The organism is Pseudomonas fluorescens (assembly GCF_002837185.1).
Classification (GTDB): Bacteria; Pseudomonadota; Gammaproteobacteria; order Pseudomonadales; family Pseudomonadaceae; genus Aquipseudomonas; species Aquipseudomonas fluorescens_AM.
On the sequence record NZ_KZ478017.1, the window covers coordinates 1 to 56,422 of the forward strand.

At 62.4% G+C, this 56,422-nt stretch carries 51 protein-coding genes (1 of these 51 cut by a window edge); 22 read left to right on the forward strand and 29 right to left on the reverse strand.

The window, feature by feature from the left end; genetic code table 11:
• Positions 1–392 precede the first annotated feature (392 nt).
• A complete protein-coding gene (locus CIB54_RS22450) occupies positions 393–5,291 on the forward strand; it encodes an alpha-2-macroglobulin family protein (RefSeq protein ID WP_101221003.1) in 4,899 nt (1,632 codons plus the stop codon).
• Between the two features lie 76 nt (positions 5,292–5,367).
• On the opposite strand, the gene CIB54_RS22455 is transcribed toward CIB54_RS22450, so the two are convergent.
• A complete protein-coding gene (locus tag CIB54_RS22455) occupies positions 5,368–5,661 on the reverse strand; it encodes a hypothetical protein (protein WP_065951435.1) in 294 nt (97 codons plus the stop codon).
• 90 nt (positions 5,662–5,751) lie between these two features.
• Here CIB54_RS22455 and pbpC point away from each other — a divergent pair, with 90 nt between their 5' ends.
• The 5 genes from pbpC (at position 5,752) to CIB54_RS22480 (ending at position 10,522) form a co-directional block, all read left to right on the forward strand.
• Complete coding sequence (gene pbpC, locus CIB54_RS22460) at positions 5,752–8,082, forward strand: peptidoglycan glycosyltransferase PbpC (RefSeq protein WP_065951434.1); 2,331 nt, start codon at positions 5,752–5,754, stop codon at positions 8,080–8,082.
• 160 nt (positions 8,083–8,242) lie between these two features.
• Positions 8,243–8,551, forward strand: coding sequence for a MazG-like family protein (locus CIB54_RS22465; RefSeq protein WP_065951433.1), 309 nt, complete (start codon positions 8,243–8,245; stop codon positions 8,549–8,551).
• Complete coding sequence (locus CIB54_RS22470) at positions 8,544–9,293, forward strand: methyltransferase (RefSeq protein ID WP_065951432.1); 750 nt, start codon at positions 8,544–8,546, stop codon at positions 9,291–9,293. Before CIB54_RS22465 ends, CIB54_RS22470 begins: the two co-directional genes overlap by 8 nt.
• 24 nt (positions 9,294–9,317) lie before the next feature.
• Positions 9,318–9,920, forward strand: a complete 603-nt coding sequence (locus tag CIB54_RS22475) for a DUF4136 domain-containing protein (protein ID WP_065951431.1) — start codon at positions 9,318–9,320, stop codon at positions 9,918–9,920.
• Positions 9,921–9,964: 44 nt separating this feature from the next.
• Positions 9,965–10,522, forward strand: a complete 558-nt coding sequence (locus CIB54_RS22480; RefSeq protein ID WP_065951430.1) for a DUF4136 domain-containing protein — start codon at positions 9,965–9,967, stop codon at positions 10,520–10,522.
• Positions 10,523–10,867: 345 nt separating this feature from the next.
• Here CIB54_RS22480 and CIB54_RS22485 read toward each other — a convergent pair whose 3' ends face one another.
• Positions 10,868–11,785, reverse strand: coding sequence for a LysR substrate-binding domain-containing protein (locus tag CIB54_RS22485; RefSeq protein ID WP_101221029.1), 918 nt, complete (start codon positions 11,783–11,785; stop codon positions 10,868–10,870).
• 194 nt (positions 11,786–11,979) lie between these two features.
• On the opposite strand from CIB54_RS22485, the gene CIB54_RS22490 reads away from it, so the two are divergent.
• The 3 genes from CIB54_RS22490 to CIB54_RS22500 all read left to right on the forward strand — a co-directional run bounded on the left by CIB54_RS22490 (position 11,980) and on the right by CIB54_RS22500 (position 15,867).
• Positions 11,980–12,903 carry a DMT family transporter gene (locus tag CIB54_RS22490; RefSeq protein WP_198557214.1) on the forward strand — a complete coding sequence of 308 codons (924 nt, stop codon included), beginning with the start codon at positions 11,980–11,982 and terminating at the stop codon, positions 12,901–12,903.
• Positions 12,900–13,703: an NAD(P)H-dependent oxidoreductase gene (locus CIB54_RS22495; protein WP_065951428.1), complete on the forward strand. Its 804-nt coding sequence runs from the start codon at positions 12,900–12,902 to the stop codon at positions 13,701–13,703. Before CIB54_RS22490 ends, CIB54_RS22495 begins: the two co-directional genes overlap by 4 nt.
• Before the next feature lie 178 nt (positions 13,704–13,881).
• Entirely contained in the window at positions 13,882–15,867 is a 1,986-nt protein-coding gene (locus CIB54_RS22500) for a pilus assembly protein TadG-related protein (protein ID WP_065951427.1), read from the forward strand.
• Here the strand turns inward: CIB54_RS22500 and CIB54_RS22505 are convergent.
• Positions 15,864–18,596: an ATP-binding protein gene (locus CIB54_RS22505; RefSeq protein WP_101221005.1), complete on the reverse strand. Its 2,733-nt coding sequence runs from the start codon at positions 18,594–18,596 to the stop codon at positions 15,864–15,866. The genes CIB54_RS22500 and CIB54_RS22505 overlap by 4 nt on opposite strands.
• A complete protein-coding gene (locus tag CIB54_RS22510; protein WP_065951425.1) occupies positions 18,593–19,033 on the reverse strand; it encodes a TadE/TadG family type IV pilus assembly protein in 441 nt (146 codons plus the stop codon). The genes CIB54_RS22505 and CIB54_RS22510 overlap by 4 nt, the downstream gene beginning before the upstream one ends.
• A gap of 72 nt (positions 19,034–19,105) precedes the next feature.
• On the opposite strand from CIB54_RS22510, the gene CIB54_RS22515 reads away from it, so the two are divergent.
• On the forward strand, positions 19,106–19,579 hold the full coding sequence (locus CIB54_RS22515; protein WP_101221006.1) for a prepilin peptidase: 474 nt from the start codon (positions 19,106–19,108) through the stop codon (positions 19,577–19,579).
• 125 nt (positions 19,580–19,704) lie between these two features.
• On the forward strand, positions 19,705–20,487 hold the full coding sequence (locus CIB54_RS22520) for a response regulator transcription factor (RefSeq protein ID WP_065951424.1): 783 nt from the start codon (positions 19,705–19,707) through the stop codon (positions 20,485–20,487).
• Positions 20,488–20,611: 124 nt separating this feature from the next.
• Here CIB54_RS22520 and CIB54_RS22525 read toward each other — a convergent pair whose 3' ends face one another.
• From CIB54_RS22525 to cpaB, 8 genes are read right to left on the reverse strand one after another with little or no spacing between them, the layout of a single operon-like run.
• Complete coding sequence (locus tag CIB54_RS22525) at positions 20,612–20,881, reverse strand: DUF3613 domain-containing protein (RefSeq protein WP_065951423.1); 270 nt, start codon at positions 20,879–20,881, stop codon at positions 20,612–20,614.
• A gap of 2 nt (positions 20,882–20,883) precedes the next feature.
• Positions 20,884–21,603, reverse strand: coding sequence for a tetratricopeptide repeat protein (locus CIB54_RS22530; protein ID WP_101221007.1), 720 nt, complete (start codon positions 21,601–21,603; stop codon positions 20,884–20,886).
• A 10-nt stretch (positions 21,604–21,613) separates the two neighbouring features.
• Positions 21,614–22,507 carry a type II secretion system F family protein gene (locus CIB54_RS22535; RefSeq protein ID WP_101221008.1) on the reverse strand — a complete coding sequence of 298 codons (894 nt, stop codon included), beginning with the start codon at positions 22,505–22,507 and terminating at the stop codon, positions 21,614–21,616.
• 1 nt (position 22,508) lies between these two features.
• The gene (locus tag CIB54_RS22540; protein ID WP_065951421.1) at positions 22,509–23,390 is read right to left on the reverse strand and encodes a type II secretion system F family protein; all 882 of its coding nucleotides are present in this window, start codon (positions 23,388–23,390) and stop codon (positions 22,509–22,511) included.
• Positions 23,391–23,409: 19 nt separating this feature from the next.
• Positions 23,410–24,672: a TadA family conjugal transfer-associated ATPase gene (locus tag CIB54_RS22545; protein WP_101221009.1), complete on the reverse strand. Its 1,263-nt coding sequence runs from the start codon at positions 24,670–24,672 to the stop codon at positions 23,410–23,412.
• A complete protein-coding gene (locus tag CIB54_RS22550; protein ID WP_101221010.1) occupies positions 24,669–25,865 on the reverse strand; it encodes a CpaE/TadZ family protein in 1,197 nt (398 codons plus the stop codon). Before CIB54_RS22550 ends, CIB54_RS22545 begins: the two co-directional genes overlap by 4 nt.
• A complete protein-coding gene (locus tag CIB54_RS22555) occupies positions 25,862–27,082 on the reverse strand; it encodes a type II and III secretion system protein family protein (protein WP_101221011.1) in 1,221 nt (406 codons plus the stop codon). Before CIB54_RS22555 ends, CIB54_RS22550 begins: the two co-directional genes overlap by 4 nt.
• Before the next feature lie 15 nt (positions 27,083–27,097).
• On the reverse strand, positions 27,098–28,027 hold the full coding sequence (gene cpaB, locus CIB54_RS22560; RefSeq protein ID WP_101221012.1) for a Flp pilus assembly protein CpaB: 930 nt from the start codon (positions 28,025–28,027) through the stop codon (positions 27,098–27,100).
• 329 nt (positions 28,028–28,356) lie between these two features.
• Here cpaB and CIB54_RS22565 point away from each other — a divergent pair, with 329 nt between their 5' ends.
• The gene (locus CIB54_RS22565) at positions 28,357–28,548 is read left to right on the forward strand and encodes a Flp family type IVb pilin (protein WP_101221013.1); all 192 of its coding nucleotides are present in this window, start codon (positions 28,357–28,359) and stop codon (positions 28,546–28,548) included.
• A 31-nt stretch (positions 28,549–28,579) separates the two neighbouring features.
• Entirely contained in the window at positions 28,580–28,993 is a 414-nt protein-coding gene (locus CIB54_RS22570) for a response regulator (RefSeq protein ID WP_101221030.1), read from the forward strand.
• Between the two features lie 61 nt (positions 28,994–29,054).
• Here the strand turns inward: CIB54_RS22570 and CIB54_RS22575 are convergent, their stop codons facing one another.
• From CIB54_RS22575 to CIB54_RS22590, 4 genes are all read right to left on the reverse strand, one after another.
• Positions 29,055–30,737 carry a ShlB/FhaC/HecB family hemolysin secretion/activation protein gene (locus CIB54_RS22575; protein WP_101221014.1) on the reverse strand — a complete coding sequence of 561 codons (1,683 nt, stop codon included), beginning with the start codon at positions 30,735–30,737 and terminating at the stop codon, positions 29,055–29,057.
• A 121-nt stretch (positions 30,738–30,858) separates the two neighbouring features.
• On the reverse strand, positions 30,859–32,520 hold the full coding sequence (locus CIB54_RS22580) for a collagen-like triple helix repeat-containing protein (RefSeq protein WP_101221015.1): 1,662 nt from the start codon (positions 32,518–32,520) through the stop codon (positions 30,859–30,861).
• Positions 32,521–32,822: 302 nt separating this feature from the next.
• Positions 32,823–33,671 (reverse strand): MaoC/PaaZ C-terminal domain-containing protein, encoded by an 849-nt coding sequence (locus CIB54_RS22585; RefSeq protein ID WP_101221016.1) that lies wholly within the window; start codon positions 33,669–33,671, stop codon positions 32,823–32,825.
• A 2-nt stretch (positions 33,672–33,673) separates the two neighbouring features.
• Positions 33,674–35,026 carry a 3-oxoacyl-ACP reductase gene (locus CIB54_RS22590; protein WP_065951411.1) on the reverse strand — a complete coding sequence of 451 codons (1,353 nt, stop codon included), beginning with the start codon at positions 35,024–35,026 and terminating at the stop codon, positions 33,674–33,676.
• Positions 35,027–35,131: 105 nt separating this feature from the next.
• Here CIB54_RS22590 and CIB54_RS22595 point away from each other — a divergent pair, with 105 nt between their 5' ends.
• Together CIB54_RS22595 and CIB54_RS22600 are read left to right on the forward strand one after the other, a co-directional pair.
• Positions 35,132–36,409, forward strand: coding sequence for an acetyl-CoA C-acetyltransferase (locus CIB54_RS22595; protein WP_101221017.1), 1,278 nt, complete (start codon positions 35,132–35,134; stop codon positions 36,407–36,409).
• 134 nt (positions 36,410–36,543) lie between these two features.
• Positions 36,544–37,440, forward strand: a complete 897-nt coding sequence (locus CIB54_RS22600) for a PA4780 family RIO1-like protein kinase (protein WP_065894635.1) — start codon at positions 36,544–36,546, stop codon at positions 37,438–37,440.
• A gap of 544 nt (positions 37,441–37,984) precedes the next feature.
• On the opposite strand, the gene cueR is transcribed toward CIB54_RS22600, so the two are convergent.
• From cueR to CIB54_RS22615, 3 genes are all read right to left on the reverse strand, one after another.
• A complete protein-coding gene (gene cueR, locus CIB54_RS22605; protein ID WP_065951409.1) occupies positions 37,985–38,386 on the reverse strand; it encodes a Cu(I)-responsive transcriptional regulator in 402 nt (133 codons plus the stop codon).
• Complete coding sequence (locus CIB54_RS22610) at positions 38,383–40,575, reverse strand: heavy metal translocating P-type ATPase (RefSeq protein ID WP_101221018.1); 2,193 nt, start codon at positions 40,573–40,575, stop codon at positions 38,383–38,385. The genes cueR and CIB54_RS22610 overlap by 4 nt, the downstream gene beginning before the upstream one ends.
• Before the next feature lie 79 nt (positions 40,576–40,654).
• Entirely contained in the window at positions 40,655–41,023 is a 369-nt protein-coding gene (locus CIB54_RS22615) for a hypothetical protein (RefSeq protein ID WP_065951407.1), read from the reverse strand.
• A 146-nt stretch (positions 41,024–41,169) separates the two neighbouring features.
• Here CIB54_RS22615 and CIB54_RS22620 point away from each other — a divergent pair, with 146 nt between their 5' ends.
• Complete coding sequence (locus tag CIB54_RS22620) at positions 41,170–41,361, forward strand: heavy-metal-associated domain-containing protein (RefSeq protein ID WP_101221019.1); 192 nt, start codon at positions 41,170–41,172, stop codon at positions 41,359–41,361.
• 85 nt (positions 41,362–41,446) lie between these two features.
• Entirely contained in the window at positions 41,447–42,658 is a 1,212-nt protein-coding gene (locus CIB54_RS22625) for a multidrug effflux MFS transporter (RefSeq protein ID WP_101221020.1), read from the forward strand.
• A 7-nt stretch (positions 42,659–42,665) separates the two neighbouring features.
• Here the strand turns inward: CIB54_RS22625 and CIB54_RS27490 are convergent, their stop codons facing one another.
• From CIB54_RS27490 to CIB54_RS22635, 3 genes are all read right to left on the reverse strand, one after another.
• Positions 42,666–42,839 carry a hypothetical protein gene (locus CIB54_RS27490; protein ID WP_164485079.1) on the reverse strand — a complete coding sequence of 58 codons (174 nt, stop codon included), beginning with the start codon at positions 42,837–42,839 and terminating at the stop codon, positions 42,666–42,668.
• Between the two features lie 145 nt (positions 42,840–42,984).
• Positions 42,985–43,998 (reverse strand): zinc-binding alcohol dehydrogenase family protein, encoded by a 1,014-nt coding sequence (locus CIB54_RS22630; RefSeq protein ID WP_101221021.1) that lies wholly within the window; start codon positions 43,996–43,998, stop codon positions 42,985–42,987.
• 67 nt (positions 43,999–44,065) lie between these two features.
• Entirely contained in the window at positions 44,066–44,359 is a 294-nt protein-coding gene (locus CIB54_RS22635) for a putative quinol monooxygenase (protein ID WP_065886502.1), read from the reverse strand.
• A 117-nt stretch (positions 44,360–44,476) separates the two neighbouring features.
• Here CIB54_RS22635 and CIB54_RS22640 point away from each other — a divergent pair, with 117 nt between their 5' ends.
• The 3 genes from CIB54_RS22640 (at position 44,477) to CIB54_RS22650 (ending at position 47,696) form a co-directional block, all read left to right on the forward strand.
• The gene (locus CIB54_RS22640; protein ID WP_101221022.1) at positions 44,477–45,403 is read left to right on the forward strand and encodes a LysR family transcriptional regulator; all 927 of its coding nucleotides are present in this window, start codon (positions 44,477–44,479) and stop codon (positions 45,401–45,403) included.
• Positions 45,404–45,540: 137 nt separating this feature from the next.
• Entirely contained in the window at positions 45,541–46,242 is a 702-nt protein-coding gene (locus CIB54_RS22645; protein ID WP_101221023.1) for an ArsR/SmtB family transcription factor, read from the forward strand.
• Positions 46,243–46,325: 83 nt separating this feature from the next.
• Positions 46,326–47,696 (forward strand): MFS transporter, encoded by a 1,371-nt coding sequence (locus CIB54_RS22650; RefSeq protein ID WP_065951401.1) that lies wholly within the window; start codon positions 46,326–46,328, stop codon positions 47,694–47,696.
• Positions 47,697–47,833: 137 nt separating this feature from the next.
• Here CIB54_RS22650 and CIB54_RS22655 read toward each other — a convergent pair whose 3' ends face one another.
• Positions 47,834–48,787: an adenosine deaminase gene (locus CIB54_RS22655; protein ID WP_043051475.1), complete on the reverse strand. Its 954-nt coding sequence runs from the start codon at positions 48,785–48,787 to the stop codon at positions 47,834–47,836.
• Positions 48,788–48,980: 193 nt separating this feature from the next.
• On the opposite strand from CIB54_RS22655, the gene CIB54_RS22660 reads away from it, so the two are divergent.
• On the forward strand, positions 48,981–50,072 hold the full coding sequence (locus CIB54_RS22660; RefSeq protein ID WP_065951400.1) for a calcium:cation antiporter: 1,092 nt from the start codon (positions 48,981–48,983) through the stop codon (positions 50,070–50,072).
• A 135-nt stretch (positions 50,073–50,207) separates the two neighbouring features.
• Here CIB54_RS22660 and CIB54_RS22665 read toward each other — a convergent pair whose 3' ends face one another.
• The 6 genes from CIB54_RS22665 to CIB54_RS22690 form a co-directional block, all read right to left on the reverse strand.
• Positions 50,208–51,566: an 8-oxoguanine deaminase gene (locus CIB54_RS22665; RefSeq protein WP_101221024.1), complete on the reverse strand. Its 1,359-nt coding sequence runs from the start codon at positions 51,564–51,566 to the stop codon at positions 50,208–50,210.
• Positions 51,567–51,804: 238 nt separating this feature from the next.
• On the reverse strand, positions 51,805–52,491 hold the full coding sequence (locus CIB54_RS22670) for an SDR family oxidoreductase (protein WP_065951398.1): 687 nt from the start codon (positions 52,489–52,491) through the stop codon (positions 51,805–51,807).
• 57 nt (positions 52,492–52,548) lie between these two features.
• Positions 52,549–53,130, reverse strand: coding sequence for an IMPACT family protein (locus CIB54_RS22675; protein ID WP_065951397.1), 582 nt, complete (start codon positions 53,128–53,130; stop codon positions 52,549–52,551).
• Positions 53,131–53,142: 12 nt separating this feature from the next.
• Positions 53,143–53,802, reverse strand: a complete 660-nt coding sequence (locus CIB54_RS22680) for a TetR/AcrR family transcriptional regulator (protein WP_065951396.1) — start codon at positions 53,800–53,802, stop codon at positions 53,143–53,145.
• Positions 53,803–53,889: 87 nt separating this feature from the next.
• Positions 53,890–55,284, reverse strand: coding sequence for a uracil-xanthine permease family protein (locus CIB54_RS22685; RefSeq protein ID WP_101221025.1), 1,395 nt, complete (start codon positions 55,282–55,284; stop codon positions 53,890–53,892).
• 86 nt (positions 55,285–55,370) lie between these two features.
• The gene (locus tag CIB54_RS22690; RefSeq protein ID WP_101221026.1) at positions 55,371–56,291 is read right to left on the reverse strand and encodes a LysR family transcriptional regulator; all 921 of its coding nucleotides are present in this window, start codon (positions 56,289–56,291) and stop codon (positions 55,371–55,373) included.
• A gap of 126 nt (positions 56,292–56,417) precedes the next feature.
• Between CIB54_RS22690 and CIB54_RS22695 the strand changes: the two genes are divergently transcribed.
• On the forward strand, positions 56,418–56,422 hold the start of the coding sequence (locus CIB54_RS22695; RefSeq protein ID WP_101221027.1) for an omega-aminotransferase AptA. Its footprint extends 1,345 nt past the window's final position; 5 of the gene's 1,350 nt are visible here — the first part of the coding sequence; its start codon is at positions 56,418–56,420; the stop codon falls past the right edge of the window.

Sequence of the window (56,422 nt, forward strand, 5' to 3'; positions counted from 1 at the left end):
ATGGGCCATCCATGGCCCAGTGCGGCTAACCCGGCGTCCTGCCGGGTTACCCACGGATTCAAGCCTGCGTTCGGCCAGCGTGGTTTAACGGGGCGCCTGAGATCAAGATCAAAAGCAGATCAAGATCAAGAGCGGCTCGCTTCGCATCGTGGTTACGGTGGTGCTACAGAGTTGGGTAGATACGTCAGGCAACTGATTTGTTGCTGATGTACCGCTATCGGGGGCAAGCCCCCTCCCACATTTTGGTCTCCAGCGGCTGTGGGATTTAGCTGGAGCTTGAGTCCCTCCAAGAACCAATCCACCCTCCGTCGGTCAATGTGATCGGCGCCACAGCGGGTTGGTCGGCGCTGATATATAGTTCACCCTCGGTTTCCTCTGACTATGAGTGCCCCATGCTTAACAAAGGATTGTTCCTGGCCTGTGCGCTGGCCCTGCTGAGCGCCTGCGATTCTTCCGATAAACCGTCCGCGCCATCTGCCCCGGCGGCGAGCGTGGCGCCCAAGCCGGCCAAGGCGGCGGTGGATGTGGCGGCGTTGAAGCAGCGTTACGCCGGGCGTGAGTTAAGCGTGGTGGATGTGTCCGAGGTGCAGTTGGATGGGGCCAGCACCTTGTCGGTGAGTTTTTCCATTCCCCTGGACCCGGAGCAGAAGTTCGCCGACAAAGTCCATTTGGTCGACAGCAAGTCGGGCAAGGTCGACGGCGCCTGGGAGCTCTCGGATAACCTGATGGAGTTGCGCCTGCGCCACCTGGAGCCGCAGCGCAAGTTGGTGCTGACGGTGGACGCCGGGGTCAAGGCAGTCAACGCCAACACGCTCGCCGCCGAATACACCGCTCGCCTGGAAACCCGCGACCTGCAAGCCACCGTGGGTTTTGCCAGCCGCGGCACGCTGTTGCCGACGCGCCTGGCCGAGGGCCTGCCGGTGATCGCGCTGAACGTCGACAAGATCGACGTCGAGTTCTTCCGCATCAAGGCCGAGTCCCTGCCGGCATTCCTGGCGCAGTGGGGGCGCAATACCAGTCTGCAGAGTTACGAATCCCGCGAATTGCTGCCCATGGCCGATCTGGTCTACGGTGGGCGTTTCGACCTGAACCCGGCGCGCAACACCCGGGAAACCCTGTTGCTGCCGATCGCCGGCCTCAAGCAACTGCAGCAGCCCGGCGTATATTTGGCGGTGATGCGTGCTTCGGGTACCTACAACTATTCGCAACCGGCCACCCTGTTTACCTTGAGTGATATCGGCCTGTCGGTGCACCGCTACGCCAATCGCCTGGATGTGTTTACCCAGGCGCTGGAGGGCGGCAAGGCGTTGAATGGCGTCGAACTGGAAATCCTCGATGCCGAAGGCCGTGTGCTCGGCCAGGGCAAGACCGAAGACGGTGGCCACGCCGAGTTGCCGCTGCCGAAAAAAGCCCAGGTGTTGCTCGCCAAGCAGGGTGAACAAACCAGTTTGTTGCGCCTGGACAGTGCCGCGCTGGATCTGGCCGAGTTCGATATCGGTGGCCAGCCGTCCCATCCGTTGCAATTCTTTGTATTCGGCCCGCGTGACCTGTATCGCCCCGGTGAAACCGTGCTGCTCAACGCCCTGTTGCGCGACAAGGATGGCAACGCCGTCAAGCCGCAGCCGGTCAGTGTCGAAGTACGGCGCCCCGATGAACAGGTCAGCCGCAAATTCGTGTGGGAGGCCGACGCCTCCGGTCTCTATCAATACCCGCTGCAACTGGCCGGCGAAGCACCGACCGGGCGCTGGCAGCTGGTATTCGACCTGGGCGACGGCAAGCCGCAGCTGTATGAATTCCTCGTCGAAGACTTCCTGCCCGAGCGCCTGGCGCTGGAGCTCAAGGGCAGTGACACGCCACTGAGCCCGGCGGATGACGCGGTTATCCAGGTCAATGGCCGTTATCTGTACGGCGCGCCGGCTTCGGGCAATCGGGTCAGCGGGCAGGTCTATGTGCGCCCGCTGCGCGAGGCGGTAAAAAGCTTGCCGGGCTACCAGTTCGGCTCGGTCACCGAAGAAGAGCTGAGCCAGGATTTCGAACTGGACGAGAGCACGCTGGACGCCAAGGGCCAGGAAGCGCTGACCCTGGAAAGCAAATGGGCCGAGGCCAAGTCGCCGCTGCAACTGATCGTGCAAGCCAGCCTGCAAGAGTCGGGTGGGCGGCCGATCACCCGGCGCCTGGTACAGCCGATCTGGCCGGCCGAGCAATTGCCGGGCCTGCGCGGGCTGTTTGATGGCACTGAAACCAACGGCGACGGCCCGGCGGAATTCGAAGTCCTGGTGGCCAACCAGGACGGTCAGAAACTTGCCGCGCAGAACCTCAAGGTGCGTCTGGTGCGTGAGCGCCGCGACTACTACTGGAACTACTCGGACAATGATGGCTGGAGCTATCACTACAACGAGAAATTCCTCTACCTCGACGAACAAACCCTCGACATCAAGGCCGGCGACACCGCCAAGGTCAGCTTCCAGGTGGAGTGGGGCCCTTACCGCGTCGAGGTCGAAGACCCGCAGACCGGTTTGATCAGCAGCCTGCGCTTCTGGGCCGGCTACCAGGCCCAGGACAACACCGAAGGCGGCGCCGTGCGCCCCGATCAGGTCAAGCTGGCCTTGGATAAACCCGCCTATGCCGATGGCGACACCGCCAACGTCACCGTCACGCCGCCGGCGGCCGGTAAAGGCTACCTGCTGGTGGAGTCCGCCGAGGGCCCGCTGTGGTGGCAGGAAATCGACGTGCCGGCCGAGGGCAAAAGCTTTGCCGTGAAGCTTGACCCGAAATGGTCGCGGCATGACCTGTACGTGAGTGCGCTGGTGATCCGTCCCGGCGAGCGCAAAGCCAATATCACCCCCAAACGTGCGGTGGGCCTGCTGCATCTGCCGCTGGACCGTACCCAGCGCAAGCTCGGCCTGACGCTGACGGCGCCGGAAAAAATGCGCCCCAAACAGCCGTTGACGGTGAAGATCGCCGCCAAAAACGCCGACGGCAGCGTGCCCAAACAGGTGCATGTGCTGGTGGCCGCGGTGGACGTGGGCATTCTCAATATCACCGAATACCCGACACCCGATCCGTACTCCAGCCTGTTCGGCCGCAAGGCCTACGGCGTGGACCAGTTCGACATCTACGGCCAGTTGATCGAAGCCGGACAGGGCCGTCTGGCCAGCCTGGCGTTCGGGGGCGATGCGGCACTGGCCAAGGGCGGCAAGCGCCCGGACACCAGCGTGACCATCGTCGCCCTGCAAAGCGCGCCGGTCACGCTCAACGAGCAGGGCGAGGGCGAAGTCAGCGTCAATATTCCGGACTTCAACGGCGAGCTGCGCCTGATGGCCCAGGCCTGGAGCGATGACCGCTACGGCATGGCCGAAGCCAAGACAGTGATCGCCGCGCCGCTGATTGCCGAGCTGTCGGCACCGCGCTTCCTCGCCGGTGGTGACGAGACGACGTTGGCGCTGGACCTGTCCAACCTCTCGGGCAAGGCGCAGAAGCTGGAGGTGCAACTGAGCGCCGAAGGGCAGTTGGAGCTGGTCAACGGCGGCGCACACAGCGTCGAGTTGAAACAAGGCCAGCGCACCACGCTGCGCATCCCGGTAAAAGCCTGGGGCGGCCTGGGCAACGGCAAGGTCAAGGTGACGGTCAACGGCCTGGATCTACCCGGTGAAAACCTGCCGCCGTTCAGCCGTGAATGGACCCTGGGTGTGCGCCCTGCCTACCCTGCGTTGCTCAAGCATTACCGCGCCGTGCTCAAGGACCAGCCGTGGAGCTTGCCTGCGGGCACGCTGGAGCAGTTCGACAGCGCTGGCAGCGAGGCGTTGTTGAGCCTGTCCAGCCGACCGCCGTTGAACCTCGGCGCGCAGATCAGTGCCCTCAAGGCTTATCCCTACGGCTGCCTTGAGCAAACCGCCAGCGGCCTGTACCCATCGCTGTATGCCGATGACGCGTTGCTTAAACGCCTGAGCATCAAGGGCGAGCCGGATGCCGAGCGTAAACGCAAGATCGAGCTGGGTATCGAACGCCTGCTGGGCATGCAGCGCTACAACGGCAGCTTCGGTTTGTGGGGCGCCGACGGCGAGGAAGAATATTGGCTGACCGCCTATGTCACCGATTTCCTGCTGCGCGCCCGCGACCAGGGTTTTGCGGTACCGGCCGAGGCGCTGAAGAAAGCCAGTGAGCGTCTGCTGCGCTATGTGCAGGAGCGCAACCTGATCGAAGTCGACTACAGCGACAACGCCGAACACACCCGTTTTGCCGTGCAGGCCTACGCCGGCATGGTCCTGGCGCGCAGTCAGCAGGCGCCGCTGGGGGCTCTGCGCAGTATTTTCGAGCGACGCAGCGATGCGCGTTCCGGCTTGCCCTTGGTGCAATTGGCCATCGCCCTGCAGAAAATGGGCGACCAGCCGCGTGCGGACCAGGCGCTGCTCGCCGGCCTGGCCGCGCAGCGCAGCGCCAAGGAATGGCTGGCCGACTACGGCAGCCCGTTGCGCGATCAGGCGATGATCCTGGCGTTGCTGGAAGAAAATGACTTGGCCAAGGGCAAGCGCGAGGAACGCCTGTTCACACTCTCGGACCAGTTGGCGGCCAGCCCGTATCTGTCGACCCAGGAGCGTAATTCGCTGTTCCTCGCCGGGCGGCTCGGGCTCGCCCAGCCAGAGGCGAACTGGCAGGTGTCGCTGACCGGCAGTGGCGGTGTGCGTGAACTGAACAACCAGCAATCAACGCTGCAACTGGATGACAAGCTGCTGACCAGCGACTTGAGCCTGAGCAATCAGGGGCAAACGCCGGTGTACCAGCAACTGACGATTTCCGGTTATCCACAAGTGCCACCGGCAGCGGGCGGTGAGAACCTGAGCATCCGTCGTGAGTACCTGGGCATGAACGGCCAGCCGCTGAACCTGCGTAGCCTCAACAGCGGGGATCTGGTGCTGGTGCATTTGGCGGTCAGCGCCAAGCAACGCGTGCCGGATGCCCTGGTGGTCGACCTGCTGCCCGCCGGCCTGGAACTGGAAAACCAGAACCTGGCCCAAAGCGCGGCCAGCCTGGAGAACGCCAGCAGTCAGGTGAAGGAGTGGCGCGAGTCGATGCAGAACGCGTCGCTCAAGCATCAGGAGTTTCGTGATGACCGCTACGTGGCGGCGATGAACCTGGACGGTTACGGCGGCACGACGCACTTGCTGTACCTGGCACGGGCCGTGACACCGGGCACCTACCGCGTGCCGCCGCCGCAGGTGGAGTCGATGTATCGGCCGAACTGGCAGGCGGTGGGTGACACTCCGGCGGATATGGTGATCAAGGGCCGCTGATCGCTGAAGTTGAAATGGGGATCAATGTGGGAGGGGGCAAGCCCCCTCCCACAGGGATTGTGCGGTGTGTGTGGGATCAGTGCACGACCCAGCTCAACAACCACAGCCCCAGCACCAGCCAGATGATCCCGATAATGACCGAGGCCCGCATAAAGGCGCGTACCGCCGAGTACAGCAGGAGCAACCCGACGATCAGGGTGATGATGCTGATGATCGAGGTGTCCATGCCCAGGGTGCGCGACAAGCCATCGATAAAGTTGCCGCCGGCATGGGTCAAGGCTCCGAACAAGCCGCTCAGACCGTCGACGATAAAGCGGATGACGGAGCCGAGCGCCTGGCCCAACCACTCGAAAAAGCTTTCTACCTGCATGTGCGTGTCCTGATAAGAAGGTGGGCGTAACTGTGCCTTTGGTCGTTGTTGCGACGGGCGAGTTCCCTACAAGCATAGAGGTTTGCCCGGTTGAATTTGCGTTTTGTTGCCCGCTGGACACTGGTGAGCCTGTTGTTGGTCATCGCCCTGCTATGGCTGGCCGACCGTATCTGGCCATTGCCCCTGCCCCAGGACGACCTGGCCCGGGTAGTGCTGGCCGAGGATGGCACGCCATTGTGGCGCTTTGCCGATGCCAACGGCGTGTGGCGCTATCCGGTGCACACCAGTGAGGTCTCGCCGTATTACCTGGACGCGTTGCTGACCTACGAAGATCGTTGGTTCTATCGGCACCCCGGGGTAAATCCGTTGGCGCTGGTGCGGGCGACGTGGCAGAACCTGAGCGGCGCACGGGTGGTGTCGGGCGGCAGCACCTTGTCGATGCAGGTGGCGCGATTGCTCGACCCGCATTCACGCACCCTGCATGGCAAGTTGCGCCAACTCTGGCGTACCGCGCAATTGGAGTGGCACCTGTCCAAGGACGAAATCCTCAACCTGTACCTCAACCGTGCGCCATTCGGCGGTACGTTGCAGGGCGTGGCGGCGGCCAGTTGGGCCTATCTGGGCAAATCCCCGGCGCAGCTGACCCACGCCGAAGCCGCGCTGCTCGCAGTACTGCCCCAGGCACCGAGTCGCTTGCGCCCGGACCGTCACCCGCAACGCGCCCAGCAGGCCCGGGACAAAGTGCTACGGCGCCTTGCCGAGTTCCAGGTATGGCCGCAATCGGCGGTCGATGAGGCCCTGGAAGAACCGCTGCTGCTCGCGCCGCGCCTGGAACCGAGCCTTGCCCCCTTGCTCGCGCGCCGCCTGAACCGGCCGGACAGCCCGCCATTGATCCGCACCACGGTGGACGCCACCCTGCAACGCCGCCTTGAAGACCTGCTGCTGGGATGGCGTGCGCGTTTGCCTGAGCACACCTCGGCGGCGATCCTGGTGGTGGAGGAGGAAACCATGGCCGTACGCGCCTACCTAGGCTCGGTGGATATCAATGACGCCAAGCGCTTCGGCCATGTGGACATGATCAACGCGCTGCGCTCGCCCGGGTCCACCTTGAAACCCTTCCTCTATGGCATGGCCCTGGATGACGGCCTGATTCATTCCGAGTCCCTGCTGCAGGACGTGCCGCGACGCTATGGCGATTACCGGCCGGGCAATTTCTCCATGGGGTTTACCGGGGCGGTGCCGGCGAGTACGGCGCTGTCCAGCTCGCTGAACCTGCCGGCGGTGCAATTGCTGGAAGCCTACGGGCCGAAACGCTTTGCCGCGCAGATGCGCATCGGCGGCATGCCGCTGGCGTTGCCGGCGTTGGCCGAGCCGAACCTGGCGTTGATCCTGGGCGGTGCGGGCAGCCGCCTGGAAGAGCTGGTCAGCGGCTACAGTGCATTCGCCCGCGACGGCAAGAGTGCCACCCTGCGCCTGCAGCCGGATGACGCGCTGCGCGAGCGCCCATTACTGTCGCCAGGGGCAGCCTGGATCGTGCGACGCATCCTCAGTGGCCAGGCGCGCCCCGATCGCGACCCACGGGCCGAGCTGGTGCAACGCCCGACGCTGGCCTGGAAGACCGGCACCAGCTATGGCTTTCGTGATGCCTGGGCGATTGGTGTCGGTCCGCGTTATCTGATCGGCGTCTGGATCGGCCGGCCGGACGGCACGCCGGTGCCGGGGCAGTTTGGCCTGGCGTCGGCCGCGCCGTTGATGTTGCAGGTGCATGACGTGTTGACCAACCGCGACAGCCAGCGCGGCATCAGCGCGCCCGTCAAGGCCGTGCCGGCCAATGTGGGCGTGGCGGCAATCTGTTGGCCGCTGGGCCAGCCGATGAATCGCAGCGATCCCAATTGTCGTCGCCAGCGTTTTGCCTGGACACTGGACAACACCACGCCGCCGACTTTGCAGGCATTGGATCAGCCGTTGAGCGTGGGGTTGATGGAAAACCTCTGGATCAACGCCAAGGGCTTGCGCGTGGACGCCCATTGCCCTGGCGCCGAACCGAAGCCTATCGCCCTGTGGCCGGCGCCGCTGGAGCCCTGGCTGCCCAGGGTGGAGCGCCGTGAAGCACGCATCCCGGCCGCCGACCCGGATTGTCCGCCACCGGCACTGGCCGCCGCTTCGCCGTTGTCCATAGTGGGGGTGCGCGAGGGCGACCAATTGCGTTTGCCGGCTGCCAGCCAACAAGCGCTGCGCCTGAAAATCTCCGCGCTGGGCGGTAGCGGGCGGCGGTGGTGGTTCCTCAATGGTGCGCCTTTGGGCGATAGCGCCAATCAGGACAGCATCAATGCCAGCTTTGAGCGCTTGGGGCGCTATCAGCTCAGTGTGTTGGATGAGGCCGGGCAGACTGCCAGGCTTGAGTTCAGCGTCGTTGATTAGGGCCTTATCGGGGGCAAGCCCCCTCCCACATTTGAACAGTGTTCACAGCTCAAAATTGTGGGAGGGGGCTTGCCCCCGATGAGGCCCTCAAGATCCACACCGCTATTCACTTGCCTTCACTCCCCATCCCCCTGAAGCTATACACACTCAGGAGCCCCCAATGAACCTCGAACACCTCACCGAACGCCTGCACCGCATCCGCGATGCCAACGACTGGAAGCCGTTCCACAGCCCGAAAAACCTGGCCATGGCCGCCAGTGTGGAAATGGCCGAACTGGTCGAGATTTTCCAATGGCTGACCGAAGACCAGTCGCGCCAATTGCCGGCCGATAAACTCGCGCATGCCGGCCAGGAAGTCGGCGATATCGTGCTGTACCTGCTATTGCTGTGCAGTGAGCTGGGCCTGGACATGAACGAGGTGGTGCGCGCCAAACTGGCCGACAGCGAACGGCGGTTTGCCCATGAGTGACCGGCATTTCGATCAGTTGGCCACGCGCTTCGCCGAGAAAATCTACGGCGGCGCCAAGGGCGCGATTCGCCTGGCGGTGTTGCAGGCCGATCTCACCGAGGCGTTGCCGGATCGCCCGTTGCGCGTGCTGGATATCGGCGCGGGGTTGGGGCATATGGCGTTGTGGCTGGCCGAACGCGGCCATCAGGTGACCCTGGCCGAGCCCGCCGCGCCCATGCTCGAAGGCGCGCGCCAGCGTTTCGCCGACGCCGGGCAGAGCGCCACGTTCATCCATGCGCCCTGGCAAGACTTGCTTGGCCAGCTCACTGAGCCCTACGACCTGGTGCTGTGCCACGCCGTGCTGGAATGGCTGGCCGAACCCCATGCGATCCTGCCGGTACTGCATCAATTGACGCTGCCCGGCGGTTGGTTGTCCCTGGCGTTCTATAACCGCGATGCGCTGATCTATCGCAACCTGCTCAAGGGCCACTTTCGCAAGATGCGCAAGAACGATATGGCCGGCGAAAAACAGAGCCTCACGCCGCAACAGCCGCTGGACCCTCGGGAATTGGCGGCGCAACTCGAAGGGTTGTGGCAGGTCGAAAGCCAAAGTGGCGTGCGCGTGTTCCACGACTATATGCCGGTGGAATTCCAGGCGCGCGCCGAGCTGCAGGATCTGTTGGAGATGGAGCTCGCTCACCGTCGTCACCCAAGCTTTGCCGGACTTGGGCGTTATTTGCACTGGGTTTGCCGTCCGGTCTAAGCGGCCCAGTCTGCGGAGGTCGAAATGCGTCGTCTCTGTTTGATCCTGTTGTCTCTTGGGCTGAGTGCTTGCTCCAGCCCTAACCCTTACGTGGCCGCGTCGGCGCCGATGCCGCCGGCCCCGGCCCAGGCGGCCAGTACCTTTGATGCCAGCGCTTACCCGGCGCCGGTGCGCGACTATGGCGCCTACCGCAATTGGGCCTGGCGCAATGGCCAGCTGCCGGCGGGGACCGCCTGGGCGGATTCGGCCCAGGTCGCCGAAGCCGTGAGCGGGGCGCTGGACCAGCGTGGCCTGCGCCCCGTGCATGACACGCGTGCGCCGGACCTGCTGGTCAGCGCCGACGTGCGCCTGGAGAAGCGCCTGCGCCAGGTCCAGGACGATTATGGCTACGGTTATGGCGGCTACAACCGCTATGGCAATGGCTACGGCATGTACAACTCGGTGCCGGTGGTGCGTACCTATGAAGTGCAGGTCGTGGTGGTGCGAGTCAATCTGTTCGACGCCCGCAGCGGCCAGCCGGTGTGGAGCGCCAGTGCCGAAACGGGCAGCCAGGGCAGCCTCAGCGAGCGCGCCGATGCGTTGCGCCAGGCGGTGCAGAAGGCAATGACGGCGTATCCTCCGCGTTAACCGCTATTCTCAACTGAAGCCGGACCGATCATCGGAGAACCCTCATGTTTCGTCGTATCGCTACGCTTGCCGTTGTCCTGCTGCTGGGCGGTTGCCAGAGTAATCAGGTCAACCATGACTTTGACGCCAGCCGCGACTTTGGCGCTTACCGTAACTGGGCCTGGAAAGAGCCGGCGCTGCAATACCGCCCGGATGACCCGCGTATCAAGAGCGACCTCACCGAACAGCGCATTCGTCAGGCTGTGGGCGAGCAGCTTGACCAGCGCGGTCTGCGCCCCGCCGGGCCCGGCAGTAAGGCCGACCTTTCTGTGCAGGCCTATCTGATCGTCGAGGACCGCCAGCAACAGGTCACCACCAATTACGGCGGCGCCTGGGGCGGGCCGTGGAATGGCTACTGGGGCGCGCCGATGTACAACGAAACGCGCAGCATCTCTTACAAAGTGGCGACGCTGCAGATTGATTTGCTCGACGGCAGGGACGGCAAGTTGGTGTGGCGTGGCAGTGATGAGCAGATCATGGCCAGTTCGCCGAACCCGCAGGACCGCAGCAATGCCATCCGCAGCACGGTGGCGAAGATCCTCGCCAATTATCCGCCGCGCTGATGTTGGGGAAAGGGACCTGCTCCGGTGACGGCCTTCCGGCCTCCTCGGTCATAATGTGGGAGGGGGCTTGCTCCCGATGGCGACCTCTGGGCCGACCAGGATGCTGGGGCAGATCGAGTACATATCCATTCCTGCGGTAACGGCGGCTAACCCGGCGTCCTGCCGGGTTACCCACGGATTCAAGCCTGCGTTCGGCCAGCGTGGTTTAACGGGGCGCCTGAGATCAAAAGCCAGATCAAGGTCAAGATCAGGATCAAGAGCGGCTCGCTTCGCATCGTGGTTACGTTTGGGCGCTGCAGCGTTGTGTGATATCTATGCCTGATGGCAGCCTGCCAGCAGGTTGGATCAGGCCGAATGCTGCGCTACGTCGCAAAGCCAGCGGCGCAGCAACTGGGCTGCCTCACCTAGCACCACATCCTTGGCCTGCACCAAATAATAGCCCTTGCCAGTCTTCAGTACAGCGTCAAAGACCGGTACGAGAAGGCCTCGTTGTACGTCTTCTTCCACCAGCCATGGGCTGGTGAGCACTAAACCCTGATTGCGGCGCGCCGCGTCGATGGCCAGCTCAGACTGATCGAATTTGAGGCTGCTGGAGAAGCTATCAGGGGAGATACCGACCGATGATAGCCATTGAGACCAGTGAGCATGGGACGTCGTATAGAGCAAGGTTGCTCCCGGCAAACAATCAAGGCTGTGCAACTGGAGCCGTTCGCGGTAAGCCGGGCTGGAATAGACCCTCACCTCGTCCGGCAAGAGCAGTTCTGCGTCCACATCACTGCCATATCCATCGAAATGCCGCACCGCCAGGTCGCAGGTAGCGTCATTGAAATCCACGGTATCGGTGGAGGCGCTCAGGTGCAGTTGCACCTCTGGATGACGCTCCGTGAACAATGGCATTCGCTTGGCGAACCAGGAACTGGCGAACGCCGGCGGCAGGCTTAACCGTACCTGCCTGTCTCGAAGACCCCGGACGGCCAGGTTGGCGGTCTCCAGCTGGCGAAGAGCTGGCTTTACCTGCTCCCAGTAGCTCAGCGCTTGAGCCGTTGGCTGCAGCCTGCGCACACTGCGTACAAACAGGGGCGTTCCCAGCCAGTCTTCCAGCTTGCGGATCTGTTGCCCTACCGCTCCCGGCGTAACGAACAGTTGGCTTGCAGCAAGGCTGACACTGCCGGTGCGCATGACCGCGTCAAAGCAAGCGATGGCCCTGAGGGGCGTATCAGCTCTCATGGCGTAGTTTTTCTCTCTTATAGACTGAAAACACATGATTTGTAGCGGCTTTCGTACTTTCCCACAATCGAATTCCACCACAGCGCACAACGAATCCTGTTGCAGCTGCTGATGGGGCAACGGGTGGTCGGCTGTCTGGCAGGCCAAGTGAGGAATAAATGGTTGTCTCTATCAATGATAAAAGGTGCCAATAAGTGAGGAAGTCAGTAGATGGCGCTGCCACGGCGATCATGGTGCTGCTGTGTCTTATTTGGGGTGCCCAGCAGGTGGCAATGAAGGCCGTTGCTGGTGACATAGCACCTGTGATGCAAGTCGCTGTTCGTTCCGGAGTCGCTGCAGCCCTGGTCTGGCTAATCGGAAAATGGGTCATGCGGGAGGTGTGGTTGACAGGCGTCTGGTACCGCTCCGGAATGGTCGTGGCTGTTCTGTTCGCGGGTGAATTTCTGTTCATCGCGCAAGGGTTACGCTGGACTAGTGCTTCGCATATGGCGGTTTTTCTCTATACGGCTCCCTTGTTCGCCGCCATTGGTCTGCACCTGCGTTTGCCGGAGGAGCGTCTTGGCGCGATTCAGTGGTTGGGTATGTCTCTGGCGTTCGCAGGGATTGTCATCACCTTTCTCATGCCGCGCGCTGGGTCAGCCATTCAAACCACCAACGCCAACAGTCTCCTGGGTGACCTGCTGGGCTTGTGCGCGGGCGCTACGTGGGGATTTACGACGGTAGCGGTGCGTACCAGTCGCCTGAGTGAAGCTCCCGCAACCCAGACCCTGTTTTACCAACTGGCAGGTGCCTTTTTCCTTCTGCTGCCGTTGAGCCTGCTAGCGGGCCAAAGCTCAATGACCTTTTCAAACGGTGCAGTGGCCAGCCTGGTGTTCCAGACATTAATCGTGTCAGTAGCAAGCTACTTGATCTGGTTCTGGATGCTTCGTCGCTACCTCGCGGCTCGCCTTGGAGTGCTGGCCTTCATGAGTCCGCTGTTTGGCGTACTGATGGGTTATCTGTGGCTCGCAGAGCAGACGAGCTTCGGATTTTTGCTGGGCGCAAGCCTGACGATTGTCGGCCTGCTCGTGGTGAACCTCAGCAAAGCGGTGGGACAGACTCGGGGCGACAGTTACCCAACATCCAAAAATCCCAAGGAGAAGATGCAGTCATGAAAACGTTAATCGTGTTGGCGCACCCGGAACCACGCTCTTTCAACGCTGCTTTAAAGAACGAAGCTGTCAAAACGCTGCGCGAACTCGGTCACCAGGTTCAGGTGAGCGATCTCTACGCGATGAATTGGAAGGCTGAGCTGGGTATCGATGACTTCCCCGATAATCGCGCCGATCCTGACTATCTCGATCTTTCCCGCGAGCAAGAACATGCGGTTGCAAACGATTCCCACACCGACGACGTCAAGGCTGAGCAATCGAAGGTCATGTGGGCTGACCTGGTGATTTTTCAGTTTCCTGTGTGGTGGTTTTCGATGCCCGCCATTCTCAAGGGCTGGGTAGACCGGGTGTTGAGCCGGGGGTTCGCATACTCATCAGGGCACAAGTATGGATCGGGACTCCTCAAGGGAAAGAAGGCCATGCTTTGTCTCACCACGGGCACCGCAAGCAGTCTTTACACACCTGCGGGCATTGATGGCGACTTGCATCACATACTCTGGCCTATCCATAACGGCATTCTGGCCTATACCGGATTCACCGTGCTTCCCCCGTTTGCTGCATGGGCGCCGGCGCAGCTCAGCGCTGACGAACGTCAGCACTATCTGAATTCATATGCCGACTACTTGCGCAACCTGGAAGCGGTGCAGCCGCTGTTTTTTCACCCTCGTGAAGACTATGACGACAACCAGCAACTCAAACCCGGGATTGAGGCCCGCTCGGGTGTGCAGTGGAATCCCCGTGCACAACAACGTTTTGAACAGGCTGCATCCCGTTTTTCAGGGCATCCAAAGTCCACAACCTGACGTCGGCAGGAAGCGGCAGAAAAGCTGGCGGCGTGAGAACCGAAGAGAATGTCCGAAATGACTGCACCCGTTCAAACCCTCTTCCACATTGACCATTGCCAGCCGCCACTCTTGTCTACACTCATCCATACCCTCAGGAGAGTAAGCGCTCGGCGACTCGCCGGCACAGGAGTGCTCGATGTCTCCCCGATTTCATGGCAAGCAACGTGGCGCTATCGGCCTGATGGCCGTTGGTGTGTTGGCGCTGGTGCTGGCGTTTACCTTGCTGGCCGTGGACAGCGGGCGGCTTTACCTGGAGAAGCGCCGGCTGCAGGGAGTGGCGGACACGGCAGCGCTGGAAGCGGTCAGCCGCAACGGCACCTGTGCGGCGGGTTTGAGCGCGGCGGCGTATGCGGCGCAAAGCGTGGCACGCAATCACTTTGTCGTGGGTAACGGTAATACCCTGGTCACCCGCTGCGGTGCGGTAACCACTGCGGCTTCCGGCCGACGGGTGTTCGCTGCCAACCCGGCGCTGTCGTCAGCCATTGAGGTGGTGGTCGGCAAAACCGTCCCCACCAGCGTGGCCGGTGGCATCTGGTCGATGATGTCGGGTAACTCGGTCAGCCTCGATACCCGATTGAGCGCGACGGCAGTGGCGGCCAAACCCACCCCGCCGATCGCGCAGTTGAGCATCAGGAGCACGTTGGTCAACGTTGATACCGCCAGTGCCAGCATGCTGAACGCGGTGTTCAGCGGGCTGCTCGGTGGTGGGGTCAATGTTTCTGTGCTCGGCTGGAACGGCCTGCTCAACAGCGATATCAATATGCTCAGTTACCTTGATCAATTGGCCGTCGACCTGCATGTCACCGCCGGCGACTACACCCAACTGTTAAGCACCACGGTGAGCGCCTCGCAATTGGTTCAGGCGGCAATCACCGTGCTGGGCAGCGACCCGTTGACGCTGGATGCAGTCACCGCGCTGGGCGCTATCAAAGGGGCGACGATCAACAATCCATTGCCGCTCACACTGGGCAAAATCCTGCAATTGCAGACGGGCATCACCGCCGCCGCGCTCAATGCCGATCTGCAACTCTTTCAACTGGTTCAAGGCGTGGTGCAACTGGCCGGCAACCAGAGCGCGGCGGCGGTGACACTGCCCGTGAGCCTGTTGGGTCTGGCCAATATCACCACTCAGATCAAAGTCATGGAGCCGCCGCAGTTATCGGCCATCGGCAATCCGATGCTGGCGGCGGCTAACCCGTTGGGCCCGAATAAAATTTATGTGCGCACCGCCCAACTGCGCACGCAGATAACCGTGAGTTTGCCGGTGCTCGGCAGCCTGTCCGGCTTGACCACGGCGGTGAATGACCTGGTGGGGCCACTGACACCGGTCATCAGCAGCCTGTTGAGCTTGAACCTGGTGACCACCATCAACTCGACGCTTTGCCTGTTGGGCGCCGGTTGCCAACAGTTGGACGTGCTGGCACTGCCGGGCAACCTGCCGCTGCAGATCGTGCTGGATGCCGGCGGCGCCAGCAGCTATGTCACCGCCTATAGCTGCCCGGCGGGAGGCGCGGGCACCAAGAGCTTGACGGCCTACACCACCACCTCGGCGGCATCGCTGAACGTGGGTAATATCACCAATGCGTTTTCCTCTACACAGCCGATGACCGTGGCGCCGTTGGCCCTGATCGATTTCGGTATCAAGACGTGCCATAAGATCCTCGGCATCGGCAGTTGCGGACCTCGCATTCCGTTTGCGGGGGGCGGCGTCGGGATCAAGGTGCAAAGCCCGATCGTGGGCAGCAACAGTAACCAGAACCTGGTGTTTTCCAGCACCACGCCATTTGCCATGCCCGCTGATGTAGGGCTTGCCCCCAGCTATCAAACGGCCACGCCAGCCACCAACGTGGTGAGCGGCCTTTCCGCCGCCCTCAATGGCGTCGGCATTACCGCTTATCAACCGGTAGGGAGCAACCCCTTGGGGGGCGTGATCGCAAGCACGGTGTCGCTGCTCAGCGGCGTCAGCGCGCTCCTCACGCCAGTGTTGAATAACGCCCTGGGCCCGTTGCTCAATCCGATCCTCAACAACCTGTTGAGCAGCTTGGGCATCAACCTGGCGAGCGTGACTGTGGGCGCCAACCTGAGCTGCGGCCAGGCCGGCGAGGCGTATCTGGTGATTTAAGCGTCGGTGGCCCTGGGCAGTTCCACGCAGAACCGCGCGCCGTGTTCGCCGTTGCTGACGCTGAGGCGTCCGCCCATGTTTTCAACGATGCCATAGCTGACCGACAGGCCCAGCCCGGTGCCCACGCCAATCGGCTTGGTGGTGAAGAACGGCTCGAAGATGCGCTCCAGCAAACGCGGGTCAATGCCGCCGCCGTTATCTTCGACCCAGATGCGCACGTGGCGGCTGTCGTGTTCGGTCTGTACGGCGATCCATGGGCGCAGGTCCGGTTGTTTTTCCTTCAAGCCCAACAGCGCATCGCGGGCATTGACCATCAGGTTGATCAGCACTTGCTCCAGCTGGTCGGCGTAGCCTGTGACCTGCACCGCAATATCCGCCTGGGTCAGTTTGATCTCCACGCCTTTGCCGCGCAGGCCTTCGCTGAGCAGTGACAGGGTGCCTTCCACCGCCTGCGCCGGGTCGAAGGGCTGCTGCTCGACTTCCGAGCGGCGGCCGAATACGCGCATGTGGTCCACCACCCGCGCCGCGCGTTGTACCTGCGCGTCAATGCGCTGGAGTTTCTCGGTCAGGTAGTCGATCTGCACGTCGCCATTGCCCAGGCGCTTGAGTACGTTGACGATGGCCATGCGCATCACGTTCAGCGGCTGGTTGATCTCATGGGCCAGGCCGGTGGCCATTTCGCCGAGGGTGGCCATTTTCGCGCTTTGCGTCAGTTGCTGCTGGGAGCGCCGCACTTCGGTGTTGTCGCGGCCCACGGCCTGCACTTCGAGCAGATTGCCGTGCTCGTCGAACACACCACGGTCCGACCACACCCACCAGGCGTGCTCGCGCCCCGGCAGTTGCAGGCTGATCTCCGCGGTGCTCACGGGAAACTCCGGCGTCAGTTGCTCGATGCGCTGCACAAACGCCGCGCGTTGCTCGGCCGATAACCAGTGCCCCAGGTTCAGCCCCGGCAATTGGCCGGGCAGGCACTCCAGGTAGTTGGCCAGGGGGGTGTTGCCAAAGGTCAGGGTCAGGTCCGGACGGTAGCGGCAGATCATCGCCGGGGAGTCTTCCACGAGGATGCGGTAGCGCTCCTCGCTGTCCTTGACCTGTTGCGCCGCCAGGGTGGCCTCGGTGACGTCCAGCCACAGGCCGACCGCCTCCACCGGCAGGCCGAGGTCGTCGCGCAGCAACTTGGCTTCGTCGAGCAGCCAGTGGTAGTCGCCGTGTTTATCCTGGACCCGGTAGCGGCTGCGCACACTGCCTTCGCGCAGCAGTTGGCGCGTACGCTGGAAGTACAGGTCGCGGTCATCCGGGTGGACCCATTGCACCAGGCTGTCGTGGCTGCATTCGGCGAGCGTGCGGCCCAGCAGCGGCAGCAGGCTGTCGCTGAAAAACACCGGCTGCAGGGCGCCTTTCACGTAGCGCTGCACATAGATCACCGCCGGCGAGCTGGCGATCAGGTTGTCCAGGCGGGCGTGGGCGGCGTCGGCTTGCAGTTGCTGGTTCTTGATGTCGCTGATGTCGAGCATGAAGCCAATCCAGCGGCGCTGCTCACCGGCGCCCAGAACCTGGCCCTGCACGCGGTACCAGGTGGGTGGCTGGTCGCTGTCGCCACGGTTCAGGCGCACGCTGGCGAGCAAGGGTTTGCCGAGGGTCTGCAAGTCGCGCAGGCGGCTGTGCAGTTCCTGGCGATCGGCGGGGTGGATGAGGTTCAGCCAGGTTTCCAGGATTAGGCGGGCAGGGCTTTCTTCGCAGCCCAGGTTGCGCATCAATTGCGCCGCGAGCTGGATCTCGCTGTTGGCGGGCAGCAATTCCCACCAGCCGGTGCCCAGCAAGCCCTGCAGGGCTTCCTGGCGTTCCAGTTGCAGATGGTGGTGCTGTTCACGCAGACGGCTGAGCAGCGGGGCGGCGAGGGCGGCGGCGAGGTTCAGCCAGTCGCGCTCGCGTGTGTCGGCTTCACCGCTGAAGGCTGCGCACAGCAGCCACGCGGCGACGCCCTGGCCATCGCGGTAGGGCACCAGGAAACCGTCGGCATTGCCGAACACGCTGTGCAAGCGCGGGTGTTCACCGCGACCGTAGAGGGTTTGCAGGCTCAAGGGGGCGGTGCCTTCGAGGCCGTCCAGGCACGTCCCGAGGCGCTGCCCGGTGTGCCAGAACAGCGGCGCGTCATGGTAGGCGTACTGGCTGTAGATCACCCAGCCCTGGTCCTCTTGATCATGCAGCGCCAGGGCGATACACGGGATTCGCCAGCGCTGCGCCACGCTGCACAATTGTTCGTTGAATACATCGGGCAATCGGCTGAGGCTGCACACGCGCAATTGCTCGCTGACCTGGCTGGTCACATGCTGATTCTGTTCACGCTGCTCGGCCAATCGGCGGCCGTTGAGCAGATCGCCGATATCCACCGCGTGCAGCCGCCACCCAGAGTCGTGCGGCTCGAGGGTGCCACGAGTGTGCAGCACCTGCCCGTCGATGCCCTGGAAATCCAGGTCAAGGCTATGGCGCTGCCAGTCGGCGGGAACGCCCTCCACCGCCAGCGCGCTATGGGCGCGCAGCAAGGCGCGCAGCGGCGCCGCCTCGGCATGGGGCGCCAGCTGTGAGCGCAGTGTGCCGCTGATACCGAGCACCTGGCCTTGCGCATCCAGTTGCACCTGCAAACCGGCCGAAGGCGGCGCAGCAGGCGCGATCGCCAGCGCGCGGCCACGGCCAAGCAGACGCCCGAGCAGTTTGTCCCCCGAGGTCAAAACTGCAGGCTCGACTGGGCCTGCAGCGTCACCGGCAATCGCGGCACGCTGCCAATGCCGGGCAGCACAATGAAGGGCATTACCGCGTGCAGATTGGCAGACGGATAGTTGATCTGCACCGACAGCAGGCCACCCACGAAGGTGGTGTTGACGTGTGTCGCTGCATTGAAATTGAAGGCGCTGGGGATCCACCGCAGGCGGTCGGTGACTGCGCTTCTGGCGGTGGTTTGCACGGCGGTGCTGTAGCCCTGCATCGCCGGGTCGAGCCCTACACTAAGGCGCACCGCTTCGGCGGTAGCCTGGTTGAACGACTGCAGTAACAGCAGCGGCAGGCTATAGCTGACCATGCCATAGAACACCGCGAAAAAAATCACGAAGACGGCCACGAACTCGATCGCGGCCGTGCCTTTCTGCTGGTGGGGGAGGCTAGTTTTCATCACCGCGTCTACCCTGACGGCTACTACTTGATATCAGCATAGAATCAATCGGCGAAAAGGCAGGTTTTTTACGTGATCCAGAGTGTGGTGGTGCTGTTGTGGTTGATGGTGTGTGCCGTGCAGGACACGCGGCAGCGATTGCTCGCCAACCGTCTGACGCTGGGGGTTGCGTTGCTGGCGGGGATCTACCTGTTCTGGACCGGCAGCACCTGGCTCGGTGCCTCAGTCGGCCAGGGCCTGTGGGCGTTTGTCCTGGCGCTGCTGTTGACCTTGCCGGGTTACGCCCTGAGCCGTCTCGGCGCCGGGGATGTGAAGCTGCTCGCGGCCTTGGCATTGGTGTCGGATGCCGAGTATGTATTGGGCGCGTTTATTGGCGCTGCCGGGGCGAGTGTGCTCTGGCTTTTGCTGGCGCCAAAGCTCTGGCCGCTTATGAGTCAAAGGCTTACAGATTGCCTCGGGCACCTGGCAGCCGAACCGTCAAAAAAACTGCCGTTTGCCCCCTTCCTGCTGGTGGGATTTGCCCTTGTGTGGTTCTGGGCCCGTTGAGCGTCGCAGGGGTTTGACGCTATGTACAGAGTCGGGAAGTACGTCTACGTTTACTAAAGCGTTGTACAGGAATTTTCGTGGTTAAGGATGGTTCAATCTTTGGCTTGCCAGGCATGGAGTAGCGCGTGAACAAGCTTACCTCTGCGGTAAAAGTGCTCGTGGTCGACGATCAGCCGCTGATCGTGGAAGAGCTGTGTGAATTTCTTGAAAGCAGCGGGTTCCGTTGTGTCCCCTGTGAGTCGAGTGAGCAAGCCTTGCAGCGCTTTGGCGAAGACAGCGACATCGGCCTGGTGTTGTGTGATCTGCATATGCCGGACATGGACGGCATCGAGTTGGTCCAGGCTCTGCAAAAGATTGCCGGCAGGCAGCGGGTGTTTGAGTCGATCATGCTGACCGGGCGCGCCGACAAACAGGACGTAATCAAGGCCCTGCGCGCCGGGATTGCGGACTACTACCAGAAGCCGATCAATCTGGATGAATTGCTCGAAGGCGTGCAGCGCCAGGAAGCGGCGTTGCAAGAGCGCAGGAAAGACCTGCAACTGGGCAACCTGAACCAGAAGCTGCAATTTCTCTCCGAAACCATCAACGACCTGTACCAGGACCTCGATAAAGTGCGCCGCAGTCCGGCTGGCCCGGACGGTGAAGAGGCCTCGACGCAAGATACGGGCCCGGTCGAAATCCCCGCGATTTTCAACCAGCTGTCACCGCGCCAGTGGGACGTGGCCAGGCTGGTCGGAAAGGGCCAGACCAACTATCAGATCGCCTGCGAACTGGGCATCACCGAGAACACCGTCAAACTGTATGTGTCACAGGTGCTGCGGCTGACGCATATGCACAACCGCACGCAGTTGGCCTTGGCGTTGTCGCCTACCAACTCGGCGATGCGCCAGCGGGTGACGGCGCACTGAAAAACGACGGTCGATGATGATGTAGGAGCGAGCTTGCTCGCGAAAAACTCACAGGCGCCGCGTTCATTCAGAAAGCACGCGTTATCGTTGACGTTTTTCGCGAGCAAGCTCGCTCCTGCATTGCTCAGTTGCCGCCCTCCGTTTCGCCGCCGATTTTCTGCTCGAAGAACTCCGGAATCTCATGCTTGAAGCTTTCCAGCCAGCGCTGCGCGGCCAGGTCGCGTTCGGTGGCGGAGGCTGCCTGTGGCGTGGTTGATGCCGCTTGGCCACTGACCTGCAACGCCAGCCAGTTTTCCGTGGCGGCCTGCTGCGGGGAAGAGGGGCCAGGCTCGATGGCCATGACGCTGAGGGGCAGGGCCAGCGCGGCCAGGCTGGCGAGACAGGGCAGTTTCATCGTCAATTCCTCGGGTTGCTGTTGGCTTCAGTGACCGTGGCGATCTGCCGCTTGGCCTTGACGGCCGGGGCGCTTGAGGCCTTGAGTTTCTCGGCGCGGGCCTGGGCCTGGGTGACTTGTTCGGGGTCCAGGCCTGTCTGGCTGACCACCTGCGCGGCCTGCTTCCAGTTGTCTTGATAGATCAGCAGCGTCACCAGGTTGATGGCCGCCAGTGGGTCGCTCTGCTTGAGCTCCATGGCGGTCATGAATTCAAAACGGGCGTCTTCCAGGCGCAGTTGGTTGAGGTACACCACGCCCAGGTCATTGCGGATTTTCTCGTCGGTGGGCGCCAGTCGCGCCGCGCGCTGCAAATGGGCCATGGCCAGGCTGTTGTCGCCTTTGGCCACTGCCATTTGCCCCAGGCCGTGTTCGCCTTCGGCGGCCATGCAGGTGCCGAGCAGGCTGCGGTACAGGGGCTCGGCGCTGCGCCCGAGCAAGCGATACGCCTTGGCCTGGCGCAGGCGCACCTGGGGCAAACTGGCCGGCAGGGTGTGCAGGTTGGCCAGGCTGGCGTGCAGTTTGCCGTCGTTGGCCATTTCATCGGCCAGGTTCAACGACAGCGTCTGTTCGGCGTCGGGCTTGGGGCAACTGCCGGGGGCCGTCAGGGCGCTCCAGGGGGTTTGGCCATACGTGGCGCAACCACCGAGCAGCAACAGGCTCAAACCGGCGATCAAGGCTTTCATCGAGCATTCCTCATAAGTTACTCAAGGCCCGGGTGATGCCGATGAATGCCGGCCCCCCGAGCACGATCAGCAAGGCGGGAAACAGAAACACCATCATCACCACCGACATCTTCGCCGACATCTTCGACACAAATTCCTGGATGCGGGTCAGGCGTCGGTCGTCGAGCAATTGCTTGAGCGCCAGCAACGACTTCATCGCGCCGGCGCCCTGATGCACCAGTTGCTGGAGGATGATGCAGGTGTCGGTGAACTCATCCACGGCCAGCAGCCTGGCGGTCTTGCCCAGCTCTTCACTGAGCTCAAGGCCGGAGTCGACCCGGTTCAGGATCAGCCGCAATTCATGGGTCAGCGCCGGCAGCAGGCGTTGCGCGTCGATGCTCAATACACGCAGCGCCTGTTCGACCGCCATGCCCGATTCGAACAGGATGCGCAGCAGTGGAATGAACGTCGAGACTTCCTGGGAGATGCGCTGCTGACGGGTCTTGGCCAAGTTGGCCAGGATGCGCTTGGGCAACAGGTAGCCGATGCCGAGCGCGATCAGGGGCACCAGCCACGGCGAATCACCCTTGGGCACCAGCACCTGCTGAGTGATCAGGGTCACGATCAACAGCAGCACCGGCGTGCCGATCTGGAAGGCAGCGAACATCGAGCGTTGGCTGGCTTTGCGCCAACCCACGCGGTTGAGCAGCGTCTGGGTTTCGTTGTCCAGGCTGACCGAACGTTGCGCGAGCGGGCTGTTGCCCAACTGCCGCATCATCGCACCGAGGCGGTGTTCGCGGCCCATCCGGCCTTGCAGGCGCTGGGCAACCAGGCGCTGACCACGCCGATGTCTGATCAGGTTGGCCAGCACCAGCACCAGGGCGGCCAGAAACAACATGGCGCTGATCAGCAACGAAATGGCCATCTCACACGCTCCGCAACATGCGCCACAGGGTGAAGCAACCGAGCACCTGCATGGTCAGGGCGACGAATAAAAGCAGGCGACCGGTGCCGTCGTTCCACATGGTCATCAGGTAGGCCGGGTTGACCGCCAGGAAATAGCCCACCATCGAGATGGGCAACGCGGTGAGCACGTAGGCGGTCACCCGGGTTTCGCCGGTCAGGGCGCGAAGCTGGCGCGCGGCTTGCTCGCGCTCGCGGATCATCTTGATCAGGTTTTCCAACAGCTCGCTGGCATTGCCGCCGTAGCGGTGATTGACCTTCAAGCCCAGGGCGAACAGACGGAACTCGTCGCGTTCGTAGAATTCGGCGAAATCGTGGGCGGACTCCGGCAGGCTGACGCCCAGTTGCACGTTGCGCCGGACTCGGCCCATGGCTTTTTTCAGCGGGTCTTCGGTCACTTCGATACCGCCCAGCACTGCGTCGGCCAGGGTGCGTCCGGCCTTGAGGCTGCGCACGGTGTGGTCAAGCAACTGCGGCAATTGTTCGATCATGCGCTTGATCCGGCGTTGATAACGCCAGGCGATGTACAGGCGCAGCAGCACGGGAGGCAACATCAGCATCACCAGCAGGCCGAGCCAGCCGGCGAGCATCAACCCCAGCACCGCGCCCAGGCCCCAGGCGGTCAGCCACAGCCCCAGGCTGTCACTGGGTTTGCCCAGGCCGGCGCGCAGGAACATGCGTTCCACGCCGCTCCAGGACACGCTTTCTTCGACGAGCTGCGGCTGGCCTTCGGCGAGGCGGTCCAGTACGCGTTCGGTCCGGGCGCGGCGTACGCCGTTCTGGAATGAGCAGATCGACAGGCCGATAAGCATCACGCAGATGAGTAGCAGGATGGCCCCTGTCATGCTCGATTCCTCTCCAGGGCTAGACCGCTTCGCGGCGCAGCTTTTCGCCAGCCGGGTTGAGCGCCTCGCGCACGAAGCCGAAGCCGGTACGCCGGTCATGGCGAAACAGGGTGTTGGTCACGTACACGTCTTCGCGGATGCCCACCACCTCGACCACTTCGCTGACGCAACGACGACCGTCCGGCAGGCGGGTCAATTGGACCACCACATCCAATGCCGCGCAGATCATCTGGCGCAGGGTCTTTTCCGCGACCACGCGACCGGTCAGGCCCACCAGGGTTTCCAGGCGCAGCAGGGCATCGGCGGCATTGTTGGCGTGCACGGTGCTCATGGAACCGTCGTGGCCGGTGTTCATCGCGGTGAGGACATCGAGCACTTCCACGCCGCGAATTTCGCCCAGGATGATGCGGTCGGGGCGCATGCGCAGGGCGTTGCGGATCAGGTCGCTGGCCTTGACCTCGCCATGGCCCTCGGCATTGGGCGGACGGGTTTCCAGGCGCACCACGTGGGGATGGCCCAGTTGCAATTCGGCTACGTCCTCGATGGTGACGAGGCGTTCATGGGGGTTGATCAACTGGCTGAGAATATTCAGCAGCGTGGTTTTGCCGGTGCCGGTCCCGCCGCTGATGAGGATATTGCAGCGCTTGCCCACGGCCTCCTGGAAGAAGTCGAAAATGTTCTGGTCAATGGTCTGCATGGCCACCAGGTCGCTGCTTTTGAGCATGTCCTTGCGAAATTTTCGAATCGACAGGCACGGCCCGTCCAGGGCAATCGGCGGGATGATCGCATTGACCCGGCTACCATCGGGCATGCGTGCGTCGACCATCGGCGACGACTCATCCAGGCGCCGCCCCAGCGGCGCGAGGATGCGTTGCATGACACGTTCCACATGGTGCGCGTCGATAAAGCGCAGGTCGCTCTGGTGCAGCAGACCGTCACGCTCGATAAACACCCGGTGCGGGCCATTGACCAGGATTTCGGTGACGCAGGGGTCGCGCAACAGCACTTCCAGCGGGCCGAAACCGGTCAGTTCGTCGACGATTTCTTCGGCCAGGCGCTCCATCTCGTAGCGCGAGATCGCCAGGTGCATGCGGTTGATGTACTCGGCGACTTTGTCGATGACAAATTGCGCCAGGGATTGGCGCGAGCCTTCCAGCAGGTTTTTCCCCGACTCTTCGATGGCATCGATGATGTAGCGGTGCAGCACCAGTTTCAGGCCGTCGTGGTCGGTGGTGCCACCCAGGCCCCGTGCGGGGGCGCCGAAGAGTTTTTCGCTGGTCATTTATCGGCTCCCAACAAGCGATCCAGCCAGCGGCTGGGTGATTTCCGGTTGGCGTCTTGCGAACGTTTCGCCAAGCGCTCGCCCAGGGTTTTGAGCGCCTGAGTCAGGGCTTCGCGCGGTGTCAAGGCAAACAGGGTCTGCCCCTGGTTCTTGGCGTTCAGCCGGACCTCCGGGCTCAGTGGCAACACGGCAATCACTTCCAGGCCGAAGCTTTTGCTCAAGGCTTCGGCGTGCGGCGCACAGCTTTTGATGTAGCGATCAATCAGCAGTCCGGCATGGTCGAGCTTCATGCCTTTCTCGCGCCACAGATTCAGTACGGCGAGGTTGCGCCGGCAGTCCAGTACGCTCTGATCGGTGTACCACAGCAGTTTGTCGCAATGGCTGACAAAGGTGCGCAGGGCCTCGCTGTCCGGCTGGCCGGCAAGGTTCACCACAATGTGCTGGAAGTGATGGCGCAGCGCACTGAGCAGCATGTAGAGCTCGGCGGCGCTGGTGCGCTCCAGGGGCTCGTCGTTGGGCGCATAGGCGAGAATGCGCAGGCCGCCTTCGGCCGAGGTAAAGGCGCTGTTGATCAGGGTGGTGTCCAGTCGCCTCAGGTGGCGCAAGGCATCGCCGAAGTTGAACGAGCTTTCCAGGCCCAGCAGCGCCAGGCTGTCACCGCGTGGCAGGCCCAGGTCGAGCAACAACGTCTGCTGGCCGCTCTTTTGCACCACCAATGCCAAGTGGCTGGTGAGCAGTGCGCCGTCGGAAATGCTCTGGGTGCCGTAGAGCACCGAGAGGCCCCCCAGTTGCGTGTTGGTTGCGACCGGGGGCAGGCGCTTGCTCAGGCGGCGTACAAGGCCTGCGACTTCGCTGGAACGCGAGCCGTAGGCGACGAAGTCCCGCGCCCCGGCGCGCATGGCATTGAGCACCAACTGGTTGTCCATGCCGTCCCCGAGGGCGACGATGGCCAGCATCGGCTTGGCTTCCAGCGCGCCCTCGATCAGCGCGCTCTGGGCCACCAGGTGCTCGCGGTCAAGGCCGATGAAGACCAGGTTGGCGAAGGTTACATCGACCAGGGCGAGCAATTCATCGAGGGTGCCGCTGCCGGCGCTGACCACTTGGCCAAGGGGCGCCAGCGCGCCCTGCAGCCACTCCAGGTCGGTGGTGTTGCGGGTGATTGCCAGGAACGTCTGGCTCAGGTTATCGCTCATTGAGACAACCCGTTGAGACGGTCGAAATTGCCGTTTTCCAGGAAGAACAGGCGGTACCAGTTCGGGTCGTAGTTGCGCATTTTCTCACCGGGCAACGACGGCAGCCGGGCATTGGCCGCCAGCGGTTGCACCAGGTGCGGCGTGACGATCATCAGCAGCTCCTTGTCTTCGCGCCTGACCGAAGAATCGCGAAAGAACGCCCCCAGGATCGGGATGTCACCCAGGCCGGGAAACTTGCCGATGTTGGTGGTGGTGTTGCTGCTTATCAGGCCGCTGATCACAAAGCTTTCGCCGTCGGCCAGGGACACGCTGGTATCGGTACGACGGATGGTCAGGGCCGGCACGCGGATATTTTCGATGACCACGGCGTTGGTGTAATCCAGCTCGCTGACCTCCGGCGCCACCTTGAGGGAAATGCGATTTCGGTCGACCACGGTCGGGGTGAGGGTCAGACGGATGCCGAACTCCTTGTATTCAATCGAGATGCTATCGCTGCCGCTGCTCGGCACCGGCACCGGTATTTCCCCACCGGCGAGAAAGGTTGCGCTTTGCCCGCTCATGGCAACCAGGCTTGGCCGGGCAAGGGTGTAGGCGAAGCCGCTGCTTTCCAGGGCGTTGATCATCGCCGAGACGCGACCACCGCCAAAGCCGATATTGAAGGTGTCCGCGCTCACCGGCAGTTTGAAGGTGCTGGGTGTGGGGAACAGCAAGTTCGGGCTGCCCAGGAAAAAGTTGTTGCCGATGCCGAGGATCTTGGTGCTTGCCTCCTTGAGTTTGGTACGGCTGACTTCGACGAAGCGGATATCGGTCTGTACCTGGCTGGGCAGCAGCGGATCATCGGCCGGCGACAGCGACAGGCTGGTCAAGGCGGTGTTGGCCTTGCCCTTGACGAAGACCATGCTCTGGCGTGGCGTGGTCGAGCAGGCGGTCCAGACCATCAGGCTGGTGGTGCCCGAGCCGACGCCGGTGAGCAGGAAGGCCCGGTCGCCATTGAGATGAACGTCGGCGATTTTCGGATCGCCAATGGCCAGGCGCGTGATCGCTACCGGCGATTGCAATTGCTGTTGCAGGCCCTCGCCGACCGACAACGCGGCGGGCAGTTGTCCAAGGCTGGCGCAATTGCCGGGAGCGGCCACGGCCAGGCTCATGGACAGCTGCGACAGCAACAGGGCACAGGCGATTTTTCGCGTGAACACCGGTATGAAACGTCGGTTCATGCACAGCATCCTTGTTCAGTCGGGTGTTTGTTGGGTTGCTTGAATGCCACGGATCACCTCGACACCGGCCCGGCGTGGGGCGCTGCTCTGGGCCACTTTCCTGGGGGCCTGGGCGAAGGCCAGTTGCGTGAACTGATAAAGGTCGCGGTTAGCGTTCTGCAGGTTGCCCGGCGCATCGCCTTCGCCGGCCCAGTAGCGGCTCAGCAAGTGTTCGTCGGCGCTGCGCACGGCCAGGCGCAAGGTGCCGGCCTGGGTGGCCAGCATCAACCGGCTCAACAGCTGTTCGGGCACGGCCAGCACCACTGTGCGCGAGGGGGCCTGGCGTTGGGCTTTCTGTTCGGCGCTGAGCGCGGGAGGTGAGGCGGGGGTGCCGTCGTTGGTCAGGCCCATCTGGTCGCCGACACTGAGCAGGCGCATGGCGGGGATCACTACTTGGGCCGATTGTTCAAGGTTGGCGGCGTCCTGGCGCAGGTACAGCAGCGCGTCCACATAGTCGCCAGGGCTCAATTGACCGGCGGCGCCAATCACTTCATCGACGGCGACCGCCAGGGCGCGTTCATCCGCACGGATCATGCGCGCCAGCGGCCCGCCGGGGGTGAAGCTGTCATCGTTCAGCCAACTGCCGGCGCTGAGTGCGCGCCACGGTGTACGGCCGATGGCCTGGTCGACACTGCTCATGCTGCCGGCCGGTGCCGTGCGCAGTTTTTCGATGCTCAGATCAGCCGCAACCAGGGGGACGAAGGGGGGCACATCGTGGGCCAGTACGACTACCGACTGACGGGTCTGGTCCTCCACCACGGCGACGGCCTGTTCCACGGGAGCAGCCGCTGGTGGCGGTGGCGGCGCCGGAGCGGGCTCACGGCTGAGGACCAATCCCCAGTAACCGGCAAACAGCGCACCGACCAGTAACACACCGGCCAGTACCATGCTCAGACGCGTGTTCATGACGGCTCTCCTTTTCCTGTTGCACGACGGCCCGCATATCCAACAGGCAAATTTCGCAACTTGGCAGCGATGAACGGTGACTAACTATTTCGCTATTTGACGGTAGTTCAGCTAGGACGAAATGCCATTACTGGCAGAAAGATTTCTTCAGGATGTAGGGCGATTCCTTTGAAAACACCTGTTTAAGAGGTCAGAAATGCACCTATTACTTTATGACTAATCAGTTCTTACAGTTGTGAAGGCGGGCTTTGTTGACAATGCTGAAGTGGCACATCGCGATTACCGTGCGGTACCAGAATTAAGGCGCCAATCGCCTGAGGAGAAGTGTTATGGTCCTTGCTCTGCTGATGAAGCTTTACGTTCAACTCCAATTGTTGTTTCATCGTAAAGACGGCGCGACAGCAATCGAATACCTCATACTTGTGGCGATTGTAGCGCTGGTGATACTCGCCGCCGGGACAACGCTGGGGCCACAGATCACTGCCTTCTTTACCAGGATCGGTACAGCAATTACTCCGTGAGTTCCCGTTGTTGATTGGTCAGGTCGTGCCCATGAATGCTGCTGTATCTCCCCGCCAGCAAATACTGTTGGTGGACGACGAAGAAGATGCCCTCGTTGAACTGGCGGAGTCGCTGGAGAACGAGGGCTTCGTTTGCTTTACCGCCACCTCCGTGACGTTCGCCCTGCAGGAGCTCACCCTGCACCCCGATATCGCCCTGGTCATCACCGACCTGCGCATGCCCGAGGAAAGCGGTATCTCCTTGATCAAACGCCTGCGCGAGCACACCTCGCGTTCCCACCTGCCGGTTATCGTGATGTCCGGCCATGCCGAGATGGACGACGTCAGCGATATGCTGCGCCTGCAGGTACTGGACTTGTTTCGCAAGCCCATCTATCTGGTGCGGCTGATCGATACGCTCAACAGTTTGTTTCCCCTGACAGCAGCTACAAGCTTCAAGCCTTAAGCGGCAAGTGGGTTTCCCGTATTCCCGCTTGCAGCTCAAGGCTTGGAGCTTGAGGCTCTCGTCAGAGCTGATAACTGAAGCTCAGCGTATACCGCGCACGTCGGTTGAAGCTGTCCAAAGCGATGTCCGACATCGGCTTGGCGGCTTCCAGGGCGATGTTGTAGTAATTGTTATCGCCAAAGCGCAAACCCACTGCCGCCGAGGACATGTCGCTGGCCTTGACCGGCAGGTCGTTGAACCAGGTCTTGGCGCGGTCGAGCACCACATAGGGCTGCAGCACCTTCACCCAGTCGCCGGACCGGTTGAAGCTGTAGTTGACCTCGTACGCCACGCCCCATCCCTTGTCGCCCGAGCCTTGGTCGTCGGGGTAGCCACGGCCGAAGTTCTGCCCGCCAAACGTGGCGCGCTCGCTGTCGGGCAGGGTGTTGTCGCTCCAGTAGAGTGCACCTGAAAGCACGCCTTGCCAGTTGTCGAAGAACTTGTCGCTTTGTACGCCGGACAGGCGCAGGCGGAAGAAGTCGAGGTCCGGTTTGGCCACGTCCAGGTCACTGCGCGCCTTGGCGCCCAAACCGTCGATGCCTTGATACAGGCCGCCGGTGAGGATGCGCAGCTGTCGCGCGTCGGCCTTGCGCCAGTCGCCCTCGAACGCCAGGGCACGCAGGTTGGATTCGATATCGAAGCGCAGCGGGTAGCCCACCAGTTTATAGCGAGTGGTCTGGTCCACCGCGTACAGGCGCGTGCCCAGGGTGAGTGACTCGGTGGGCGAGGCAATGAAGGGGTGGCTCAGGCCGATGGAGTAGCGATCGATCGACTGATGGGGTTTGAGTTCGAAGCCGCCGTCCAGTTGCACACGGCTGTGGGGATCGGCGCGATAACGCTCCGCGGCGAGTGCCCATTGGGTGCCCTCGGCATTGATGAACTGGTTGTAGTCCACGCGGTAGTAATGCTCTTTGTCCTCGCCTGGCGGGAACAGGCCACTGAGGCTCAGCTGTTCGCCCAGGGAGGTTTGCGCATTGCTGGTGGCGCTGAGCAACGCTTGGGTGCCGCCACGGCTTTTCTGCACCAGGCTCATGCTGGTGGTGAAGGGTTTTCGGCTGGCCTGGATCTGCATGTGCGTGGCGCCATCGGTGGTGCCCGGCGGCGGCACTTGCGCCTGTACGGTGAGGCCGGGGATGCGGCTCATCAGGGTGGTGTAGCGCTCGAAGGTCTTGCGCGTGAGTGGGCGTTCGGCCAGGAGTTTTTGCGCCAGTTTGTCGACATAGACCGACACCGCACCGATGTCGCCGGTCTGCTGGTAATCCTTGATGTAGCCTTCCACCAGCACCACGCGGACCAGGCCGTTTTCGAAGGTCTGTTGCGGCAGGAACGCGTAGGACAACAGGTAGCCGTCCTGCTGGTAGCGACGGGTGATGCCCCGGGTGGCTTCGATCAATTGCGCAAGATTGGTCTCATGGCCAATCAGTGGTGCATAGACCTGGGCCGTCTCGGTGAGCGGATAGACCGTGCCACCTTCGATCTGCAATTTGCGGATGGTCACCCTGGTGTCCATCAACAGTGGCTGGCCGGCAGTGGGCGGCGCTACAGGCACCTGGGTGTGCGGCTTGGCCGGTCGATAGGCGTCGGCGGGCAGGTTGGGTACCGGCAAGGTGCGGATGGTGTCGTTGCTGTTGAGGAAGTTGGGAAGGGTCTCGGCCTGGGCGTAAGCACTGAGGGTCAGCAGGAACAACGGCGTGAACACGCGCATGGGACACTCCTTGGTCAACTGCGGCAGCCCATCAAAAAGACGAGAGACTGACTCCGTGTCTCTCGTCTCAACCAAGCGTAGGCGCCGCGGGGGAGACCGTCTAATCGGCCAGGTGCATTTTCTATCTGCCGGTCAGGCCGTTCACCAAACCGCCCAGGCCTCCGGTTGCTGCAGTGCCGCCGGTGCCGCCGTTGCCGCCTGTGACCAGGCCGCCCACTGAGCCTACCGTATTGCCCACGGCGGTTACGGTGGTGCCCAGGGTCGTGGTGACCGGGTTGGCGCTGGCTGTGCTCAGGTTAGTGCCCAGGCTGCTGACGGCGCCGCCGACTTGGGTCACCAGGCCATCGACCGGAGCGCCGACGCCGGTGGTGGTGCCGATGTTTTGCGTCAGTGTGGTGACGCCGGATGTCACTGGGTTCAAGGCTGCGCCGACATTGGTGGCCACGGTTGCGACCGGGGCGGTGGCGCCGGTGTTGGCGACACCCGTGCCACCCAGTACGCTGCCCACCGAGGCAATGGTGTTGCCCAATGCGCCGCCGGTCACACCGGCTGCACTGACGGTGCCGTTGGTGTTGCCGACGTTGAGGCCGGTGCCTGCGTTGTTCACCAGGCCACCTGCCAGCTCCGGTATACCGGGGGCTGCGGCGCCGCCGGTGGGCGCGACATAGCCGCCGGACGTGTCGAGCGTGCCGCCTACGCCCGTCAGCACGCTGGCGACGAGAGTGGTCACAGGGTTGCCTGTACCGCCGGTACTGGCGACCTGGGTGCCGAGGCCAGTGACGGCGGCGCCCACTTTGTCCACCAGGCCGTTGACAGGTGTACCCAGACCGGTCGCATTGCCGAGGTTGCCGGTGGTGTTTTCCGCCAGCGAAACCACCGGCACCAGTACTCTGCGGTTCAGGGTGCCGGTCACGGAGCCCAATGGACCGGTGGTGCTGGCGGTGCTGAGGGTATCGCCGAGCATGGTCACCGTAGTGCCCATGTTATCCACCACGCCACCGGCTGCGCCGCCCACGCCGCCTGTCAAACCGCCGACAACGGGGACACCGCCGAGGGTGGTCGACAGCGATCTGCCGGTGGTCGACAGGCCGCTGCCCAAATCGGACACGCCGTTGCCGACACCCGCGACAGTGATGCCCAGCGAGTTGCGGTTGGTGCCCAGGGAGCCCAGGCCATCGGTGACGCCCGTGCCAATGCGGGTGACGGCGGTGCCGGCCGAGGTGACCAGGCCGCCTGCCGTCGTGCCGACAATGGGGACACCGTTCAAGGTCGAACCGAGATCGCCCACCGCTGCGCCTACATTGCCCACCGTGGTGCCGAGGGTGCCGACGATTTGGCCAGTGACGAGCGGGGTGGCTGTCGAACCTGTTCCGCCGCCAGTGCCGTCGCCAGTGCCACCACCGGTGCCGCCGCCAGTGCCACCGCCTGTACCACCGCCAGTGCCACCGCCTGTACCGCCACCAGTGCCACCGCCTGTACCGCCGCCAGTACCACCGCCTGTACCGCCGCCGGTGCCACCACCAGTACCGCCACCGGTCCCACCGCCAGTGCCATCGCCTGTACCACCACCGGTACCGCCGCCAGTGCCACCACCGGCCCCACCGCCAGTGCCGTCGCCGGTGCCACCACCCGTACCGCCACCGGCACCTGCGCCGGCATCCGGCGATGACGCCGCCACGCTTGATTTGTGCCCGCCACCACCGCTGCTGCAGCCGCCGAGGCTCATTGCCAGAATCACCACCAGTGCGGTACTTGCTTTCCAGAACACCACTTGAGTTTTCATGATTGAGTTCCTTGCACCTGGTACAACCTTGGTTGTTTCAAACGTTCGCTGTTTCTTCGGCTAGCGATACGTTTGTCCGTGTGATTAATCACAGACCCGGGCCGGTTTTCTCGCAACGCTCAACTTGGTATTAACGATTTATATACATAAGGTTTTAGTCGGCTTAAGCGCTAATGCGAACGGTATAAAGTCGAGAAGTTCAGAGATTTTATTTCATATTATTCAATGAGTTAAGTAAAAAAAGCGGACCCTGTAGGGTCCGCTATAACTTAAGATGTATATATACAATTAAACAGTGCGCTTCAGGCAATCGGTTGCCACTTTCCGAGCATATGCTCAATAGCCCCTGCGCCGTTCAACACCCACTCGCCACTTGAACCGGCGCCACTGGTCATCAGTATCACTTCGCCGGGCAGGCGCACGGGTTTTTTGAATTCAACTTCAATGTCGACATTGGCGAGCGGCAGTTGCTCGCCCATCGCCGCCAGGGTGTGTGCCTTGTTCCACAGCCCGTGAGCGATGGCCTGGGGGAAGCCGAACAGCTTGGCCGTCGGTGCGCTGAGATGAATCGGGTTGTAATCGCCGGACACGCGGGCATAGCGTCGCCCGATATCGGCGGGGGCTTTCCAACGGGTCAGCTCGCTGAGGGGGGCGTGCACAGACAACCCATGATCCACGGTCTCGCCCGCAAGCTTCACACCACGGCATAACATTGTGCTTTCAGCTTCCCAGAGCAACCCCAGGGCGTCCTCGACCACGGTCATCACATCGAAGGTCGCGCCCTTGGCGTGGGGCTTGAGATTGCACGTATACACGCCGACGGTCAGCTCACTCACACCGCCCAGGGGCCGATGCACGCGAATGCGGTTGCTCAAGTGGATCAGCCCCAGCAACGGGAATGCAAAGGTCTTGTCGGTCAGCAGCTGCATCTGCAGGCCGAACGCCAGGATATGCGGATAGGTCGGCGGCAGCATCGGGCTGTCGGCAAACCCGCAGACCTTGCGGTACGCCGCGACAGCCTTGGGATCGACGTGCACCTGGCAACGCAAGCCATGTTCGGGCAGTGCGCTGCCGGTGATCTTGCGCTTGAGTGCCGCGCGCCAGTATAGCGGTGGTAGAAACGGTGTGCTGTCCACTGTCTGCCATTGCATAGTCACGCTCCCAGAAGACTTTGCCCGCACACTCGCAGTGCCTGGCCGCTGACGGCGCCCGACCCCGGCTGACTCAGCCAGGCCACGGCTTCGGCCACATCCTGCGGCACGCCGCCCTGGCCCAGCGAGCTCATGCGCCGGCCGGCCTCGCGCAGGGCGAACGGGATATGCGCGGTCATCTGGGTTTCGATAAAGCCGGGTGCGACGGCATTGATGCTGATCCCACGGGTTTTCAACAGCGGTGCCCATGCCTGGGCCAATCCGATCAGCCCGGCCTTGCTCGCGGCGTAGTTGGTTTGCCCGCGATTGCCGGCGACGCCACTGATGGAGGCCAGCAGCACCACGCGGGCATTGTCGTGCAGGGTGCCGCTGTCGAGCAGCGCCTGGGTCAGCACCTGCGGCGCATTGAGATTGACCGCCAGCACGGCGTCCCAGTATTCCGGGGTCATGTTGGCCAGGGTCTTGTCGCGAGTGATACCGGCGTTGTGCACCAGAATATCGAGGCCGTCGGGCACGTGTTCGATCAACTGCGCGGCGGCGTCCTCGGCGCAGATATCCAGCGTGAGGGTGCGGGCGTTCAAGCGTGCGGCCAGGGCGTCGAGGTCGGCCCTGGCTTGGGGCACATCCAGCAGGATCACCTCGGCGCCATCGCGCACCAGGGTTTCGGCGATGGAGGCGCCAATACCACGGGCGGCGCCGGTCACCAGCGCCCTGCGCCCGGCCAGCGGGCGCGTCCAGTCCTCGACCGGCGTGGTGCAGGCCTCCAGGCGAATCACTTGCCCTGAGATATAGGCGCTCTTGGGGGACAGGAAAAACCGCAACGCGCCCTCCAGCTGGTCTTCGGCACCCTCGCCCACGTACAGCAACTGCAACACACCGCCGCTGCGCAGCTCCTTGGCCAGGGAACGGCTGAACCCTTCCAGGGCGCGCTGGGCGCTGGCGGCGAACGGGTCGCTGAGGCTTTCCGGCGCCCGGCCAAGAATCACCAGGTGTGCGCTGTGATCGAGGTTTTTCAGCAATGGCTGGAAAAATTCGCGCAGTTGCTTGAGCTGGTCGGTGTGTTGCAAGGTACTGGCGTCGAACACCACGGCCTTGAGTTTGGGACCGTGCCCGGGAATCCACGCCGGCGCGTCCAGCGTTTGGGCGCCATAGCTGTACAGCGCATCGGTGAGTTTGTTGGCAAACGGCAAGACTTTACTCGCCAGCGCGCCACCGCCCAGCAGCAGCGCACCTTGCACCGGGCGCAGGCGCCCGGCTTGCCAGCGTTCCAGGCGCACCGGTGACGGCAGGCCAAGGGCGGCGACCAGGCGATGGCCGAGGCTGGAGTTGGCGAAGTCGATATAACGGTCAGACATGGAACGCTCTCCGAAGACTGGGGTTCAAAGGGTTGACCATCCCAGGGTAGCAGGCGTTCGACTAGGCTCAGTGATCTAGCCCATAACAGACAGAAGGAGCTTTCCATGACTCAATTGCGCCGTGTGGCGATCATTGGCGGTAATCGCATTCCCTTCGCCCGCTCCAATGGCCCATACGCCACCGCCAGTAACCAGGCGATGCTCACCGCCGCCCTGGAAGGCCTGATCGAACGTTTCAACCTGCACGGTCTGCGCATCGGCGAGGTGGCGGCGGGCGCGGTGCTCAAGCATTCCCGCGACTTCAATCTCACCCGCGAATGCGTGCTCGGCTCGCGCCTGTCGCCGCAAACCCCGGCCTACGACGTGCAGCAAGCCTGCGGCACCGGGCTGGAGGCGGCCTTGCTGGTGGCCAACAAGATTGCCCTGGGCCAGATCGAGTGCGGCATTGCCGGTGGGGTGGACACCACCTCCGATGCGCCGATTGGGGTCAATGAAGGCTTGCGCAAGCTGTTGCTGCAAGCCAACCGCAGCAAGTCCATGGCAGATAAGCTTAAAGTCCTGTTACAACTTCGTCCGCATCACCTCAAGCCGCAGCTGCCGCGCAACGGTGAACCGCGCACCGGGTTGTCCATGGGCCAGCACTGCGAGCTGATGGCGCAGACCTGGCAGATCCCTCGCGCCGAGCAGGACCAGCTTGCACTTGAGAGCCACCAGAAAATGGCCGCTGCCTACGCCGAAGGCTGGCACAACGATTTGCTCACGCCGTTTCTGGGCCTTACCCGCGACAACAACCTGCGCCCCGACCTGAGCCTGGAAAAGCTCGCAGCGCTCAAGCCCGCGTTCGAACGCAGTGAAAAAGGCACGCTCACCGCCGGCAACTCCACGCCGCTGACCGATGGCGCATCGCTGGTGCTGTTGGGCAGCGAGGCATGGGCCAGGGAGCGCGGTTTGCCGATCCTCGCGTACCTGCGCGATGGCGAAGCGGCGGCGGTGGATTTCGTCAACGGTGCCGAAGGCCTGCTGATGGCGCCGGTGCACGCCGTACCGCGCCTGTTGGCCAGGAATGGCCTGACGTTGCAGGACTTCGACTACTACGAGATCCACGAAGCGTTCGCTGCCCAGGTGTTGTGCACACTCAAGGCCTGGGAAGATGCCGATTACTGCAGAACGCGCCTGGGCCTGGAGGCGCCGCTGGGCGCCATCGACCGCAGCCGTCTCAACGTCAAGGGCAGTTCACTGGCCGCCGGGCATCCGTTTGCTGCTACCGGTGGGCGTATTGTCGCCAACCTGGCCAAGTTGCTGGATGCGGCGGGCAAAGGGCGTGGCTTGATTTCGATCTGCGCGGCGGGGGGCCAGGGCGTGACGGCGATTATCGAGCGCTGAGCGTCAGAAAAATTGGCATATTGAATGCATTCTTCGAGGGCCAGAGGTCGGTAGCCTCTCCCACCGGCGCGCCGATTGCCGTATAACGAGTGCCACACGCGTGTTTGGTAATACAGGACCCACAATAAAAGCTGATGAAGACTCCTAAACGCATTGAACCCCTGATCGAAGACGGTCTGGTCGACGAAGTGCTGCGCCCACTCATGAGTGGTAAAGAAGCAGCTGTTTATGTGGTGCGCTGCGGCAACGAATTGCGTTGCGCCAAGGTTTACAAGGAGGCGAATAAACGAAGTTTTCGTCAGGCGTCCGAATACCAGGAAGGCCGCAAGGTCCGTAACAGCCGCCAGGCCCGGGCCATGGCCAAGGGCTCCAAGTTCGGCAAGAAAGAAACCGAAGATGCCTGGCAGAACGCCGAAGTGGCGGCGTTGTTCCGCCTGGCCGGGGCGGGCGTTCGCGTGCCCAAGCCGTACGACTTTCTTGAAGGCGTGCTGTTGATGGAGCTGGTGGCCGACGAGTACGGCGATGCGGCGCCGCGTCTGAACGACGTGACGCTGGAGCCGGACCAGGCGCGCGAATACCACGCCTTCCTGATTTCCCAGATTGTGCTGATGCTGTGTACCGGGCTGGTGCACGGTGACCTGTCCGAGTTCAACGTACTGCTCACGCCGACGGGCCCTGTGATCATCGACCTGCCCCAGGCGGTGGATGCGGCGGGTAACAATCATGCGTTCAATATGCTGGAGCGGGACGTGGGCAACATGGCCTCCTACTTCGGGCGCTTTGCCCCGGAGCTGAAGAAGACCAAGTACGCCAAGGAAATGTGGGCGTTGTACGAAGCCGGCACCTTGCACCCGGCCAGTATCCTCACCGGTGAGTTCGACGAGCCGGAAGAACTGGCGGACGTGGGCGGTGTGATCCGCGAGATTGAAGCAGCGCGGCTGGATGAAGAGCGCAAGCAAGCGATTCGCGCGGCGGATGATGCGCCATCGACCAAGACGGCAGAAGAACCGCCGCCGCCCTGGATGCAGTGAACTTCGGGTCGATGAAAATCAAAATGTGGGAGGGGGCTTGCTCTCGATAGCGGTGTGTCAGTCACTGTATGTGTTGACTGAACCACTGCATCGGGGGCAAGCCCCCTCCCACATTGGTTTTGTGTGCAGCCAGTCAGGTGCAGCACTTGCCTGAAGCCAGCTCCTTGAGGAATTGGACAAACCGGCCAATGCTCGCCCCTGGACGCAGTAACGTTCGGGTAGATGAAGATCAAAATGTGGGAGGGGGCTTGCTCCCGATAGCGGTGTGTCAGTCACTGTATGTGTTGACTGAACCACTGCATCGGGGGCAAGCCCCCTCCCACATTGGTTTTGTGTGCAGCCAGTCAGGTGCAGCACTTGCCTGAAGTCAGCTCCTTGAGGAATTGGACAATCCGGCCAATGCTCGCCCCTGGATGCAGTAACGTTCGGGTAGATGAAGATCAAAATGTGGGAGGGGGCTTGCCCCCGATGGCGTTGTATCAGTCAACACATGCCTGACTGACAAACTGCCAGCTCCTCCCGCATTGGATTTGTGTGCAGCCAGTCAGGTGCAGCACTTGCCTGAAGCCAGCTCCTTGAGAATCGGGCAATCCGGCCGGTGGTCGCCGTGGCAGTGTTCCACCAGGTCCTGCAACGTATCGCGCAGTTGCTCAAACTCGCGAATCTTCTGATTCAGCTCCTCGATATGCTGGCGCGCCAGGGCTTTCACGTCGGCGCTGGCGCGCTGCCGGTCCTGCCACAAGGTCAGCAGCTTGCCGACTTCTTCCAGCGAAAACCCCAGGTCCCGCGAGCGTTTGATAAACGCCAGGGTGTGCAGGTCTTCGGCGCCATAGATGCGATAACCGCTCTCGGTGCGGTGGGCTGCCTTGAGCAGGCCGATGGATTCGTAGTAGCGAATCATCTTCGCGCTCAGCCCGCTTTGGCGAGCGGCTTGGCCGATATTCATGGGCGTAGATCCTCCAGGTCCTTGGGTTTCCAGGTTTTCAGCAGCAGCGCATTGCTCACCACACTGACGCTGGACAACGCCATCGCCGCGCCTGCCAGCACCGGGTTGAGCAGGCCGAAGGCCGCCAGCGGGATGCCGATCAGGTTATACACAAAGGCCCAGAACAGGTTCTGGCGGATTTTTGCGTAGGTCTTGCGGCTGATCTCCAGGGCCGCCGGCACCAGGCGCGGGTCGCCGCGCATCAGGGTGATGCCGGCGGCGTGCATGGCCACGTCGGTGCCGCCGCCCATGGCGATGCCAATATCGGCCGCGGCCAGGGCCGGTGCGTCGTTGATGCCGTCGCCGACCATGGCCACCACGCCGGTTTTCTTCAGCGCGGTCACAGTGGCGGCTTTGTCGGCGGGCAGCACTTCGGCGTGTACATCGTCGATGCCCAGAGCCTCTGCGACCACCCGCGCGCTGCCGCGATTATCGCCGGTGAGCAGGTGGCTGCTGATGTGCTGCGCCTTGAGTTGCTGCACGGCGTGCAGTGCGCCGGGCTTGAGTGTGTCGCCAAACGCGAACAGGCCCAGCACGCGGGGATGTGCGCCTTGTTCGATCAGCCAGGACAGGGTGCGACCTTCGGCTTCCCAATCCGTCGCGCGCTGACTCAGCGGGCCGGCGTCAAGGCCGGTTTCTTCGAGCAGGCGTCGATTGCCCAGGGCCAGTTGCCGACCGTCAAGGGTGCCGGCGATGCCGCGTCCGGTCAGGGACTGGCTGGCACTGACATCAGCCAGGTCCAGACCCTGTTCGTCACAGGCCTCCAGCACAGCCTTGGCCAGCGGGTGCTCGCTGCCACGCTGCAGGGCTCCCGCCTGTTGCAGCAGCAGCGACGTGTTGCCGTCCACCGCCGCCAGATGGGCGATTTTCGGCGCGCCAGAGGTGAGGGTGCCGGTCTTGTCGAACACCACGGCGCTCACCGCATGAGCATGCTCCAGCGCCTCGGCGTCCTTGATCAGAATGCCGTGGCGCGCGGCGACGCCGGTGCCGGCCATGATCGCCGTCGGCGTCGCCAGGCCCAGAGCGCACGGGCAGGCGATCACCAGGACCGCGACCGCGTTGATGATTGCGCTCTCCAGGGGCGCGCCGTACAGCCACCAGCCCGCCAGGGTGAGCAATGCCACTACCAGCACCGTCGGGACGAACACTTGGCTGACTTTATCCACCAGTTTCTGAATCGGTGCCTTGGCGGCCTGGGCGTCCTCGACCAGGCGGATGATCCGGGCCAGCACGCTTTCCGCGCCCAGGGCCTGGGTACGCACCAACAGGCGACCTTCACCGTTGATCGCGCCGCCGGTGACCCGGTCGCCCGGTCGTTTCGGCACCGGCAGGCTTTCGCCGCTGATCAGCGCCTCATCGGCATGGCTCTGGCCATCGACGACTTCGCCATCCACCGGGAAGCGTTCGCCTGGCTTGACCATGACCAGGTCACCGAGCGTGAGCGCGGTGATGGCGACCTCTTCCTCGCGCCCCTCGCGTACACGGACTGCCCGCTCGGGGCGCAACGCTTCGAGGGCACGAATGGCGCTGGCGGTCTGGCGCTTGGCGCGGCTCTCCAGGTATTTACCCAGCAGCACCAGCGCGATCACCACGGCCGAAGCTTCGAAATACAAATGCGGAGCGGGCCTGGTGAGCCATTGATAGACGCTCAGGCCGTAACCGGCACTGGTGCCGATCGCCACCAGCAGGTCCATATTGCCCGCGCCGGCGCGCAGGGCTTTCCACGCAGCACGGTAAAAACGCGCACCGATTATGAATTGCACCGGCGTCGCCAGAGCGAACTGGACCCAGGCGGGGAGCATCCAGTGCAGGCCGAAGGGTTCGACCAGCATCGGCAGCACCAGGGGCAACGCCAGCACGATCGCCAGCATCAGCGCCCAGCGTTCGCGATGCAGGCGCCGGGCTTGATCGGCCTGGGTGGTGGTTTCAGCTTGGGGGAGGCTTGCGGTGTAGCCGGCTTTGTCGACGGCGGCAATCAGGACGCCGGGATCCATCTGGCCGACTGCTTCAATATGGGCACGCTCGTTGGCCAGGTTGACGCTGACACGTTGCACCCCCGGCACCTTGCCCAGCGCACGCTCCACGCGGCCGGCGCAACTGGCGCAGGTCATGCCGCCGATGGGCAGGTCAAAGGTGGTGGTTCCATTCATGGGGCAGTCCTCCAGAAGACAGTGCCCCTAGGATCAACCTTGACCTGTGGGTAAGGTCAAGTGCCTTTGGTTTCCCAGCTTAATATCCCAACTCGGCGGCTTTGAGGTACATCCCATCCGGGCCCTGGGCGATACGCAGCTTGCGCACGTCACCGGCCTTGAGCGTGATGTTCTGGGCGGGCGGGGCGAGCATGCCGGGCAGACAGCCTGGCGATTGCCCCGGCAGCAGTTTCAGGCGCAGTGACACATTGCCGGCAGGCAGGTTGAATGAAGTGGACTCTTCCTGAAACAGGCGGCCGGCCAGTTGATCCTGGATATACAAGCCGATTTCACAGGTGGTCGGCACTTCCAGGCGCTCCCGGGAAATGATCAGCACCGCATAGTCTTGAGCGGGGGCAACGGCAGAAAAACTCATCAGGCCGGCAAGGGCGAGAAACGACCAGCGCATGGCGAATGCTCCGTGGGTCACATCGATAAAGTTCAAGCTTGGCCGACGTCGCCGCCGAATACCAGCCCGGCCGACGTTTCTTAAACTTGACCTTACCATCATGGCAAGGTCGAGACTGGGTTCAACCTCATCCAAGGAGTCTTGTCATGCAAATATTCAATGTTGAAGGAATGACCTGCGGCCATTGCGTTCGGGCGGTGACTCAGGCGGTGCGGAGCCAGGATGCGGATGCCGAGGTGACGGTCGATCTTGCGGCGAAGCAGGTCAGCGTGCAAAGCCAGCTGGAGCGCGAAGCCATCGCACAGTTGATCAAGGAAGAAGGCTACACCGTGGTCTGATTTTTAATAGTTAGCGAGCTATCTTAATGTTCAAGGTACCCAAGCGCGGCTAGACTGTCGGGCTGCCGACTCACTTGGGTGCCTGATGAACCTTCGCATAATTCTGATCCTCGGCGCCTTGAGCGCCTTCGCGCCGTTGGCGATCGACTTTTACCTGCCGGGCTTTCCGGCCATCGCGAGCGCTTTTGCGACCGACGAAAAACACATCCAGCTGACCCTGGCGGTGTATTTCGGTGGGTTGGCCATCGGCCAATTGATCTACGGCCCGCTGGCCGACCGCTTTGGCCGGCGCGTGCCGCTGCTCAGCGGTGTCACACTGTTTACCCTCGCGTCCTTCGCCTGTGCCTATGCGCCGTCCCTGGAATGGCTGATCGGTGCGCGCTTCGTGCAGGCTCTCGGCGGTTGCGCGGGCATGGTGATCTCGCGGGCGGTGGTGAGTGACAAATGCGACGCCGTGGGCTCGGCCAAGGTGTATTCGCAACTGATGCTGGTCACCGGCCTGGCGCCGATCCTCGCGCCGCTGGCGGGTGGGCTGATGGTGGGGCTGTGGGGCTGGCAGTCGATTTTCCTGGCGCTGTCGCTGTTCAGCGTGATGGCAGCCATTGCGGTCGCGGTGGGCTTGCCGGAAACCTTTCCGGCGCATCAGCCGCGTCAGCCGTTGTCCGGCTCGTTGCGCCGTTACGGCGCGCTGTTGTCGGACCGGGTTTACCTGGGCTACGCCCTGACCGGTGGCATCTCGATTGCCGGGATGTTTGCCTATATCGCCGGTTCACCGTTCGTGTTCATCAAACTGTATGGCGTGCCCGCCGAGCATTATGGCTGGCTGTTCGGCTCCAACGCGGCCGGTTTTATCCTGGTGGCGCAGTTGAATGCGCGGTTACTCGCCAAACGCGGCCCGGCGTTTTTGCTCTCGCGTACGGTGTGGGTCTACGTGGCGGCGGCGCTGACGCTGCTGGGGATTGCAGCACTGCGCACCGAAGCCCTCTGGCCGTTGCTGGTGCCGCTGTTTATCTGTATCGCCAGCCTGGGTTGCATTCTGCCCAACACTTCAGCGTGCGCCATGAATGGGCAAGGCGCGCGCGCCGGCAGCGCCTCGGCGTTGCTCGGTTGCATTCAATTCGGTGTGGCGGCGGGGGCGGCATCGTTGGTCGGGGTGTTGCACGACGGCACGGCGATGCCGATGGCCATGGTCATCAGCCTGTGCGGGGTGCTGGCGGTGACGATTGCGATGGCGACCTTGCGCCTGCAACGGGCAAGGGCCGCGCAGGCGCAGGCGCAGGCGCAGGCGCAGGTCTGAAGGGCGATCAGCCGGCGGCGCGTTGCTGGCTGAGTGGAAAACGGTGGGGGGCCTGGATGCGGGCTTGCAAGGTGTCGACAAAGGCACGGGCCTCGGCTTCGGTGTGAAAAATAATCGACCGCTGGTCCAGGCGGACCTCCCATTGGGATTTTTTTGCTAACGCTTTTATCAGGATCTTCATTGCTGACTTCCTCACGTAAAAGAATCGTGGCAAAGGCGGCCAATATAAACCCGTATGCGCTCCCAGAGATGACAAAGGTCAACTCTCGGACTAATGGTGTCGTCCATTACCTACAGAAGTAACAGACGACACTGACAGCCGTTTTCTAGAACCCCTCTAACACGATCTTGCCCTTGGCCTTGCCGCTTTCCAGCAGCGCGTGGGCACGGCGCAGGTTCGCCGCATTGATCACGCCGAAGTGCTCGCCGAGTGTGGTCTTCAGGGTGCCGGCGTCGATCAGCGCGGCCACGCGGTTGAGCAAGTTGTGCTGCTCGATCATGTCCGGGGTCTCGAACATCGAGCGGGTGTACATGAACTCCCAGTGCAGCGACAGGCTCTTGCGCTTGAGCGAGCTCACGTCCAGCGCCTTGGGGTCGTCGATCAACGCCAGCTTGCCCTGGGGCTGCAGGGCTTCTACCAACTGGTCCAGGTGAAGGTCGGTCTGGGTCAGGCTGGCGACGTGGGTCACTTGCGGGTGACCGGCGTGTTTGAGCGCCTCGCTCAGCGGCTGGCTATGGTCGATCACCAAGTCGGCGCCCAGAGCCTTGGCCCATTCCTGGGTCTGCGGGCGCGAAGCGGTGCCGATGACTTTCAGCGCGGTGAGCTGGCTGGCCAGTTGGGTCAGGATCGAACCCACGCCACCCGCTGCGCCGACGATCAACAGGCTCTGGCCCTGGTCCTGTTTGCCCTCGCGTATTTGCAAACGTTCGAACAGCAGCTCCCAGGCGGTGATGGCGGTCAACGGCAGCGCCGCGGCTTCGGCAAAGCCCAGGCTCTTGGGCATATGGCCGACGATGCGTTCATCCACGGTGTGCAATTGGCTATTGCCGCCCGGGCGAACCAGGGAGCCGGCGTAGAACACCTTGTCACCGGCCTTGAACAGCGTCACTTCGCTACCGACCGCCTTGACCACGCCGGCCACGTCCCAGCCGAGCACCTTGGCGGCGCCGTTTTCCGGGGCGACGTTCTGGCGCACCTTGGTGTCCACCGGGTTGACCGAGATGGCTTTGACTTCCACCAGCAGGTCACGCGGCCCGGCGACGGGTTCGGGCAGTTCGATGTCTTGCAGGGCGTTCACGTCGCTGATGGGCAGGGAGGTGTAATAGGCGATGGCTTTCATGATTTCTCCAAGTAAATGCGGTCAATGTAGGCGCGAGCAAGCTCGCGCCTACAAAAAAGGGGCGTGGTCAGGCGAGAAACTTCAAGCGCTTGAGTTCGAAGTGTTCGATCACGTCGGCGGCCTTGGTCCGGAACGCCTGGATATGCGCACTCTGGTCGTGGTCGGCCAGGGCCGCGTCGTCGCTCCAGCGCTCGAGCATGTAGAAAGTCTCGGGATGTTGCAGATCCTGGTGCAGGTCGTACTGTTCACAACCGGCTTCCAGGCGCGTCGGTTCGAGCAGACCGCGCAGCAGGGTTTCCAGGGTGGCCTGTTGGCCGGGCTTGGCGATCAGCGTGGCGATGACGTTAAAGGCGGTGGACATATCAACTCCGGGTCGATAGGGAACGGGATGGCCAGATGATTGGCTATTTCCAGCGCAGATAAAAGCCGCTAAAACATAGGTCTGTTTCAATAGAAAATTGATAATCGGTGGAAATGGATGCTGCGCTTTGATGATTTGCAGTTGTTTGTCCGGGCAGCGGACCTGGGCAGTCTGTCGGCGGCCGCGCGGGTGATGGACCTGTCCCCGGCGGTGGCCAGTGCTGCGTTGAAGCGCATAGAACAACAGCTGGGCGCGCGTTTGCTGGCACGCTCCACCCGCAGTCTGCGCTTGACCGCTGAAGGTGAGGGTTTTCTCACCTACGCCCGCGCCGCGTTGAGTTCATTGGATGAAGGGCGGCGCCTGCTGGCCAGTGGGCAGGACCATGTCAGCGGCATGCTGCAACTGTCGGCGCCTTCGGATTTCGGTCGCAATCAGTTGTTGCCCTGGCTGGATGATTTCCAGCGTGAATACCCGCAACTGAGCGTGCGCCTGTTGCTGGGGGATCGCATTGCCGACCTGTACCGTCAGCCAGTGGACATCGCCTTGCGTTATGGCGAACCCGAGGACTCCAGCCTGGTTGCGCTGCCCATCGCCCCGGAAAACGTCCGGGTGCTGTGCGCGGCGCCCAGTTATCTGGCCCGGTACGGCGAACCGCGGCATCTGGAGCAACTGGCCCAGCACAATTGCCTGCTCTATATGCTCGCTGACCGTGTACACGACCATTGGCGTTTCTATGACGGCAAGCGCGAGGTCAGCCTGACGGTTTCGGGCGATCGCGTCAGTGACGACGCCGACGTGGTGCGCCGCTGGGCGGTGGCGGGCGTCGGCATTGCCTACAAATCCTGGCTGGATGTGAGTACCGACGTCGTGGCCGGACGTCTGCGCTTGATCCTGCCGGAGCTGCGCGGTGAGCGTACACCGCTTAACCTGCTGTGCGCGCACCGTGCGCAGTTGAGCAAGCCCGTCAACTTGCTGCGCGAAATGCTCGTGTCCCGTTGTGCGACATTGACGGAGCAGTTGTCGGAGCGATTCGCTGTGAAGTAATGGCCTCCAGCAAAGCAGGACATTTCGCTCAAGTGCTGTCCGTATCCAGGCTGTAAGACGTCATGGAACCGGCTGTTTTGGCCCCTATACTTTGGCGCCAACCGCAGCAGAAAAACGGTTCAACGGGGAGTCGAAAGATGGAACAGGCACCATGTATCAGTCGTATCGCCAGCTTGCTTGCCGAGCCCAAGCGCACCGCAATGCTGTGGGCATTGATGGACGGTTCGGCGAAATCTTCAGAGGAGTTGGCGACGTTCGCCGGGCTGTCGCCGGCGTCGGCCAATGCCCATTTGGCGCGGTTGACCGGCAGCGGCCTGCTGCGGATCGAGGCGCGACGGGGTAAACGGCTGTTTCGCGTGGCGGCAGCCGATGTCAGTGCCGCCATTGATGCGCTGGCGACGACAACCATGGCGAGTGCGGCGCGCACTGCGCCGGATGTTCAGCATCCCGCGTTGCCGGCCCCGCTGCTGTTGCGTCGCGCCCGCGTGTGCCACGACCACCTCGGCGGTGAACTGGCGGCCGGGCTGTACCAACGGATGGCGCAGGCAGGGTGGATCCAGCGCTACGAACAACGTACAGAAGTGACGGTCAAGGGCACCCGGCATTTGGCGCAGCTGGGTATTTTCATCCAGGCATTCTCGTCGCCGTTGGTTTGTGACTGTTTCGACTGGAGCCACCAGCAACCGCATGTCGGCGGTGCGCTCGGCGCGGGGCTGTTGCGGCTGTTTTTGCAGTCGAACTGGGTGAGTGCCATCGGCGAGTCCCGGGCCTTGTCTGTCAGCGACGCCGGGCTTGTGCAAATCAGCCGGTTGGCCGCAGTGCACGAGCGTCGCTCTTAGTTTCGGTCAGGTCGCATCCAGCAATCGCCAGGGCAGACGATGCCGCACACTCGGCCAGGGTTTTTCACACTTTGGGGGTGGGCATGGGAACTCAGGGCTATAGCGCAGCAGAGCGGCTGGAACGGTTGCCCATCAGTGGTTACCACCGAATCATCTTCATCATCATTGCCCTGGCGTTTTTCTTCGACTCCATGGACCTGGCGATGATGACGTTTCTATTGGGCTCGATCAAAGCCGAGTTCGGCCTGAGTACGGCCCAGGCCGGGTTGCTGGCCAGTTCGAGCTTTTTCGGCATGGTGGTCGGCGCTTCGCTCTCCGGAATGCTCGCCGATCGCTTCGGGCGCAAGCCGGTGTTTCAGTGGAGCATTGTGTTGTGGGGCGTTGCCAGTTACTTGTGCTCCACGGCGCAGACGGTCGAGACCCTGACGCTGTTTCGCATCCTGCTGGGCATTGGCATGGGCATGGAGTTTCCGATCGCACAGTCGATGTTGTCGGAGCTGATTCCGGCAAAGCGACGCGGGCGGTATATCGCGTTGATGGATGGTTTTTGGCCGCTGGGGTTTGTCGCTGCCGGGGTGCTGTCTTACTTCCTGCTGCCGGTGGTGGGTTGGCGCGACATCTTCCTGGTGCTGGCGGTGCCGGCGGTATGTGTGCTGGCGATCCGGTTTTTCATTCCGGAGTCGCCGCGCTGGCTGGAACAGGCCGGGCGCCACGAGGCGGCGGACAAGGTGCTGCTGGGCATCGAGCAAAAGGTGCGCGACTCTCTCGGGGTCGCCGACTTGCCGCAGCCTGTCGCCTTGTCGCGGGTGGCGAGTACGCCAGGCACGTTTTTCTCGGCCTTCCAGCAGTTGTGGTCGGCCCAGTACCGTCAACGCACCTTGATGATCTGGAGCGTGTGGTTCTTTGCCCTGCTCGGGTTCTACGGACTGACTTCGTGGTTGAGTGCGTTGCTGCAGCAGTCAGGCTTTGCCGTGACGCAATCGGTGTATTACACGGTGATCATTTCCCTGGGCGGGATACCCGGTTTCCTGATGGCGGCGTGGCTGGTCGAGCGCTGGGGACGTAAGCCGGTGTGCGTGGTGACGTTGCTGGGCGGCGGGGTGATGGCGTTTTTATATGGGCAGAGCGCGGTGTTCGGCGGCAACGTCGGGCTGCTGATTACGTCCGGCTTATTGATGCAGTTCTTTCTGTTTGGCATGTGGGCGGTGTTGTACACCTATACGCCGGAGCTGTATCCCACCTCGGCACGCGCAACGGGGTCCGGGTTTGCGTCGGCGATTGGTCGCGTGGGGTCGTTGCTGGGGCCTCTGGTCACCGGGCTGGTGTTTCCGATAACCGGGCAGGGCGGGGTGTTTGCCTTGGGCGCGTTGTGTTTTGCGGTGGCGGCGCTGGTGGTGTGGGTGTTTGGGATGGAGACCAAGGGCAAGACGTTGGAGGAGTTGTCCGAAGTCTGACAGACAATATCAAGCCCCTGTGGGAGGGGGCTTGCCCCCGATAGCGGTGTATCAGTCAATACATGTCTGTCTGACAGACTGCAATCGGGGGCAAGCCCCCTCCCACATTTAGCCTACATTCATTCAGTAATTAGCGGTCAAGGCTTTACCAGTCGCGCATCCAGGCTGTTTTGCGCCAGGCGTTTGGCCTGGTCCTGGGTCATACCCAGGGAGGTGTACAGCGCGTGGAAGTTCTCGGTGACATAACCGCCGAAGTAGGCCGGGTCGTCCGAGTTCACCGTGACCTTCACGCCACGCTCGAGCATGTCGAGGATGTTGTGCTGGGCCATGTCGTCGAAGACGCACAGCTTGGTGTTGGACAGTGGGCACACGGTCAGCGGGATCTGCTCGTCGATGATGCGTTGCATCAGGCGCTCGTCTTCGATGGCGCGCACGCCATGGTCGATGCGCTGGATTTTCAGCAGGTCGATCGCTTCCCAGATGTACTCGGGCGGGCCTTCTTCGCCGGCGTGGGCGACGGTCAGGAAGCCTTCGTGACGGGCACGGTCGAACACGCGCTGGAACTTGCTCGGCGGGTGACCCATCTCGGAACTGTCCAGGCCCACGGCGACGAACGCGTCACGGAACGGCAGCGCCTGGTCGAGGGTTTTCTCGGCTTCGGCTTCGCTCAGGTGACGCAGGAAGCTGAGGATCAAGCCGCTGGTAATCCCCAGTTGCTGCTCGCCGTCCTTGAGCGCGGCAGCGATACCGTTGAGCACCACTTCGAAGGGCACACCCCGGTCGGTGTGGGTTTGCGGGTCGAAGAAGGGTTCGGTGTGAATCACGTTCTGGGCTTTGCAGCGCAGCAGGTAGGCCCAGGTCAGGTCGTAGAAATCCTGGGAGGTACGCAGCACATCGGCGCCCTTGTAATACAGGTCGAGAAACTCTTGCAGATTGTTGAAGGCGTAGGCCTTGCGCAGGGTTTCGACGTCGTTCCATGGCAACGCAATCTTGTTGCGTTCGGCCAGGGCGAACAGCAGCTCAGGCTCCAGCGAGCCCTCCAGGTGCAGGTGCAGTTCGGCCTTGGGCAGGGCGTTGAGCCAATCGTACATAGCTAAAATCTCATCAGGTGCAATGGCGGTATTCTACAGGCCATGGCTGAAATAATCGGCAAAACCTGACCAGCAGGAGAGTATTTGATTTATTTGCACAAGGGCGGCGTGAACTAAGGTGTAACGAAACGTTAGCGGCGTGGCGCAGTCTGTACCCCAACGATGACTGATTTGCCGTACTTAAAGGCCCCCTATGCTCACTTCCCTCAAGCAAGAAAAATTCATGCTGCTGGCGCTGATTGCCGCCATTGCCGCCTACCCGCTGGAACACTGGATGCTCCACAGCGGGCAGATAGTGGCGTTGCTCGCCGGCCTCGCCTTGATTGCGTTTATTGTGATGGCATCGATGCGCGTGGCCCACCATGCCGAACAACTGGCGGAAAAGGTCGGTGATCCCTACGGCACCATGATCCTGACCCTGGCGGCTGTGCTGGTGGAAGTGGTGATCCTGGCGATCATGATGAGCAACGAGCCTTCACCCACACTGGTGCGCGACACCATCTATTCGGCGGTAATGCTCGATATCAACGGCATTCTCGGCCTGGCCGCGCTGATGGGCGGCATCAAGCACGGCGAGCAGTCCTACAACGATGACTCAGCGCGCACCTACAGCGTGATGATTCTCACCGCGATGGGCGTGTCGATGGTGGTGCCGGAGTTTATCCCCGAGGCCGACTGGAAAATTTACTCGGCCTTCACCATCGGTGCGATGGTGGTGCTCTACACCTTGTTCCTGAGAATGCAGGTAGGTCCACACAGTTATTTCTTCAGCTACAGCTACCCGGAAAAACGCCGCAAGAAATCAACCGAGCAAGAGCACGCGCAGCCCGTGAACCTCGCGTTCTCGATCGGCACCCTGGTGTTTGGTGTGATAGTGATTGGTGCGTTGGCTGAGGTGATGTCCAAAACCCTCGACCTGGGCCTGGAGGGCACGGGCGCCCCGCCGGTCATCACCGCGATCGTCGTGGCGGCGATTTCCGCCGCGCCGGAAATTCTTACGGCACTGCGCGCCGCCTTGGCCAATCGCATGCAGTCGGTGGTGAACATCGCGCTGGGTGCGTCGCTGTCGACGGTGATTCTGACGGTGCCGGTGATGGAAGCCATGGCGCTTTACACCGGTCAGCCATTCCAGATGGCGATGACGCCGGTGCAGACGGTGATGGTGTTTATTACGCTGATTGTCAGTGCGATCAACCTCAATGATGGTGAAACCAATGCCATCGAGGGCATGACGCATTTCGTGCTGTTTGCGACCTTTATCATGCTGTCGCTGCTGGGGCTGTAAGCCGATTTCAAAAGCACTATAAACCAAGTGTGGGAGGGGGCTTGACCCCGATAGCGGTGGGTCAGCCAGCTTACAGAGGACTGAAACACCGCCATCGGGGGCAAGCCCCCTCCCACATTTTGGACTGTGTTCGGCTTAGGTTCCGGCGATCAGTTGGCGGGCTGCCTGGGTGTGATCGGCGATCAGGCCTTTCAGGTCGAGGCCCTCCACGTGTCCATCGATGACCCGCCATTGACCCGCAATCATCACCCGATCCGCTCTATCGGCACCGCATAGCAGCAGCGCTGAAATCGGATCGTGGCTTCCGGAGAAGCGCAGTTCATCGAGTTTGAACAGCGCCAGATCAGCCTGTTTGCCTACAGCCAACTCTCCAATATCCGTACGGCCCAACAACTGCGCCGAGCCTTTGGTCGCCCAGCCCAACACACCTTCAGGGGTGATTTTTTCCGCGCCGTAACGCAAGCGCTGGATGTACAGGGCCTGGCGCGCCTCCAGGATCATGTTCGAGGCGTCGTTGGAAGCGGAACCGTCCACACCCAGGCCGATGGGGGCACCGGCAGCGAGCAGGTCGAGGGTGGGGCAGATACCGGAGGCCAGGCGCATATTCGAACTCGGGCAATGGCAGATGCCGGTGCCGGCAGCGCCCAGGCGTGCGATTTCATCCGGGTTGAAGTGAATGCCGTGGGCCAGCCAGGTGCGCGGGCCGAGCCAGCCGACGCTGTCGAGATAATCCACAGTGCGCAGGCCGAAACGCTGCAGGCAGAAGTCTTCCTCGTCGAGGGTTTCCGCCAGATGCGTGTGCAAGCGCACGTCGAGCGAGGTGGCCAGTTCGGCACTGGCGCGCATGATTTCGGGGGTGACGGAAAACGGCGAACAGGGCGCCAGGGCAATCTGGATCTGCGCGCCGTCGCCGCGCTCGTGGTATTCACGGATCAGGCGTTGGCTGTCGTCGAGGATCACTTGGCCCTGTTGCACGGTTTGCTGCGGCGGCAGGCCGCCATCGGCTTCGCCCAGGCTCATGGAGCCGCGGGTGAGCATGGCGCGCATACCCAGCTCGCGCACGCTCTCGACCTGCACATCAATCGCGTTTTCCAGGCCGTCGGGGAACAGGTAGTGGTGGTCCGCCGCCGTGGTGCAACCCGAGAGCAGCAATTCCGCGAGGGCCACTTTCGACGCCAGGGCCAGTTTTTCCGGGGTCAGTCGGGCCCAGACCGGATACAGGGTTTTCAACCAGGGAAACAGCGGTTGGTTGACCACCGGCGCCCAGGCGCGGGTCAGGGTCTGGTAGAAATGGTGGTGCGTGTTGATCAGCCCGGGCAGGACGACATGCTCGCGGGCATCGAACATTTGCGCACAAGGCTGTGCAGGTGCTTGCCCTTGGGCCAGCACTTCGGTGATGACGCCGTCTTGCAGCACCAGGCCGCCACGGGCATCGAGACCATTGGCGGTGAAGATCGCGAGGGGGTTTTTTAACCAGATACGGGTCGCAGGCATTGGCCGGCTCCTCTGAATGATGGGTTCAGGTTTGCCAGCTCAGTGTTGCCCTGTCTGCTGATCCAGGGTCGCCGGGGAGGGCGAGGTGGCTAGATTACGTGTCGGTCCACGTGCAGGCAAGCGGACGCGGTGAGTGTGGGAGGGGGCTTGCCCCCGATAGCGGTGGATCAGCCAATCTAAATATGACTGAAATACCGCCATCGGGGGCAAGCCCCCTCCCACAGGTTAATCGGTGTATCTACCAGGCGATGGTGTCGCCCTTGTAGTCCACAAAATGATGGCCGCCTTTGCCGGTGTAGGCATTTACCTGGTCCACCAGGCCACGCACGCTGGTCTCGACGTCGATGTGCGCATTTTCGCCACCCATGTCGGTTTTCACCCAGCCCGGGTGCAGCGATAACACCGTCGGCTTGTGCTCGCCCAGTTGGGTGATAAAGCTGTTGGTCATGGAGTTGAGCGCCGCCTTGCTGGCCTTGTACAGCGCCATGTCCGAACCGTCGGGAATGGTGACGCTGCCCAGCACCGAACTCATGAAAGCCAGCACCCCGGTGTCCTTGCGAATCTGCCCGACAAAACGCTGGGCCAGGTTGATCGGGGCCACGGCGTTGGTGAAAAACAGTTGGCCGACTTCCGCCAGAGTCGCGTGGCCAGGCTCCTGGTTCGCGGGGCCCTTGACGCCGGCATTGACGAACAGCAAGTCGAAGGTACGGTCTTTGAGGCGTTGCGCCAGGGCGATCACGGCTTGCTGATCGTCCATGTCGAGTTTTTCGATCTGCACCGGGCCCACGGCTTTCAGGGCGTCGGCCTTGTTCGGGTCACGCACGGTGGCGGTCACGTCCCAGCCGTCCTGGAGCAGTTGCTTGACCAGGCCGAGGCCCAGCCCGCGCGAGGCGCCGATGATCAGTGCGGTTTTTGACGTAGACATGAAAAGCTTCCTTTGGAGTCGCGGTTCAGGGAATTGCAGTGAGCAACAGTAGCAGTTTCAGCGTTGCAGCAGGATACGCCCCCGGCTCAGGTCGGCGAGCTGGGTTTGCAAGGTGTCGATGTGGGCTTCGCCCAGGGCCAGTTGCAACTCCACGCCGTTGGCGGTGAAGGTTTCTTCCACGACCAGCCCGTCCAGTTCGGCAACGCGCAGCTTCAGCAGGTTCAATTCGGAGAAGCCGCAGGCGCACCTCAGCGGTACACGACTGATCAGCTCGATGCGCTCGGCATTCTGCAGGCATTTATTCGCGCCGCCGCCGTAGGCACGGGCGAGACCACCGGTGCCCAGTTGAATCCCGCCGTACCAGCGAATCACCAGCACGACGACTTGATCAAATCCCTGCGCCTCGATGGCGGCCAGGATCGGCCGTCCGGCGGTGCCGCCGGGTTCGCCGTCGTCGTTGCTGCGGTATTGGTCGGCCAGTTTCCAGGCCCAGCAGTTGTGCGTCGCGTTAAGGTCGCTGTGCTGCTCGATAAATACCTGGGCGTCGTGCGCGCTGGTAATCGGCGCCGCCAGGGTGATAAAGCGGCTTTTGCGTATTTCTTCACGAAATTCGCAAAAGCCTGTCAGCGTGAATGGCATAAGTCGCTTCGTTCAGGAGGCCGGCTTGATGCCGCAGCCTTTGAGAATGATATGGATCAGATTGGTGCCGGCGTCCTCCATATCCTGCTTGGTCAGCTTGGTGCGACCGGTGACGCGGCAGATCTGCGTGGCGAAGTCGGCATAGTGCTGGGTGCTGCCCCATAGCAGGAAGATCAGGTGCACCGGGTCGATGGGGTCCATCTTGCCGGCATCGATCCAGGCCTGGAACACGGCTGCACGGCCGCTGAACCAGGCACGGTAGTCCTGGCTGAAATATTCGGTGAGGCATTCGCCGCCGCTGATGATCTCCATGGCGAAGATCCGTGAGGCCTGTGGCTGGCGTCGCGAGAATTCCATCTTGGTGCGGATGTACCGGGAGAGGGCCACGGCCGGGTCGTCTTCGGCGGTCAGCGCGTTGAACGTGCTGTCCCACAATTCCAGGATATTGCTGAGCACCGCAATGTACAGGCCCAGTTTGTTGGTGAAGTAATAGTGCAAGTTGGCTTTGGGCAGCCCGGCACTGGCCGCGATGGTGTTCATGCTGGTGCCCTTGTAGCCATGGCGCGCGAATTCATCCTCAGCAGCCTGGAGAATCGCTTGTTCGTTCTTTTGCCGAATGCGGCTGGCGGGTTTACCGGCGTGGTTGCTGTGGGCAGGAACTTCGAGGCTCATGGAGGTTTCCGTGCTGATCGATGGAGGCGACGTGTGCACAGATACCCCACCCTCAAGCCTCAGACAAGTGTTGATGCAATAAAACCGTCAAAGCGATTCCAGGGAGTCGCTTTCGGGCGTGTGGTTTGCTACGGCGTGGGCGGTTTTGGCCTCGGGTAACAGCAGGCACAGCACAATGGCGGTGAGGCCGCCGCTGGTGATAGCGGAGTCAAACAGGTTCTGCACCAGGGTTGGCATCAAGTGCAGCAGGTTGGGCTGGGCGGCGATGCCCAGGCCGACACCGAAGGAGGTGGCGATGATCAGCATGCTGCGTCGGTCCAGCGGCGCCTGGGCCAGGATGCGCACCCCGGCTGCGGCGACGCTGCCGAACATGACCAGGGTCGCACCGCCCAGCACCGGTTTGGGGATTTGCTGCAACACCGCGCCGATCATGGGAAACAACCCAAGGCATACCAACACCACGCCGATGTACAAGCCGACATAGCGGCTGGCCACACCGGTGAGTTGGATCACACCATTGTTTTGCGCGAAGGTGGTATTGGGGAAGGCGCTGAACGTGGCGGCAATCATGCAACTGACGCCATCGCCCAGCACGCCGCCTTTGAGTCGGCTTATATAAGACGCACCGCTGATGGGTTGGCGGGCGATCATGCAATTGGCAGTGAGGTCTCCGACGGTTTCGATGCTGCTGATCAGATAAATCAGCGCGATTGGCAGGAAGGCGCTCCAGTCGAAGTTGAAACCAAAGCGAAACGGCATTGGCAGGCTGAGCAGAGGCACGTCGGGCAATGCTTGGGGCACCAGCTTGCCACTGGACCAGGCGGCAAGGCTGCCGAGGGCCAGGCCGATGATGATGGCCGAGAGGCGTACCCAGGGCGTGTTCGAGCGGTTGAGCAGGATGATCGTCAGCACCACGAACAGGCCCAGGGCCAGGTTGATGGGGGCGCCGAAGTCGGCGGCGTTGAACCCGCCGCCGAGATCGGTGATGCCGACTTTTATCAGGCTGATGCCGATCAGCGTAATCACGATCCCGGTCACCAGGGGCGTGATGACCCGGCGCAGTTGGCCGATAAAACGGCTCAGCACGATTTGCACCAGGGCGCCGAAAAAGCACACGCCGAAAATCATCGCCAGGATGTCCTCAGGGCTGCCGCCGCGTTGCTTGACCAGGAAACCGGCGGACAGCACCGCGCCCAGGAACGCAAAGCTGGTGCCTTGCAGGCAAATCATCCCGGCGCCGATACCGAACGGCCTGCGCGCCTGGATGAACGTGCCGACGCCGGAGACCATCAGCGCCATGCTGATCAGGTAGGGCAGGTGCGCGGTGAGTCCCAGGGTGGAACCGATGATCAAGGGCGGCGTGATGATACCGACAAACGCGGCCAGCACATGTTGCATGGCGGCCAGCAGGGCGGGCAGTGGTTTGGGGCGATCATCGAGGCCGTAGAGCAAGTCGTTGGGGCAGGAGGATTCTGGTGGCATGGCGGGTCAACTCGCGGCGGACGGTTCAAGGTCCTTGTGCCTTGCAAAAAACTGTCCACCTGCTCAACTTTTTGTGCGAGGCCCTGTTAGCGGGTTGCCGCCAGGCTTTCCAGAAAACTTTCCAGCACCAAATGGGGGCGACGGCCCTTGCGCGTGACCGATGCCAGGCTCAAATCGTAAAACCGTGTCGCCGGTTTCAGCGCGCGCAGCCGGCCTTGTTGCACCCAGAGGCCGGCGTAATGGTCGGGCAGATAGCCGATATAGCGTCCGGTGAGGATCAGGAACGCCATGCCCTCTCGGTCCGAGGCGCTGGCGGTGCACGTGAGCGCCTGGTAATGGGCCTGGATCTCGGCGGGCAAGCGGAAGGTGGGGGCGATGGCGTCCTGGCTGTCGAGACGCGCATCGTCCAGTTGCTTGTCGTCGACATAAAACAGTGGATGACCGACCGCGCAATAAAGCAGCGAGCGCTCGCTGTACAGCGGTTGGTATTCCAGGCCGGACAACGCGCTGGCCTGGGGCACCACGCCGACATGCAGACGGCCGTCGAGGACACCTTGCTCGACTTCACTGGGGGCGATCATGCGGATTTGAATTTGCACATCCGGGCCACGTTCCTTCAATTGCGCCAGGGCGTGGGTGATGCGCATATGGGGCAGGGTGACGAGGTTATCGGTGAGACCGATGATCAGCTCTCCGCGCAGGTGCTGGTGCAGGCCGTTGACTTCGGTGCGAAAACTTTCCAGGGCGCTCAACAGTTGCAACGCCGACTGATAAACCTCGCGGCCTTCTTCCGTCAGCGAGAACCCCGCGCGGCCGCGTTGACAGAGCCTCAGCCCGAGGCGTTGTTCCAGGTCGCTCATTTGCTGGCTGATGGCCGAGCGACCAATCCCCAGTACGGTTTCCGCAGCCGAAAAGCCACCACACTCCACCACGCTGCGAAAGATGCGCAGCAGGCGGATATCAAAGTCGCTGACCTGGGCCAGGGGGTCGGGGCGACGGCTGTTCATAGTTTAGTGAAGTCCTGACTGAAGGTTAGAAAAGTTGGATTTCACCGACTTTATCCCCGTGGCAATTTAGCCGCAACCACGCTCTTTCAATCCCGACGCTGCCTTTTGCCTTGCGAGGTTTTGCTGATGAA

Excerpts from the sequence above, each read along its gene's own strand:
- CIB54_RS22525 (WP_065951423.1), bottom strand. The coding sequence starts at position 20,881 with ATGAAACTGCCCTGTCTCGCCAGCCTGGCCGCGCTGGCCCTGCCCCTC.
- CIB54_RS22655 (WP_043051475.1), bottom strand. The coding sequence starts at position 48,787 with ATGTACGATTGGCTCAACGCCCTGCCCAAGGCCGAACTGCACCTGCAC.
- CIB54_RS22610 (WP_101221018.1), bottom strand. The coding sequence starts at position 40,575 with ATGAATGGAACCACCACCTTTGACCTGCCCATCGGCGGCATGACCTGC.
- CIB54_RS22680 (WP_065951396.1), bottom strand. The coding sequence starts at position 53,802 with ATGAGCCTCGAAGTTCCTGCCCACAGCAACCACGCCGGTAAACCCGCC.
- CIB54_RS22590 (WP_065951411.1), bottom strand. The coding sequence starts at position 35,026 with ATGTCTGACCGTTATATCGACTTCGCCAACTCCAGCCTCGGCCATCGC.
- CIB54_RS22485 (WP_101221029.1), bottom strand. The coding sequence starts at position 11,785 with ATGTGTTTTCAGTCTATAAGAGAGAAAAACTACGCCATGAGAGCTGAT.
- CIB54_RS22580 (WP_101221015.1), bottom strand. The coding sequence starts at position 32,520 with ATGAAAACTCAAGTGGTGTTCTGGAAAGCAAGTACCGCACTGGTGGTG.
- CIB54_RS22665 (WP_101221024.1), bottom strand. The coding sequence starts at position 51,566 with ATGCCTGCGACCCGTATCTGGTTAAAAAACCCCCTCGCGATCTTCACC.
- CIB54_RS22535 (WP_101221008.1), bottom strand. The coding sequence starts at position 22,507 with ATGGCCATTTCGTTGCTGATCAGCGCCATGTTGTTTCTGGCCGCCCTG.
- CIB54_RS22490 (WP_198557214.1), top strand. The coding sequence starts at position 11,980 with ATGGTGCTGCTGTGTCTTATTTGGGGTGCCCAGCAGGTGGCAATGAAG.
- cpaB (WP_101221012.1), bottom strand. The coding sequence starts at position 28,027 with ATGAACACGCGTCTGAGCATGGTACTGGCCGGTGTGTTACTGGTCGGT.
- CIB54_RS22450 (WP_101221003.1), top strand. The coding sequence starts at position 393 with ATGCTTAACAAAGGATTGTTCCTGGCCTGTGCGCTGGCCCTGCTGAGC.
- CIB54_RS22530 (WP_101221007.1), bottom strand. The coding sequence starts at position 21,603 with ATGAAAGCCTTGATCGCCGGTTTGAGCCTGTTGCTGCTCGGTGGTTGC.
- CIB54_RS22480 (WP_065951430.1), top strand. The coding sequence starts at position 9,965 with ATGTTTCGTCGTATCGCTACGCTTGCCGTTGTCCTGCTGCTGGGCGGT.
- CIB54_RS22615 (WP_065951407.1), bottom strand. The coding sequence starts at position 41,023 with ATGCGCTGGTCGTTTCTCGCCCTTGCCGGCCTGATGAGTTTTTCTGCC.
- CIB54_RS22620 (WP_101221019.1), top strand. The coding sequence starts at position 41,170 with ATGCAAATATTCAATGTTGAAGGAATGACCTGCGGCCATTGCGTTCGG.
- CIB54_RS22540 (WP_065951421.1), bottom strand. The coding sequence starts at position 23,390 with ATGACAGGGGCCATCCTGCTACTCATCTGCGTGATGCTTATCGGCCTG.
- CIB54_RS22675 (WP_065951397.1), bottom strand. The coding sequence starts at position 53,130 with ATGCCATTCACGCTGACAGGCTTTTGCGAATTTCGTGAAGAAATACGC.
- CIB54_RS22585 (WP_101221016.1), bottom strand. The coding sequence starts at position 33,671 with ATGCAATGGCAGACAGTGGACAGCACACCGTTTCTACCACCGCTATAC.
- CIB54_RS27490 (WP_164485079.1), bottom strand. The coding sequence starts at position 42,839 with ATGAAGATCCTGATAAAAGCGTTAGCAAAAAAATCCCAATGGGAGGTC.
- CIB54_RS22570 (WP_101221030.1), top strand. The coding sequence starts at position 28,580 with ATGAATGCTGCTGTATCTCCCCGCCAGCAAATACTGTTGGTGGACGAC.
- CIB54_RS22545 (WP_101221009.1), bottom strand. The coding sequence starts at position 24,672 with ATGACCAGCGAAAAACTCTTCGGCGCCCCCGCACGGGGCCTGGGTGGC.
- CIB54_RS22550 (WP_101221010.1), bottom strand. The coding sequence starts at position 25,865 with ATGAGCGATAACCTGAGCCAGACGTTCCTGGCAATCACCCGCAACACC.
- CIB54_RS22600 (WP_065894635.1), top strand. The coding sequence starts at position 36,544 with ATGAAGACTCCTAAACGCATTGAACCCCTGATCGAAGACGGTCTGGTC.
- CIB54_RS22575 (WP_101221014.1), bottom strand. The coding sequence starts at position 30,737 with ATGCGCGTGTTCACGCCGTTGTTCCTGCTGACCCTCAGTGCTTACGCC.
- CIB54_RS22630 (WP_101221021.1), bottom strand. The coding sequence starts at position 43,998 with ATGAAAGCCATCGCCTATTACACCTCCCTGCCCATCAGCGACGTGAAC.
- CIB54_RS22670 (WP_065951398.1), bottom strand. The coding sequence starts at position 52,491 with ATGTCTACGTCAAAAACCGCACTGATCATCGGCGCCTCGCGCGGGCTG.
- CIB54_RS22495 (WP_065951428.1), top strand. The coding sequence starts at position 12,900 with ATGAAAACGTTAATCGTGTTGGCGCACCCGGAACCACGCTCTTTCAAC.
- CIB54_RS22455 (WP_065951435.1), bottom strand. The coding sequence starts at position 5,661 with ATGCAGGTAGAAAGCTTTTTCGAGTGGTTGGGCCAGGCGCTCGGCTCC.
- CIB54_RS22465 (WP_065951433.1), top strand. The coding sequence starts at position 8,243 with ATGAACCTCGAACACCTCACCGAACGCCTGCACCGCATCCGCGATGCC.
- CIB54_RS22625 (WP_101221020.1), top strand. The coding sequence starts at position 41,447 with ATGAACCTTCGCATAATTCTGATCCTCGGCGCCTTGAGCGCCTTCGCG.
- CIB54_RS22510 (WP_065951425.1), bottom strand. The coding sequence starts at position 19,033 with ATGAAAACTAGCCTCCCCCACCAGCAGAAAGGCACGGCCGCGATCGAG.
- CIB54_RS22635 (WP_065886502.1), bottom strand. The coding sequence starts at position 44,359 with ATGTCCACCGCCTTTAACGTCATCGCCACGCTGATCGCCAAGCCCGGC.
- CIB54_RS22650 (WP_065951401.1), top strand. The coding sequence starts at position 46,326 with ATGGGAACTCAGGGCTATAGCGCAGCAGAGCGGCTGGAACGGTTGCCC.
- CIB54_RS22690 (WP_101221026.1), bottom strand. The coding sequence starts at position 56,291 with ATGAACAGCCGTCGCCCCGACCCCCTGGCCCAGGTCAGCGACTTTGAT.
- CIB54_RS22660 (WP_065951400.1), top strand. The coding sequence starts at position 48,981 with ATGCTCACTTCCCTCAAGCAAGAAAAATTCATGCTGCTGGCGCTGATT.
- CIB54_RS22645 (WP_101221023.1), top strand. The coding sequence starts at position 45,541 with ATGGAACAGGCACCATGTATCAGTCGTATCGCCAGCTTGCTTGCCGAG.
- CIB54_RS22475 (WP_065951431.1), top strand. The coding sequence starts at position 9,318 with ATGCGTCGTCTCTGTTTGATCCTGTTGTCTCTTGGGCTGAGTGCTTGC.
- CIB54_RS22640 (WP_101221022.1), top strand. The coding sequence starts at position 44,477 with ATGCTGCGCTTTGATGATTTGCAGTTGTTTGTCCGGGCAGCGGACCTG.
- CIB54_RS22685 (WP_101221025.1), bottom strand. The coding sequence starts at position 55,284 with ATGCCACCAGAATCCTCCTGCCCCAACGACTTGCTCTACGGCCTCGAT.
- CIB54_RS22555 (WP_101221011.1), bottom strand. The coding sequence starts at position 27,082 with ATGAACCGACGTTTCATACCGGTGTTCACGCGAAAAATCGCCTGTGCC.
- CIB54_RS22595 (WP_101221017.1), top strand. The coding sequence starts at position 35,132 with ATGACTCAATTGCGCCGTGTGGCGATCATTGGCGGTAATCGCATTCCC.
- CIB54_RS22565 (WP_101221013.1), top strand. The coding sequence starts at position 28,357 with ATGGTCCTTGCTCTGCTGATGAAGCTTTACGTTCAACTCCAATTGTTG.
- cueR (WP_065951409.1), bottom strand. The coding sequence starts at position 38,386 with ATGAATATCGGCCAAGCCGCTCGCCAAAGCGGGCTGAGCGCGAAGATG.
- CIB54_RS22470 (WP_065951432.1), top strand. The coding sequence starts at position 8,544 with ATGAGTGACCGGCATTTCGATCAGTTGGCCACGCGCTTCGCCGAGAAA.
- CIB54_RS22500 (WP_065951427.1), top strand. The coding sequence starts at position 13,882 with ATGTCTCCCCGATTTCATGGCAAGCAACGTGGCGCTATCGGCCTGATG.